Raw genomic sequence first — 57671 nt, forward strand, 5'->3', positions numbered from 1 at the left:
TTACCTGCAAGTGAAGCTGCTTCTTGTGAAACACCTTCCATTAAATCACCATCACCATTTAAGGCATAAGTATAATGGTCAACAATATCAAAACCAGGTTTATTATATTGTGCAGCTAAATGTGCTTCAGCCATTGCCATTCCAACAGCATTGGCAATTCCTTGTCCCAAAGGACCTGTTGTTGCTTCGACACCATCTGTATGGTTAACTTCTGGATGTCCTGGTGTTTTTGATTGCCATTGACGGAAACCTTTTAAATCATCAGTCGTTACATTATATCCTGCCAAGTGTAACAAACTATATAACATTGCAGAACCATGACCAGCCGACAAGACAAAACGGTCACGATTTGACCATTTACGACTCGTTTTTGGATTTACATTAAGAAACTTGCTCCAAAGTACATAAGCCATTGGGGCAGAGCCCATTGGAAGTCCAGGATGTCCTGAATTTGCTTTTTGAATCGCATCTAATGATAGAGTACGAATCGTATTTACAGCCAATTGATCAGTAGTATCAAACATAAGATTTCTCCATATTTTTTATTTATACTCACATTATAACACAAGTTAGAAACGGTTTTCATTCTCCGAAATTAAAATCTTTTTCTTTTTTTAGTTTTTATATGAAAATCTTTTTAATTTTGGTGGGAAGGCTTGTTATTGCTTGGTTTATGAGAATATAAATTTTTTACAATAATTTATTCGATTTATTTAATTTTTTAGAATGAAGTCTATCTCTCCTGTTCAAAATTAAGCTAGTTATTAAAACAATTGCCAAGAAAGCTAAAATAAAGACAATCAATAGCCCTGAACCAGCTTTTCCCATTACTCCTAGTAAGCCTCCTGATACAATATAATCAGAATCAGCAAAGGTCGAAGACGCGTCTGCCCCAAATGAACCTAAAGCAGGCAAAATTAATAGTGGACCCCAAGCTAATAGTAATCCATTTGCGATTGAGCCGATAATCGCCCCACGTAGACCACCAAAAGCATTGCCATAAACACCAGCTGCTCCTCCACAAAAGAAAATGCCAACAACCCCAGGAATAATTACCGTTGTTCCTAAGCCAAGCATTATTAGCATAGAAATAACTCCAACAATAAAGGAGACAAAAAATCCTATTAAAACCGCATTTGGTGCATAAGGAAATACTATCGGAACATCAAGCGCTGGTTTAGAATTTGGGACAAGTTTTTTAGCAATCCCTTGGAAGGCCGGAATAATTTCTGACAAAATCATCCGAACTCCTTGGAGCACCACCACAAAACCTGCAGCGAAAGTTCCTGCTTGAGTAATCGCATATACAATATAATTAGTTCCAGCTGACAATGAGGAACTTTCGACAAAACGTGGACCAGCAATTAGAGCTAAACCTACATAGACAACCATCATTACTAGAGAAATAGAAACAGTAGAATCTCTCAAAAATCCCAGGTTTTTAGGAATATTCAATTTTTCAGTTGATTTTTCTGGGTCTTTATTCCCTAATTTTTCTCCCAAATAGCCAGAAAGTGCGTAACCCATATTTCCAGTATGGCCCATTGCAACCCCATCATTTCCCGTGATTTTACGCATGTAGCGTTGAGTTAGTGCGGGTGTAATTGTCAGTAAAGTTCCTTCAAATATTCCACCTAACAAGATTGTTAACCAACCATTACCTAGTCCAGCTGAAATAAGGACAACAGCAGACATTGTTGAAACATAAAGCATGGCTTGACCTGTCAAGAAAATATATTTAAATCTTGTAAAACGTGCAAGTATCACATTCACAATAAAACCTACAATCATAATTAAGGCAGCTGGAGTGCCATATTTTACTAAGGCTAAAGCAACCACCGCTTCATTTGATGGTACAACTCCTTTAGCATTAAATACATGTTGAAACATCGTTGCAAAGGGATTTAGCGAGGTAACTAAAATTCCGGCTCCACCCGTCAACACTAAAAATCCGGCAAATGTTTTGATTGAGCCTTGGATAACTGCAGTGGCAGCTTTTTTTTGCAAAATCAAACCCAACATGGCAATTAATCCAACTAAAAGCGCTGGAGTCGTTGCCACTGATACAATAAAGTTTAAAATCCCGTTCATTTTTTTCTCCTCTAGTCTGTTTATATCCTAATTAGACCTGATTTATTATCTCTTATTGATGAGGAATATTATTTTCAGCAAGAACTTTATAAAGTCCTTCACGCGCGACTTCTTTATCAATAATTGAACTGAGTGGAATAATTTTTTCCTCAGGAATATTGGGTAGGGCAGAAACTAAGGTTGCCTCAACAAAAAAATAATCTGCACTATCTGGTGTCGCTGAACCAACATCCATATGTTCCAGTTCAAAATTATCAATATTTACTCCCGATTCTTCTAATAATGACTGAATGTTCATTTGAACCATAAAACTCGTTCCTAATCCTGATTGACATACACATGCAAATTTCATATTATTTTTCTCCTTCTTCTTCTAAAAGTATTTGTTCAACTTCTGCTGCATTTGTTGCTGCAAGTAACTGACTCAAGCATTCTTTATTTGATAATATCTTAGTAAGTGTTGATAAAGCTCTAAGATGGGTCTCATTATCAATGGCTGCTAAAACAATAAAAAGTTTAATTTCATGCTTTACATCATCCATCAGTTTTACGGGATGTTCACATCTTAGAAATGACATTCCTAATTTTTGGACTCCTTCCTCTGGACGAGCATGAGGAAGAGCGATTCCTAATCCTAAGTCAATATAAGGACCGAAAGCCTCTACTTTATCAATAATAGCTTTGATATAACGCTCTTCAATTTCATGTTTATCAAGAAGGGGTTGCGCGGCTAGTTCAATTGCTTCTTGCCAGCTTAATTCTTTATTGGTAAATCTTATTTTTTCTTTTGTAAGTAAATCTGTTAGCATAACTCCTGATAGTTTCCCTTCTTTTCTTGTACGATTTAACTTTTTTTCAATAATCTTTATTAAATCTTGTCTATTTACTGGGGCTTTTATAATAATATAAGGTTCTATTGAATCTAAAATAGTTTGAGCAGATGGTTTTGCAAAGCCTGGGAGCTGAAAATCTTGCAAAACTTGATTATAGAGTTTATTTTCTTCACGTTGGTCTGGGAAAGCGGACATAAGATAAACTTTTTTGTCTGATTTTAGAGGAACTGTCGAAAAAATAATATCGTATGAATTTATAGGTAATTTTTCAAAATGAGAGACCCGAGCACTTAAAATAAATTCCATTGTTGGAAATAAACTCTCTAATCTTTTTTGCATAATTAAGCTTGAACTAATACCATTCACACAGAGTACGATTGCTTTTAATGACTGCCCTGAGTACTTGTTTTTATAAATCTCTCCACCAAATAAAATCACAAAATATGCCTTCTCAGATTCTGAAATTTCACCAACCTCATCTTTTAATGGACGAAGGGCGTTATCCATCAATAAAAACAAGGAGTGATACTCATTTTTTATTCGTTCAAGCAAGACATTTTTCAATTCAAAATGATTTCTTATTCGATAATATGCAGGAGTTAGATGAGCTAATAGTGCCATAAAGGTCTTTGTGAAATCATCAAATTCAATTGCAGCTAGTTTCATAACATTTTCCATGATGTTAAAAGCCATTCGGTATAAACCATTATCTTGCCCAATTGCACTTTTACCGTCTGACATCCCAATAATTAATGATTTGAGTAAGTCATTAATGTTTTCACTATTCTTTTCGAAAGTTCTATGCCTTAAGAGACATGCAAACAGTAATGTCGAAAGATAGCGACTATAAACAATCTCAATCTGTAGCTCTTGCATCATCTTTTTCAATAGCTGATTATTCTTAAAAATAGTTAATGGTTTTTTATCATTTAAAACTTTTGATAAGATATAAAATCCTGAGTCCTCAGATAAATTTTGTAAAAAGTACCAAGCCTTCTCCTGCAACATTTTCTCCTCAAAATTAAGGTAAAATCCTTTTTTTCTTGAATATTCAACCTGAATATTTTCGCTCATTAGCTCCTCTCTTAGTTTTTTTAAATCACTTAAAATCGTATTTTTACTTACTTGAAGATAGGTTTGAAAGAGAGCTATTGAAAGTGGCGTTTTATTAATAAAAATGAGTAAATAAATTAATGACCGCCTTTCAACTTCTGTTAAAATAAATGTCTTTTGATTAATAGAATATCGAGTTTCTTCAAAATTTTCTACTTTATCAGGAATTGCTAAGAGTCCATTTTTATATTCCAATTTTTTTAAACTTTGTTTTTCTAATTTTTGATTAAATTCCTCCAGCATTCGATAAAATTTTTCTTTGTCAAGATTAGTGACCTCCAGTATCCGCTCTAATTTCCATAATTTATGATTTGAAAAAAAGAGAATGTCTAAATCATAATTAATCATAGAAACGCTCCCTTGTATTTTTTATTATAACTCAATTATTTTATCAAAATATAGCGCTTACAGTCCAAATTACTTTTGCTAAATAAAAATAATTGGACTGAACTGTAGAAAATAAAAAAACTCCAAAATTTGAAGTTTTTTATTATTCAGAGGGAAAAATCAATAGCTAAACCTTATTTCTTAGCTGCCTTAAAAGCTGCCATAAATTTCTTAGCATTTTCAGTGACCATCCCATAATCGTTGGTGACTGCGGGAGCCGTGACTCCACCTCCTGCGCTAACAGCTACTGCTCCTGCTGCGAACCAATCAGCAACATTATCGACATTTACCCCTCCTGACGGAAGGATATTAATATAAGGAAATGGGCCTTTTAAATCTTTAATCATTTTAGGACCCGTAATATCTCCTGGGAAGAGCTTAATTAACTCTGAACCGTATTCTAAAGCATTTTGCGCTTCAAGTGGGGTTAAAACACCCGGAACATAAGGAATTTGATAGAGGTTGCAAATTTTTGCGACTTCTTTATTAAAACTTGGACTGACAATGAATTGAGCCCCAGCAACGATAGCCAAACGGGCAGAGGTTGGATCTAATACTGTTCCAGCGCCAATCACTACTTCTGTTCCAATATATTTAGCTACCAAATCAGAAATAACCTCGTTGGCTCGAGGAACCGAGTAAGTCAACTCAATTGATGTGATTCCTCCAGAGACAACGGCTTCTACAATCTTTAGTGCCTTTTCACCACTTTCGGCTCGGACAACCGAGACGACTCCTGATTCAATCACTTTATTTAATAATTCTGCTCTTTGCATGATTACTTCTCCTTATAAAATGCTTCTAATTCTTCTTTTGTGGGATAACCTTCACTATCTCCTGAACTTTGAACCGCTAAGGCCCCAACCGCACAGGCTCGTTTGACGGCTTCTTTTAGTGTTTTCCCTTCAAGTAAAGCAGACTCCAGACCAACAGCGAAACCATCTCCGGCTCCAACAGTATCAATAACCTTTGTCACTTTGAATCCTGAGAGGGTAAATGATTCTCCACTTTTCAATTTTGCAAAGGCACCTTCAGCCCCCAATTTGACAACAACAGTTTTTGTTAGAGGACTCTGCTTGAGATAGAAATCTGCAATTTTTTCTGGTTCAGATGAACCGGTCAAGATTTCGCCTTCATTTATTCCTGGCAGAATGATTTGACTTCGCTTTGCTAAATCATTGATTGTTCTTATCATTTTTTCTTGATTATCCCAAAGTACAGGTCGTAAATTAGGGTCAAAAATGGTTAAAATATTTGCTTCATTTAACTTTTGATTGAATGCTTGAAAAGTTTTTAAACTGGTCTTAGAAAGGGCAGGAAAAATTCCTGAAAGATGGGCAATTTTTATCTCTGATAAATCTATTGTTTCTAGTTCAGAACTAGATAAATTAGCGGTGGCAGAGTTTTTGCGATAATAATCGACAGTCGGGTCGCCATCACTCACTTTTTGTTTCAAATAAAAACCTGTTGAGTAGTTTTTGTCTTTGGTTAAATAGGAATCGTCAATTTTAGCCTTTTTTATTGATTCAATAATAAAATTTCCAAATGAATCATCACCAACTTTAGAAATATAAGTTGCTTCATGTCCTAAACGACTCATTCCAATCGCAACATTTAACTCAGCCCCTGCTAGAAATTTGCTAAAATGGTCCGCTGCTTCTAAGCTTATATCCTGATTTTCTGAGGCGAGAACGACTAAGGGCTCACCAATGGTTATAAATTCGCTCATTGCTTAGAATCCTCATTTTTAAAGAAGCCAAAGTAGTCATGAACATTGTTATAACTTATATCTTCAATCATTTTTCCGACAAGTGCTTCATCATCGGGAATTCTGCCACTTTCAATCAGTTGTCCAACAAAATTACAGAGGACTCGACGGAAGTATTCATGACGTGGATAACTTAAAAAGCTCCGTGAATCTGTCAGCATTCCGACAAAATTGGGCAGTAAGCTTTGTGAAGCAAAAATTTCGAGTTGTTTTTCCATTCCTTTGGCTGTATCATTGAACCACCAACCAGCTCCCAGTTGCAATTGTTGAACACCTTCACCTTGGAAACAGCCAATCAGTGTCGCTAATTCAAGCCAATCATTTTGATTAAGTGAATAGAGTATCGTTTTTGGTATAATTTCAAGTTCTGCTGCTTTGCTAAATAGTTTGGTTAGTTCTTCTGAAATGTTAGCTTGGGTCCCCATACTATCAAATCCAGTATTTTCGCCAATTTTCTGAAGAGCAGGACCATTGATTGAGCGGTTAACATTGACATGAAGTTGCATTGTCCAGTCAAATTTTTTATTTAATTTCATAATTTCAAGGATTAATGCTGTAATGTATTGATTGTATTCTAGGTCTGTTAAAGTTTGATTTTCTTTAGCTTTCTGAAGGATAGAATCTAAATCCACGTTTTTAGTTTCTGCAAAAGTATAAGTGGAAAGAGAGTGGTCAGACAAACGTCCACCGAGGCTTGTGAAAAATTCAAATCTTTGTTCAAGTGCCTTAATCATTGTCTTAAAGTCCTTGATTTTTATTCCAGAAACTGCTGACAGTTCCATCAGATATTCTGCAAAATGTCCGTCAGTAATGGAAATTAAATGGTCAGGCCTTAATGCTGGCAAAACCTTAAAATCTTTTTCTTCTTTGGCTAATGATTTATGATAAGAAAGCTTTGAAACAGGGTCATCTGTTGTACAGACGACTTTGACATTTGAATTTTTAATCAATGCGCGTGATCTGAAATCATCTGTTGCGAGCATTTGGTTGGCTTCGTCCCAAATTTCTTTTGCTGTTTCGCTTGAAATCAACTTATCAATATGGAAAAATCGTTTTAACTCCAGATGTGTCCATTCATAAATTGGATTTCCTAATGATTTTTCAAGCGTTTTTGCAAAAGCCAAAAACTTTTCGTAGTCATCACCATCGCCAGTAATCAATTTTTCAGGAATGCCATTCGCGCGAAGTAACCGCCATTTATAATGGTCTCCACCTAGCCAGATTTGAGTTAAATTTTCATATTTTTTGTTTTCATAAATTTCTGCTGGTTCAAGATGGCAATGATAATCAATAATTGGCATTTTTTCCGCATGTTTATGAAAGAGTAACTTAGCACTTTCATTATTTAGTAAAAAATCTTCTGATAAAAATTTCATGATTCTCCTTTATTATTTTCTATTAAAATTTAATTCAACTTCGTAAGTTTTAGACTCATTTGCTTTTAAGCTGATATTTCCTTCTTTTTGCAAGAGTTCTTGTTTCCGATTGACAATATCAGGCAAGCCTTGAAATGGCTCAATACAAAGATATGAAAGATTTTCATCTTCTTTTGTCCACAGGCAAAGATAAGGAAAATCCGCCATTTTCATAGTCAATTGATAGTCAGAGCTTTGTGAAAAAAGTTTCACTTGCTCAATTTTATTGTCAAAAATGACGAGTCCTTTTTCAAAGAATTTTCTTTCAAGTTGAAAATTACTGATAGACTTTGTAAGTTCTTTGACTTTTCCCGAGCGATAAGGAAAGGGATTTTTGACAATTTCAAATTGTTTTAAGCTCGTGTCCTGAGTCTCAAAAGCAAGTTGATAATCTTCAAAAGTTCCTGACAAGTTAAAAGCCGGGTGAAATCCCAAAGCAAAAGTCAACGATTTTACTGACAGGTTTTTGATATCAAATTTAATCTTCAATTTTTTACTGACCAATTGGTAAGTAACTTTAAATTCAAAATGAAAAGGGTAGGATTGATATGTTTCGTCGTTATCTTTAAATAACAAACTTAGCTGATCATCTTTTTGCTCAATAATTTCAAAGGAATAATCTGACGCAAATCCATGTTGCTGCATCGGGTAACTTTTCTGATCTAGCAAATATTCATCATCAGTTGAACGTCCAATGGCTGGAAATAAAATTGGGGCATGTTTGGGCCATTCAGAACCATTCCAAATAAAATCAAATTTATTTTCAGCATCAATCACATGTGTTAATTCGGCACCTTTGGGATTAATTTGGACAGTAAGTTCATTATTTTTCAGTGTTAATAATTGATTTTCCATCGTTTTTCTCCGATAAATTTACTGACAGAAGCTGTCAGTAAACTTTTAAGCGTTTGTCACTAAATATCTGCTTGGTCTGGCCAACATTTTTCATAGGGATGACCTGTCAGTAATTCAACGACTTGACGTGCTTCTAGTGTGACATCAGCTTTTGAGCCACCCTCTTCAAGGCGTTGTAGTTCAGCTTTCAAAATATCATGATTGGCACGATTAAGTTTGAAAGTACGAGCGGCAATCAAGGCGGCCACTAACAAGCCAATTGGAACAAAGATGAAAATCAACATAATCCCGTGTTGAATACCTAATGGCGTATTAGCATGAGTGGTCATTGTAGTTGAATTAAAGCCAATTTCTTCAAGAGCCCAACCAGCAATATATGTTGCAAGTGCCCCTGTTGATTTACGAAAGAAAGTCATAACAGAAGCATAAACGCCAGCCTTATCTCCATGTGTAAAAATTCGATCAACATCTGGAATGAAAGGGAAAACATTCCAAGGAGTAAATTCTAAAATTCCTCGTCCAAGTTGATAAATAATGGAAACAATCACAAGCATCCAAATTGGATTATTAATTCCTGTCAGATAAATGACTAAATAACCGAGCATGGCGACGATAATTGACAAATAACTCAAAGTGAATAAATATTTTGGACCGCGAGTGACCATCAATTTAACTGCCGCAATGGTTGATAGAATCCCAAATGCCGAGAGGGCTTGCAGGACCCAAGGAGCATTAGCAGATGTTCCAGACAATCCAATCACGATAAAAGTTGGAAGCAAAGTAGAATAGAAATCCTTTCCTGTAAATGATAGTAAATAAACTAATAAATGCTTCCTGAATGATTTGTTTTTGAAAGTCCCAAAGTAATCTGTCACTGTTTTTTTCATAAATCCTCCAAAACCAAGCCGTGGTTGAGCATCTAGCTCTGCTAGAAATTCTGGAGTTAGGGGACGTTCCCAACTTGCACGCCAAGAAGTGAAGATGGCAATGACAAAAATAACCGTCCAAGTAATTCCCGTATAAAGATAGGCATTAGGATTGTTAAATGATTTAAGTACAGCCAAGGTAAAGAAAACAATAGCCGTCCCAGTTGCCGAAATGAACATTCGGCTTCCTGAGAGAGTCGTTCTTTTTTTATAATCAGGCGTCATTTCCGTAGGCAAAGTTTCCCAAGGAATTAATATCATCGAAATCGCTACTTCAATAGCAACATAAACCCAAAGATAATATTGCCAACTACTAGTTGAAATCCAAAACATTGGAAATAAAATCGCAAATAATATTCCGCCGAGCGCAATAAAGAAATGACGTCGTCCATATTTTCGCCCTAATTTTGTCCGATAGAACCGGTCAGTAATTGCCCCAAAAAAGAGGGACCAGATGGCATCAATAATCCGACCAATTCCCAAAACTGCTCCTGTAAAAAGAGGACTAATTCCCTGTGAAAGAACAAAGACAAAGATGACGCCAGAAACAATGTTATTCCAGCCTCCGCCCATTAAATCGGTTAAGCCGTAAAGAAGACCACGCCTTGTATTAATTTCTTTTGGTGTGTAAACCCACGAAGTTTTTTGTTTTTCTGCCATTTTAAACAGATTCTCCTATTTTTATATTTTTGTCAGTGAAAATTGACAAATTTTTCCATAAACTTTGTTAAATTGTGAACTTTGTGAAACGCTTACTCCGTTGTTCTAAATTTAGCGGAGAAAAGTCTCCGCACATTTTTTTCACAAAAAGTTCTTTAAAATAGATTCCTTCATAAAATTTTTATTTACTGCTTATTTTTTTCAAGAGCCTCCCAAAGCCCATTAAGATAACTTGCCCCAAGTGCACGGTCATATAAGCCATAGCCTGGACGTCCTGTTTCTCCCCAAATCATTCGACCATGGTCTGGACGAATATATCCATCAAAACCATTATCATACATGGCTTTCAGTATTTTATACATATCAAGGGAACCATACTCCGACATATGAGGAGCTTCGTAAAAATCTTTTTCACCACTTGGCAAAAATTTGATATTTCGCACATGTGCAAAAGGAATTCGGTCTCTTTTGACAAATTCGGCCATAATTTCATAGACATTATTGGCTGGATCTTCGGCAATTGAACCGGTACAAAGCGTAATCGCGTTTGACGGACTATCTACGACATTACATATCCAATCTAAATCCTCACGATTTTTCACAACACGAGGGAGACCAAACATAGGATATGGTGGGTCATCTGGGTGAACCGCCATTTTAATTCCGACTTCTTCACAAGTGGGAATGATTGCTTTTAGAAAGTAGGCAAAGTTTTCGCGCAATTTATGCTCATCGACATTTTTGTAGGCTTCAAAGAGGTCTTTCACTTCTGACAATCTTTCTGGTTCCCAACCTGGGAGTGAAAAGCCACCATCGGCCGCTTGAACACGGTCAATAATTTCTTGAGGATTTTCTGGAATGTCCCCAGCAACAAAAGCCATCGTTTGCGAATTATCAGCTAAACGATAATCCAAATCTGATTTCAACCAGTCAAATACAGGCATGAAGTTATAACAAATGACCTCAATTCCAAATTCAGCAAGATTACGAATCGTTTCTTTATAGTTCTCAATATATTTATCACGAGTCGGTAGACCAATCTTGATATCATCATGAATATTGACAGATTCAATTACTTTTAAACTTAAACCTGCGGCTTCAATTTCCTCTTTAAGGGCCTTAATTCTCTCTTTGGGCCAAACTTCTCCTGCTGGAATATCCATAATCATTCCAACAACTCCTTTAACACCTGGAACTTGGGCAATTTCAGAAAGTTCTACCTTATCTGCATTTGAACCAAACCAACGCATTGTCATTTCCATTTTTATACATTGCAAATTCTGTCAGTGTCAGAATTTACTTTCCTTTCTTTTAATTGACTCATATTGTCAGTATTTTTTGCTGACAGCTCCTACATAAACTTTCTGTCAGTATTTTTTAAGTTTATTTTTACTGACAACTCATAATCTGAGCATCTGTCAGTAATTTTTCCCATGTTTTTTTAGAGCATTTTGTAGCGTCGCAAGTACAGCCCCTTTGCCTTGAATCATCTCTTCAAAGTAAGTCTCAATTTTTTCTGCTAAGCCCGTTTGATGCATCTCATGTGGGAAAATTTGATGATTAGATAAGATGGGTTCCAAAATTTCATGAATTTCTTTTTGACTACCATCTAATTTTACTTTGGTAAGATAACTTTGCAATTCTTCAAGAAGTGGGTCAGGACTTGGAGAAAAACTTTCTAACTCATCATTAATTCCGATTAAATAACGACACCAAGCTGCAATGACTAATGGAATAAATTCCAATTCTTTGACAGAAAATCTTGGGTTGGCAATATAGTGGCCAATCGTTACCCCATAGCGAACAGGAATTTTTTGTGACGTATCTGCCGCAATTCTCTGTGGTGTGTCTGGAATATTTTTATTTGGCAAACGCTTAGTTAATAACTGGTCAATAAACTCTGTCGGATTAATAATTTTCGGATTCTTAACCACAGGCAAAGCCTCACCATATCCCAAATTTTTAATAAGTGCTAACAAGTCTGGATTAGCAACTTCTTCCCAAATTGAATGATAATCTAACAAGCTTCCAAAAATTGCTAAAGCAGTATGAAGAGGATTCAAACAAGCTGTAACTTTCATCTGGTCAGCATCATTTACCGTTTCACGGTCAGTCAAAATAACTCCTGCTTTTTCTAAGGCAGGTCTCCCGTTTGGAAAGGCATCTTCAATCACCAAATAATGAACTTCTTCCGTATTGCCAAAAGGAGCGATATTTGTATGTTTTTGACTATGTAAAATTTCTGTATCCTCAAAACCATCAACTGTCAGTAATTCTGCTACTTTTTCAGACGGATTGGGAGTGATTCGGTCAATCATTGACCAAGGAAAACTTACTCTCTTAGGATTGATGAGATAATCATAGAAATCTTGTTCTACGATTTCATTTTCAACCCAAGCCTTAGCAATGGTCAAAATCGCTTCCTGCAATTTCAAACCATTTTCTGAAAAATTATCTGTACTGACCATGGCAATCGGAAATTTACCAGCTTTAAATCTTGCATAAAGGAGATAAGTAATTGCGCCCATATTGGTTTTGGGCTTACTTCTTCCTTGCATATCTTCAAGTGCCAAAGGCGTCAATTGATCTTTGGAATCACGAAGTGAATAACCTTTTTCTGTAATTGAAAAAGTTGTGAATTGCAAAGATGGATTTTCAAATACTTTTGTTAAATGGGCCCAACCTTCGGTATTTTCAGAATTAAAATAAAAACTTTCGGAAACAGAAGCAATTAATTCTTTATCAAAAGTTCCATCCGATTTCATTGTTACTGATAGAAAACGATTATCATAAGCATGATAGATTTTCTCAATGACCTCATCATCATAAGTTTCAGCAACAATAATCCCAGAGTTCAGTTCTCCTTGATTTAACAAGTCTTGCGCGACAACCGCATGAAAACATCTAAAAAGATTCCCTCCACCAAAATGAACCCAGACCGGATTATCTGTTGTTGATTCTGCGACTTTTCCTTGGTCAAACTTTGGAATATTAATCTTTGCCTGCGCAAATCTCTCGCTTTTTTCCAAGTAATTATCAAGCAATTTCACCATTATTTCTCCTTCAATCCAAAAGTGATATATCAGTTTCTCGTTTACAAAAACTAGTATATCACTTTTGAGAAACCGTTGTCAAGAATATATTAAAAAAAAAGACAATGTTTTACAGCATTGCCTTGATGATTTGATTTTTGACTTGCCCTACTTGATCATTATCCCCTTCAATCCATTGTCGTGAAAGACAAAACAAAAAAAGGAATAGACGATGTATACCTTTAACAAAAACGTCCCTTTTAGTCATTTTCAACTCTGACATAACGGAACATTACCCTAAGTAAAAGCTAATAAAAAGAGGAAATTTATTGACCTTGTTTCACTCGGTCAGAATTAAAAAAAGGCTCACAGCTTGAAACCTTGTTTCGACCTACTGGCTGTGCTATAATTACAGAATGAATGAATTGAATTTTAATCTACAGAATCAAGCCTATAAGCAAATTACAGGTAAAATTCTCCGGAATGAATATCGTCCTGGACAAAAGATTTCACAAAAAAATATCGAAATTGATTTACAACTCGGTCGAACGCCTGTCAGAGAAGCGCTTCTTCGTTTACGCCGTGATGGACTCATTTATAGCATTCCTCAATCAGGAACTTACGTCACAAAAATTGATTTAGATGCAGCAATTAATGCTCGATTCATTCGAGAAAACCTTGAAGCTAAAATAGTTGCTGAGGCAGCTTCTTTAAATAATAGTCTTTTGCTAAATCAAGCACGTGATGCCATTGAACTTCAAGAAAAATATGCTGCCAATGCTGAATATCACAATTTTTTTAATGCTGATGAGGAATTTCATAAAACCTTTTATTTGATGACCAATCACGCTCAGGTTTGGGACTGGCTTCAAACCATTAATATTCAATTCAACCGATTCCGTTGGCTGCGTCTTGCGATTTCTGATTTACCATGGAATACCCTGATTGAACAACACAAGGAAATTCTAAAGGCCGTCGAAAATCACGATGGAGAAAAAGCCGTTGCTGCTGCTGCCAAGCACTTACACTTAATGTTTGATGAAGAAATGGCAGTTTTAAAAGCTTTCCCAGAATACTTTGATAATTTACCAGAATAAAAAAACTCTGCCGGAATTCCGTCAGAGTTTTTTGATGAGTAATGAATTGATATTTATTCAAGGTTTATTTTACAGTCTTAGAATCTGGAATCAAAAATGAAGTAAAGAAAGCAATAATAACAAGAATCAATCCTGTGACAATCCCAGAAATATAACCAGAACTGCTTTCACCAACACTCGTATGTAAAACTGTTGGTACAGCATATAAAATAATGAAGCTGAGACCAGCTCCCAGATTAAACATTCCAGCATTTAATCCCGGAAGATAGCCTGGATTATCATCTGGTGAAAGTACAATTCCGAGACCATTTAACATAATATTTGTTATCCCAGCATAGGTAATCCCAATGAAGGTAGATACCAACAATAAAAGCCAGATTGAAGGTTGTAGCACTCCAGCAACAGCCAAAACTATTCCGATAATCGTCGTTAAAAGCCCCACTCGAAGGACCTTCGCAAAACCAAAGCGAGCGGCCAAGAAGCCTGAAACAGGACCAAAGAATAAGCCGGCAAGCGCATAAGGAGTAAGGGTGACAAGAGAAACCATATCTGCCCCAAGTCCCAAACCAAACTTACCATCTTGACCTAAAGCTGGAATAATTCCATTCATAATTGCAAAAACACCAGTCATTGTTAATAGAGTTGTAATTAATAATCCCCATGTTCTTCTTTGCTTCAAATAATGAATAGGGACCATCGGATGGTTCACTCGTTTTTCCACTTGCCAAAATCCAACGAAACAAATCAAACCCAAAAGAGCCAAGATTGAGGCTAAAAGCCAATTGGGAAGTCCAAGATTTCCAAAACTTCCTTGCAAAGCATTCACCGCACTTAAGAGAGCACCCATTGCTACTACTAAAAGGATGACTCCAGTCCAATCCATTTTTGGCGTATCTTTTGCAGTTGACTCTTGCGTTCCAAAACTTACTAAAAGAATAGCAAGTGCTGCCGTAATTCCCATAACAAAAAATACAGAACGGAAACCACCATGGCTCACTAACCAGCCACCTGCTAAGGCATCAACTCCAGCAATTCCACCATTAATTGAAGTGAGTATAGCCATTAATTTTGCATATCTCTTCTCATCACGCACTTTCACGTGCAAGATGATTAAACAAAGTGGAACTACAGGTCCAGCAGCACCTTGTAAGATACGACCAATCATCAAAATTCCTACATTAGTCGCAAATCCAGAAATAAGACAACCAATCATTGTCAAAGTAAGCATTCCAATCAGAACTTTTTTTCGTCCAATTAAATCTGCCAAACGAGGCAAAAACAAAGCAAATAAGGCCGCAGCTGTAAAAAAGATGGTTTGTGTCAGTGCTATAGACGAAGCTGTCGTATGTAATTGAGCCTGCATGGTAACCAAAGCAGGCGAGAGCATTGAAGCATTAAGCTGAAAAGCAAAGATTGCTACCAATAGGGCAACCATTAAAGCCACTATTGAGCCCACATTATCACTAGATTTTTGAGGAACAGTATTTTCTCCCATTTTTTCTCCTTTTTTTAGAGGATAAACTCTCTTTATGTTTCGCAACCTTAAAAGAGCCCCAGCTATCTATTATATTATAAATTTTACTTTTTGCGAAGTTTGAAAAGGCGACTTGGACAAATTTCTTACTTTAAGTCATGTTAACTCTCCATTATTTTGGATAACTTTTATTTGTGCCAGACATCTATTTTACGGTAAACAGTGTCACTATTCTTATCGGATAAATTATTATATAGATTTTTTTTAAAATCTTTTATTTAAATCTCAAGTTTTTATAGAAAAAACAGCCAATATAAAGCTGTTTTTCATCAATTCATCTCATCTTACAAATACTTACTTTTCTTATCTTGAATCTGGAACCTTCTAGAGGTCATATCCTGCATTTATCCCAGCCACTCTTGGAGTACCAAGGGGAATGTTTTTACTAATATAATCCTTTAGACTATTATATAAAACCGAAGTGTCTTTTGATAGTCTGGAACTTATAGCCTCTCTTTGAAAAGAGGCGACCATTCTATTTGCGACTGAAAGAGAGTAGACTTTATTTTCTAATTCCTTACGTCCCAATTGAACAATTTTTCTTTCCCTATCTTTAATATTAGGATTTAAAGCATAATTATAAAGGATTTCTAAAAACTCTTGATCATTAGATATAGCAAATTTTTCCATAGAGTCACAACTTTCCTGAAGGTCCCCCTGTTTGAGGACCAAAACCAGCTCCTGCCGAGCCCCATCCATTAGCAAGTACTCCAGCAACCGCACTTACTGGATCCTTAGTGACATGATACACGTATTTCTTATTCCAATTGTCATAGGCAAGATATCCATTTGCACCATTCATTATTTTTGTAAATTGAGGCTCTTTTTTCGGTGCTGACTTTTTGTTAGTAGTTACCATTTTTTATCCTCCATTAATAAGAGATTTTTTTGTTTTTGTTAGCTCTTTTATCACACGATTAAAAATCTCAGAAGAGGTAAGTTCTGGTTCAAACATTGTTAATGATTCAATATTCTTTTCTATATAATCTTTCAAACGCTTTGAAGATTTATCAGATAATTCTCTCTCACTTTCTAATTCCTCATTGATGATTTCAGCTAAATTTTTGTAAGCTTCCGTCTGTTTTTCTATGGCTTTAAGCGCGAGTACTTTTTCCTCTTTGATTTTGTTTTCTGACATATATAATCACCTCTTATAAATGAGATATAATCGACAATTACATTATAACTCTTTGGTTACTAAATTACAATAAAACAATTTTTAAATTACTTTGTTATTAAAAAACAACATTATAAATTGATGTAATTTTTTATACCCATAGCCTCTATTGATTCTGCTCCTAAATATTTAATTTATTGTGAATATTTTATGCCGTACTACCTGTATCAGCTTGTACTTTTTTAATATAAAAAACTCTATCCTAGCGACAGAGTTTTTTTACTTTTTACCATTTGTGTTCATCAACATTATCTTTATCCACAAGATAAATTGGCGAATTAATCACTGAAGCAATTTTCTTTCCTTGATAATAATCATAGGTAGCTTGCAAAGCCATTTCACCAATTTTAGCTGGTTGTTGAGCAATTGTCGCGGTCATCGTTCCTGCTTTTATGGCATCATGCGTCTCAGATTCACCATCAATTCCAAAAATAGCAATTTTTTGCCCACTTGCTTGAACAGCCTTAGCTGCTCCAAGCGCCATTTCATCATTTTGTGCAAAGATTGCTTGAACATCTTTATGAGATTGCAGCATATTTTGAGTGGTATTCAAACCAGTAGTCCGGTCAAAATTTGCAGATTGACTTGATAATATATTTAATCCTAAGGTCTTAGCTTCACTATTAAATCCTTTTCCACGGTCTATAGTTGCTGAAGCACCTGGTGTTCCTGAAAGTTCGAGAACTTTTACATTTTTCCCAACCAATTTTTCAACCGCTTGAGCAGCCATTTTACCTGCTGCAACATTATCAGAAGCCACCGTTGTTAAAACAGTTCCACCATTTGCTCCTCTATCCATAGCAATTACTGGAATATGAGCATTATTGGCAGCTTTAATCGCTGGGACAATAGCATCAGAATCAACAGGATTAATTAAAATCGCATCTACATTTTGACTGATGAAATTTTGGACATTATTAAGTTGAGTTGCCGAATCATTTTGAGCATCAGAGACAGTTAATTTTGTATTTTTTTCTTTGGCCATTGATTTTATGGCATTGTTCATCGAAACAAAGTAGGGATTGTTCGTTGTTGAAATAGAAACACCAATATTTAATTCATTTGCTTTCTTGTGTGCGACCTCTTCTACTTTTTCTTTTCCATCACGACCGGGAATTCCGGTATAAAGACTACATGCGGTCAAAGTTGAGACTGCTAAAGTAGCTACAAGGGTAAAAGTTAATTTTTTTACTAATTTCATATTCAACTCTCCTATTTCCGTTTGCTACGAATGACATCGATAAGAACCGCAACGAGAATAACTAATCCTTGGATAACTTGTTGCCAAAAGGCTGATACACCGATAATATTTAAGCCGTTATTTAGAACGCCAATGATTAGTACCCCAATCATAGTTCCAAACATCCGACCTTTCCCACCCATTAAAGACGTTCCACCAAGGACAACCGCAGCAATCGCGTACATTTCATAACCAGAACCTGCTTGTGGCGTCGCTGATGATAAACGAGAACTGATGATTAAACCAGAAATTGCCGACATCGCTCCAGATAAAGTATAAATTGCGATTTTTACTTTATTGAGCTTGATCCCTGAAATATAAGCTGCTTTTTCATTTCCACCAAGAGCATAGACTGATTTACCAAAGGCTGTTTTATGAAGTAAAATCCATAAAATAATGAAAACAAGAATCATTAAAATAACAGGGAAAGGAATTCCTAGTAGATAACCTTGTCCAATATAGGCTAAGAAATAGCCATCCATGTGTTTAGTAATTGGATTACCATCAGTAAAAACAAGTGTTGCTCCGCGATAAACCATTTGAGTGGCTAAAGTTACAATGAAAGGTGCCAGTTTTCCATAGGCAATAAGTGCCCCATTAATCGCCCCGAGAAAGGCTCCAATAATTAAGGCACAAAGTACGGCAAGTGGCAATGGCATTCCTTGGGCAATAAAACCTGCAGAAACTGCACTTGAGAGGGCTAAAATTGCACCAACTGACAAGTCAATGCCAGAAGTCAGAATTACAAATGTCATCCCGAAAGCAATAAAACCATTGGCCGTTACTTGTAAAAGCAAATTGAGTAAATTATTTGCCGTCATAAAGTTGGGATTGATACATGTAATGATAATCATCAAGACAATTAGAGCAATCATTGTCGTTAAAGAACTGAATTTTTGAGCTAAAACTTTCACACTCATTTTCCTCCTGTTGCGAGCTGCATCACATTTTCTTGTGTTGCTTCTTTTTTATTTAAAAACCCGGCTATTTTACCTTCATGCATGACTGCAATTCGGTCAGCGACACCAAGTATTTCAGGTAAATCACTGGAAATCATAATGATTGGAACCCCACGTTCTGCTAGTTCATTCATCAATTGATAAATCTCTCGTTTGGCTCCTACATCGACTCCACGTGTTGGTTCATCTAAAATTAATACTTTAGGTGCAATTCCAATCCATTTAGCAAGGACAACTTTTTGTTGATTCCCTCCCGATAATGAGCCAACCATTTGTTCTTCATCTGTTGCTTTAACATTGAGTCGCTCAGAAAGTTGTTTAACGAAAGTTGTTGCAGTTTTATCATCGAAGAGTCCGTGATGAATAAAGTCCTTTGTACTTGGCAGAGTAATATTATCTTTTATTGAAAAATCAAGAACAAGCCCTTCATCTTTTCGGTCTTCGGTTAAAAAGCCAATTCCTGCTTTGATTGCTTGTGCTGGGTTATTGATAGTTAGGCTCTTTCCATTAATTTTTATTGTGCCTGATTTTAGCTTGTCAATTCCAAAAATTGCTCGCATGACCTCGGTTCTACCAGCTCCCATGAGTCCTGCAAAACCAAGGATTTCACCTGAACGAACTGAAAAGGAAATATTTTTAAAGTCAGCTGTGGATAAATTTTCTGCTTCGAATACAATTTCTCGAATTTCAGCATTTTTTTGGGGATAATAATCTGTAATTGAGCGACCAACCATTTTCCGAACTAACTCATCAACATTTGTCTCTTTTGTTTTTTTAGTATCGATGACCAAACCATCACGCATAACTGTCACACAATCGGTAATCTTAAAAATTTCTTCCATTCGGTGAGAAATATAAATAATACCAACGCCTTGTGCCTTAAGGCCTGCAATAACAGAAAATAAACGTTCTGTTTCTCTTTCTGTCAACGCGGCTGTCGGTTCATCCATAATCAAAATTTTCAAATCAGATAAAAAACTTTTAGCAATTTCAACCATTTGTTGCTGACCAACTGACAAGTTCCCGATTTCTTTATCTAAATCAATAGTTACTCCCAATTGTTCAAAAGCAAAAGTAGCTTTTTTACGCATAGCTTTTGTATCTAAAATACCAAATTTATTTTTTATTTCTCGACCAAGAAAAAGGTTCTCTAAGACTGTTAAATCAGGCCATGTATTCATTTCCTGATGAATAAAGCTAATGCCAAATCCTTCTGCCTCTTGAGGATTCTTGAAAGTTTTATCCTCCTTATCAATCTCAATTTCTCCACCAGAAGCTGGGAAAAGTCCAGTCAGAATATTCATTAGCGTGGATTTTCCAGCACCATTTTCCCCCATTAAGGCATGAACTTCTCCAGAATTGATAGTTAAATCAATTGCTTCGAGAACTTTGTTGGTTCCAAATGATTTAGAAATGTTCTTCATTTCTATTTTCAAAATTGACTTCCTCCTTTTTCACAAAGCAACACCTGATTGTAAAATAATATTAGAATAAGGTGTATTTTCTCCTGTTCTTACAACTGCTTTGACATCATGATTCATTAATTTTAAGGTCTCATGACTGACAAAAACAACTTCAACATCTGCTGACAGCTTTGTCAGTAAAATTTTTAGCTGCTCAGGATTATTTTCTTTTATCTCGTCAGCAAGATAAATCTTTTCAACTAGAATATTTTCTAAATAAATATCCAAAACTTCTTGAAAAGTAGGTTTCCCACGTGTCAGTGCTAAATCAATTTTTTTGACACCTGATGGTACTGGTAAGCCTAAATCTCCAATACAAACTTGGTCAGTATGTCCCAAATCATCAGCGATTTTTGCAAGCTCACTATTCAATATTCCTTCTTTTTTCATAAATTCAAAGTCCTTTCTTTTCCTTATAAAAATTAAGATTAAGCTCTTTTAATTTATCTTCAACTTCTGCTAGACTTGGCATTCCACCTTGAGCACCAAATTTATGAATAGATAAATGGGAAGCAACCACTGCCAATTGGATAGAATCAGCGATTGATAGATTTTCGGTCAGTCCAAAAGCAAAAGCTCCATTGAATGTATCCCCTGCTCCCGTCGTATCTACCACTTTAGCTTTAATTGCTGGAATTTTTTGAACCTCATTACCATCATGGAAAATCACTCCTTCACTTCCTAAAGTGACAATCAGGCGATTCGCATATTTAGCAAGAATTTCCTCCAGAGGCTCATTCGGAAAAAGCTCCTTACATTCGTGTTCATTGGGCGTGATGTAATCTACAAATTCAATCATTTCTAAATCCGTTTTTCTTGCTGGAGCTGGATTATAAAGGACTTTTATCGCATTTTCTTTACAAAATTTAGCAACTGCAAGGTTAGTTTCATGAGGGATTTCATTTTGTAAGACCACAAGTTGACTGTCTTTAATTTTCTCCCAGAAATTCTCTAAATAATCAGGAAGGACTTCATTATTGGCCCCAGGAATAATGATAATTCGATTATCGTCATCAAATAAAGTAATTTGAGCAATCCCTGTCGTTTGTGGTACCGTTCCCACATCGTCAAAAAGAACAGCATTTTCTTTGAAGTTTTTTAGAATAGTTTCTCCAAAAGCATCATTTCCAACTGCTCCAATCATATTTACATCACGGGGAGCTAATCTAGCAAAAGCAACGGCTTGATTTGCTCCCTTGCCACCAGGAACCATCGCAAAATTTTCTCCAAAAACTGTTTCACCTGCTTGTGGAACTCTTTTTGTGCTTGTCACTAAATCCATGGAAATACTTCCTACAACACTTACTTTTGTCATTAATTTTTCCTCATTCTTTTCCTTTTTGTCGAATTGTTTCACGCGCTACATAATGAACAGGTAGCTCAATCTTTGATTTCTCAATAGGCTGATCAGTTGCTATTTTATAAATAAGTTGAGCCGCTTCAAGTCCCATTTGGTAAGCGGATTGATGAATAGTTGAAAGGGCTGGATAAATAAATTGGCTCATTTGTATATCATCATAACCAATAATTTGAATTTCCTCAGGAATCTTCTTATCTAATCGATGGATTTCATGAATATAAGCCATGGCGTGAATATCTGACGGTGCAATGATACTATCAAAATTTTCCTTATTAGCAAGAACTTCTCGCGCCTCTTTCTGGATTTCTTCAAAATCATAACTTTGACTGTAAAAGGCTTTAAAATCAACTTTCTTTTCTTTTAAATAAGCAATACTTGCTTTAAAACGATTATTAATATTTGTGGCATTCAAAGGGCCACTAACCACAGCAACATTTTTGGCTCCAGCCTCTACAATAACTTTTGCTGCTAAGCGTCCGCCTGATTCATTATCCGAAAAAACACCATAGTTACTTTTATGTCCAACTCGGTCCACAATGACTGATGGAATATCCAAATCAGGAAATTCTTCTTTAAAATCATGAGTTGAAATAATACCTGCCGCATTACTTTGTAAGAGGACTTTCAAGTAATCATGTTCTGATTGATGATTTTCACCAATATTACCAAGCATCACTCGATAGCCTTTTTCTTTTAAAAATTCTTCTGCCCCCTTTGCAAGCATGGGAAAGAAGGGATTGGAAATATCTGGCAAAAGCAAACCAACGAGTTGATTCTTCTTTGTTTTTAAAGACTGAGCAGAGAGGTTAGGGGTAAAATTTAATTTTTTTATCGCTTCTTCTATTTTCTTTCTGGCTTCATCACTGACATACCCATTTTGAGCAATGAAACGCGAAACTGTAGACTTTGAAAGACCTGCTTCAAGTGCAACTTGTTTAATTGTGGCCATGGCTTCCTCCTTTCAACTGTGGGAACGTTCTCACATTTACATGTATAATTGTATCCGTTTTCATTTATTTTGTCAATCCTTTTTATATTTCGTTTTAATAACAAAAAAACCTACTTTTCAGTAGGCCTTTTAAATTAATCAAAGACACGGTTAAAAATTTCATCTACACGAGTCAAATGATAGTTATAATCAAAAGCTTTATCAATATCTTCATCATTCAAATAGTGACGAATTTGTTCATTTTCTTCAAGCAATGGTCTAAACATGACTTGCTCATCCCATGATTTTGCAGTCAATGGTTGAACTAAATCATAAGCAGCTTCACGAGTCATTCCTTTTTCAATCAACATTAACATAACATGTTGACTGTAAATCAAACCAAAAGTCGCATCCATATTTCGTTTCATATTTTCTGGAAAGACCGTCAAATTTTTAACAATATTGCCAAAACGATTGAGCATATAATCTAATAATTCTGTTGTATCTGGGGCAATAATCCGTTCAGCAGAACTGTGAGAAATGTCCCGCTCATGCCAAAGGCTAACATCTTCAAGAGCTGTAATCGCATGTCCACGAATAACACGAGCAAGTCCTGTCATATTTTCAGAGCCAATTGGGTTACGTTTGTGTGGCATTGCTGAGGAACCTTTTTGACCTTTAGCAAAGAATTCTTCAACTTCACGTTGTTCAGATTTTTGTAATCCACGGATTTCAGTCGCCATGCGTTCAATAGAAGTCGCAATTAACGCCAATGTTTGGAAGTATTCTGCGTGCAAATCACGTGGCAAAACTTGTGTTGAAATTTCTTGTGGACGAGTTCCTAATTTTTCACAGACATAAGCTTCAACAAATGGAGGAATATTGGCAAAAGTTCCCACAGCACCAGAAATTTTCCCAGCTTCAACAGCTTTAGCCGCATGTTCAAAGCGTTCAATGTTCCGTTTCATTTCGCTGTACCAAGTGGCTAATTTCAAACCAAAAGTTGTTGGTTCTGCATGAACCCCGTGTGTACGCCCCATCATGACCGTATACTTATGTTCCAAAGCTTTAGTTTTCACAATTTCTGTGAAATTTTGCAAGTCTTTGCGTAAAATATCATTAGCTTGTTTGTAAAGATAGCCATAAGCTGTATCCACAACATCTGTTGATGTCAGACCGTAATGGACCCATTTACGTTCTTCACCCAATGATTCACTGACAGAACGTGTGAAAGCTACCACATCATGACGAGTTTCTTTTTCAATTTCAAGAATGCGTTCAACATTAAAAGTTGCCTTTTCACGAATTTTTTTCACATCAGCTACTGGGATTTCTCCAAGCTCTGCCCAAGCTTCATCTGCAAGAATTTCGACTTCAAGCCATGCTTTATACTTGTTTTCTTCTGACCAAATTTCTGCCATTTCTGGACGTGAATAACGACTAATAACCACTTTTTACTCCTTTTGTTACTGACATAATTTCCTCGGTGCTAGCCCTTAGAGCTGTCAGTAAATTATTCCTATATTTTTAATCTTCTAATGAACGAAACGTCCTTTTTCACTAACTATTATATCATTTTCAAGTCTAATGCCTTTGGAGATTTCTGTCAATATTAATAAAAGTAAAAATATTATCTGTCAAAACCGAACAATAAGCATTCAATCCTTAAACCAACTCATTTTCTAAAAGATCCAAAATCTCTACTGTTTCCTTTAGTGAAATTTGCCCAGGAGCGCTTGAGTTTTCCAGACTTGCAAAAGTCCAACAAGAGCCAGTCAAATAACCTGAAATTCTTGAAAGACGTCCCAAATCACCCATTGCCATACTGATAAAATGATTTCCATATTCTAAAGTCATATCGCGAGTAATCTGCAATAAATCAAGCACATCACATTCACGTTCAGGCATCACAGCCACTTTCACAAAAGCCGTTCCTTCTTCATGCATTTTAATCAAACGACTGGTCAAATCGGTCGGAACTTCATCAAAGTTATGATATGAAAGGACAATTTTTTCGCGATAATTCTTTAAAGCAGCAAATGAAGGCCCATGACTGAAATATTCAACATCAATATAATCTGGATCAAACTTTAAAATTTCTTGTAAAATCTGTAAATATTTTTTCTCAGAAACCTGAATATTTCCACCTTCTCTGACCGTTCTTAAAGTAAATAGAATCTTGCTCTCTTTAAATTTTTCAAAGAATTTAGGGGCCATCTCAAAAATATCATCTGCTGACAAAAAATCGGCACGCCATTCAACAATATCTGCTGAATGATAATCACTGACAGAAACTTTCTCAAGCTCTGTTAACTCTGTCAGCATTATTGGAACAACAATTTTTGTTCTTCTCATAAACTTCTCCTTACATTTTCATAAATGCTTTCCCCTATTCTAGCATATTTTAGTAAAAAGAAAAAAGGAAACAACGTTTCCTTTAAAGTTTTTTTACTGGGGTAGCTGGATTCGAACCAACGCATGAGGGAGTCAAAGTCCCTTGCCTTACCGCTTGGCTATACCCCAAGATCGCTTGATGACGACAAGAAATATTTTACCAAAAACCCTCATAAATTTCAAGTTTTAACTTATTTATTTCAAAGAAATATCAATAATTTTTTATAATCTCTTTAAATTGAAAGATTATATTCCTTGATTGCTTCTTCTAAAGCAGCCTCAAATGAAGACACTGTCGCAATTTCTTTTCCAGAAAGACTGACCACAAAATTTCCTGATTTTTCTTTAATTTCAGCAATTGTTTTTTTCCCACTTTTGATAACAGCTCCATCAGCTGTATCAATGATTTCAAGTTCTGTATCTTTTTTCTTTGACATCTCAAACTCCTTATCGTTTTTTTAAGCTCTATTTCTAAGTGCTTAATCTTTGATTTTTGAAAATTTTCTTTCTCAATCATAGCATTTTTCAACCAATTTGTCACGTTCATATTACTGACAGACTTTCCAGCAAAAGTAGGACTATAGCACAGTTTTACTAACAGAATTTTCACAATAATAGAAGATAAAAAAAATACTGACAGCCTTTATTTCAATAAGAAAAAATTCTGTCAGTAAATTTTATTATGATAATTCAGCAATCACGGCTTTAAGTTGAGCTTTCGTTTGAACCCCAACAATACGTTTTACTTCTTCACCATCTTTTTTGAACATCAATGTTGGAATAGACATAATTCCAAATCCTTGAGCTGTTGCTGGATTTTCATCAACATCCATTTTGCAAATCTTAAGTTCTGATTCATCAAGTTCTTCTGAAAGTTGTTCCAAAATAGGCGCTTGCATACGACATGGACCACACCAAGTTGCCCAAAAGTCAATCAAAACAAGCCCTTCTTTTGTTTCTTCATCAAACGTTGCATCAGTAATATTATATTCCATTATATCTCCTTCATTGAAATAATTTTCTTCAGTAAGACTATTCTAGTGTAAATCACTTAAAATTTCAAGGAAATAGATTTTCAGATACTTTATTTTTTATTTCAAAATGGCAATGGTTGCTCCAGAGCCTCCAGCATTGATTGGCGCATATTCATAAGATTTGATATGACGATGTTTTTGAAGTTTTTTCTGAACCATTTCTCGAATGACACCTGTTCCAATCCCATGAACAATCGTAATTTGAATTAGATTTGCAAGTAAAGCCTGATCAATATAATTGTCCAATTCCAGTTCTGCTTCTTCATAACGCATCCCACGTAAATCTAGCTGTGCTTTAACCTTAGAAGTTACTTTTTTGCTGACATTTTTAGTTTTTGCTTGAATTTGTTCAGGAGTCTCAATGACTTCAAACTCTTCTTCACTTAAACGAGTAGTAATTGAACCCATTTGGACTGTCCAACGGCCATCTTTTTCTAAACGAATCAATTTTCCGCGCTGACCATAAGAAGTAACATTGACCTCAGCCCCTTGCTTAAGTCCTCTTTGTGCCTTGGCTTTTTTCAAAACCTTGTTTTTAGAAAAATCAATGGTTGGCGCTAAGCCCTCAAGTTCTTTTCTAGCAGCGATGATTTCATGGGGCTTTAATGCCGCTTTATCATTAAGATTTTTCAAGATTTCTTGAGCCTCAAGACTCGCTTTTTTAACTACTTCTTGAGCTTCTTTTTGGGCTTTTTCTAATTCAAAGTCACGTTCGCGGTTAATTTGGTTATAAACTTTCGTCAAATCTTTATGTAAACTTTGATTTTCTCGTTCAATTTTTTTGATATTTCTTGAACTTTCAATGACTTCACGCGTTTTTTCTTCCAACTTTTCAATCATTTGATTGACATCATGTTCGCTCTCAGAGATTTGTTGGCTGGCCTCAGAGATAATTGTTTCAGGTAAGCCCAATCGTCTAGAAATCTCTAAAGCATTTGAACGTCCTGGCACACCAAGTTGCAAATGATAAGTTGGCTGCATTTTATCAATGTTAAATTCCATACTGGCATTGATCACTTGCTGCGTTTCCACACCATAAGCTTTCAGCTCTGGATAGTGGGTACTTGCCATTGTTTTAACATTTCGTTTTCGTAAATTTTCAAGAATGGCAATCGCAAGTGCTGCCCCTTCTTTCGGGTCAGTCCCTGCTCCAAGTTCATCAAACAAGACCAAACTATTTTCATCAGCCTGAGCTAAAATTTGTACAATATTCGTCATATGACTTGAGAAAGTTGACAAACTTTGTTCAATGGATTGTTCATCACCAATATCAGCAAAAATGTCATCAAAAAGATGAATACGGCTGCCATCATCCGCTAAAATTGGCAAACCTGATTGAGCTAAAATAGTAAGTAAACCAACTGTTTTCAGGGTAATAGTTTTACCACCTGTATTCGGCCCCGTAATGACAATTGTATTGAGTGTTCTGTCAAATTTAATATCATTTGCCACAACCATTTTTGCATCAATCAAAGGATGACGAGCGGCAAACAAGATAATATCTTTATCATGTGTTAAAGCAGGCAAGCTTGCCTTATTAGCTGTCAAATAAAGATATTTTGCCCGAACAAAGTCAATATGTCCAATCAGCCAAGCATTTTGCCGAATATCAAAACTATAAGGTTTTAATTCTTCAGCAAGTTCTCTATAAATTCTTGTAATTTCTTGTCGTTCTTCAATTCGTTTTTGATTAAGCTTATTATTAAGTGAAACTACCGCATTCGGTTCAATATAAAGCGTTTGACCAGAAGCGGACATATCATGAACGACTCCGGCAATTTTATTTTTATTTTCTGCTTTTACAGGAAGAACTTGACGGTCATTTCGAATAGTGATGACATTTTCACTCAAAGATGAGAGATTTTTTGTCAGCATTTCTTGCATAATTTTACGAATTTCTGACTGATGACTCTTGATAGAGGCACGAATGTGCATCAATTCCAGACTTGCATTATCGTAAAGACTACCGGCATTATCAAAGATTTCTAATTTCTTAATCAGCCCTGATAAATCAACCAATTTTTCTAAAGTAATATTTAGTGATGGTGTTTCAACGTTTTCAGCTTCATCAAAAAAACGTTGAATATTGATTCCAAGTTGAATCACTTTTTTTATTTCAACAAATTCTTTTCCTGAAAGACTCGCTTCAAGCTCCAAGCGTCGCAGAATCTCAGTTAAATCATTTGTTTTCCCTAAATTTAACAAACCATTTTCTTGAGTCAATAAGCGAAAATCAGCAACCTCATCAAAAAGGAGCTGAATCTTATCTTTATCGGTCAAGGGGACTAAATCAGATAATTCTTTCTGACCCTGCGCTGTCGTCAAAGCATTCATAAACTGCTCTTTGACTTTATCATATTCCAATATTTGGAGAATTTTTTTATTCATTATAGTTATATTTCAATTTATTTTTGTAGATTTATCCCTAAACTTATCCGAGTGGATTAATATGGACAATATTTTCAATAAACAGGTTTTGCAAGATTCCTGATGAAATCGGTGTGTGTAAAACCATAAAACGTGCTAGAAAGCTAGCATCCAGCTGACTTTGTACAGTGGCAATTGGAACTAAACTAAGTGCCGTAAGTAGCATTTGTAATCCGAAATAAGTTGCTGCAAAGCCTAAAACTCCAGCAATAATCTTCCCGTTTTTTCCTAAAGGACTGAGTGCAAAATGCAAAAAGAGACCAATAAGACGAACAATAAGATAAACGACTACAAAAATTGCCAAAAAAGCTATACTCGCATAAAAGGCTTCATCTAATTGGAAAAGAAGTTTATCACTAAAAAGCAAGAGATGTGAATTTTGCGTCGCATTAGAGAAAGGAACCCAAACACTGAGTTGTTGAGCTAATTCTTTATAATTATTTGCGGCAATAAAGGCTGCAAGTAAGGTTCCCAAACTATAAATGACTTGTAATATCAAGCCTCGTGAATAACCAACCATAAAAGCCCAAATCAAGGCCACTAAAATAATCAAATTTAATATCATAAAAATTCCTAATTTATTTTTTCTTACCTTTTTCAAGGAAATCTAGCAGACCAAACTAATTTACACAAATAAACCTAAGCTTTAGTCACATTTTCTTTCTCTATTATACCATAGCCTGTAAGACGAAACAATCTTATATCGTACTCCATAGACTATGCCAGCAAAACGAGAATCTCAGTCTCTTATTGAGAGACTAATGAGGTATACATAAGAACTTCCAAATAACCACGGACAAGCGAGTATTATACTGAATATCATAAAAACGTATCCCTTGGAATACGTTTTTTATATTAAAAATTAAAAAATAGATGATGAATGTCCCCCTCTGAGTGGGTGATTAAATTCAAGATTTTTCGTCATGGCATTAATTGCATGTACCGCCTCACCAAAACCGACAGACATTAAAGGCATTTTCCCAGCATAATCACTTGCATCTCCCGCAACATAAAGCCCTTCAATATTAGATTGCATCATTGAATCGGCCTTAACACGACCATTACGACTGACCTCTAAGTTTTCAGCTAAGCTCACCTGATTCGTTAAAAAGCCATAATTAACTAAGATTTTATCAATGGAAAAATTCAAATTTTCTCCAGCCTTCACTTTTTTTAGTTCTAAATCATTCTCATTAAAATTTGAAAAAGTATAAGGAGTGTGAACTTGAATACCAGAGTTCATCACTCGATCAACTGTCATTTCATGACCACGAAAGGCCGTTCTTCTGTGAACCAAATGAACTTCTTTAGCCACTTTTTCTAGCATTAATGACCAGTCTAAAGCTGAATCTCCCCCACCAAAGACAGCAACATTTTTCCCTTCAAATTCTTTTAGTGAAGTGATAAAGTAAGAAATTTTTCCTTCATTTGCTAAGTTTTCTTCATTATCAATTCCTAATTTTCGAGGCTTTAAAAGTCCTGCTCCGGTTGTTAGTAATACTGCTTTGGCTTTTCTATTTGATTTATCGGTAATTACAGAAAAAATTCCATCTTCTTTTTCAATTTTTTGAACGCTCTCTCCAAGAAAAAGGCGATGAGAAATTTGTGCCAATTGCTCTAAAAGATTTTTCGTTAAATCAGCTCCAGTTACAGCGGGTAAACCAGCGATATCATAGATTAATTTTTCAGGGTAAAGATTTTGTGGCTGACCGCCTGCAACTTGTGCTGATTCAATTATTGCAACCGATAAACCACGCATTCCTGCATAAAAAGCCGCATAAAGACCAACAGGACCAGCTCCAACAATAATTAAATCTAACTCTTGCATATCAAACTCCTTGAAACCTTATCGATTTTAAGATAAAGTCATTTTCTATTGTCTATCTATTATTGCGACTTTTCTTGTAAATGTCAAATACTTTTTACTTTAAATAAAAAAAGCCCCCAATTGGGCTTAATTTTTATTTAGTTGAGCGACGAGAAATGATTTCATGGTCCAAAACTAATTGGTTTTGCTCAACATCTTCTTTAAGCATTAATTTTGTCAAAAGACGCATTGCTACAGCCCCTAAATCATAAAGCGGTTGATTAACAGAAGTTAATGTTGGATAAGTATATTGAGTAATTGGTGAGTTTGCACCAGAAATGATTTCAAATTCTTCAGGAACTTTAACTCCTTTATCCATCATCGCAGACAAGAGGCCAACGGCTACCGTATCATGTGAAACAACTGCAGAGGTTGCTCCTCTTTCAAGTAAGCGTTCAGCAAGTGATTTGCCTTGTTCGTAGCTATAATTACCTTCAAAAACAAGATTTTCATCAAATTCAATATTTGCTTCAAGTAAAGCTTCTTGATAACCAACCATACGTTCAGTGTTTTCAACATCTTTCAATGAACCCATGATGTAAGCAATTTTCTTATTTCCATTTTCGATTAATTTAGTTGTTGATTGGTAAGCAGCCAAATGGTAATCAATATTAACTGATGGAATTTCTTTATCCCCATCAATTGTTCCTACTAAAACAACAGGTGTTCTTGAATTTTTAAGGGAAGTTCTAATTTTTTCATCTAATGATGAGCCCATGTAAACAATTCCGTCTACTTGTTTTGACAAGAAAGTTTCTAAAACTTTTTCTTCTTTTTCAACATCATTATCACTATTAGCTAAAATCATGTTGTATTTATACATGGAAGCGATATCATCAACTCCGCGAGTAATAGCTGCGAAGTATGTTGAGGTGATTGTTGGCAAGATAACACCGACCGTTGTTGTCCGTTTACTTGCAAGTCCACGTGCCACAGCGTTAGGACGATAGTCAAGCTCAGCAATAGCTTCTAAAACCTTCTGGCGCGTCTTTTCCTTCACATTTGCATTTCCATTTACAACGCGACTAACGGTTGCCATTGAGACTCCGGCGACACGTGCCACATCATAAATTGTTGTTGTTGATTCTACCATATTTGGCTATCCTCTTTCTTTTCTTTTTATTCATAGTATTTATGAAAACCATTTTCATTTACAAATTATATCATGAACTGTAAACCTTTTCAACCTTCAAGTGTGTTTTTTTACGTGATTTTTCAATAAAAATAGCGTAGAATGGATATATAGTGTTTTTTATTTTCAGGAGAATTTAGAAAACTTATTTTCATTAATATTGGAGGAACCATTTTGAGCAAAATTGAACGTATTTCAGCCTTTCTGAATGATAAAGAAGTCGATATGACTTTCATCACTAATCCGACAACTCTAAATTATCTAACAGGGCTAGCAATTGATCCCCATGAACGAATTGCTGGTTTGATGATTTTTAGAGATTCTAACCCTATGTTATTCACCCCTGCCTTGGAAGTTGAAAAAGCTAAAGAACATACAAGTGGCCTAGATATTTTTGGTTATGACGATTCTCAAAACCCTTGGGAAGTTGTTAAAAACCATGTAAAATCAGAAGTCAAATCAATTGCTGTTGAGTTCTCAGATATTCCTTTAGCTAAAACAGAAGGTTTGAAAGCACAATTTGGTGATATTAATTTTGTGAACTTGACTCCATTAATTGAACGGATGCGTTTGATTAAATCAGCAGATGAAATTGAAAAAATGAAAATTGCTGGGGATTTTGCTGATAAGTGTTTTGAAATTGGTTTTGCTACTGCTGCCGAACGTAATGGCGTCACTGAATCTGACATTGTCGCAAAGATTGAATACGAAATGAAACGTATGGGTGTTCCTCAAATGTCATTTGATACGTTAGTACTATCAGGTGCTCGCGCAGCAAATCCTCATGGAGGACCTGAAAATGTCGAAATTCAAGAAAATAAGCTTCTGCTCTTTGACTTGGGAGTGATGAGTGGCGGCTATGCATCTGATGCAACACGTACTATTGCTATTGGTCAACCTAATGATTTTGATGCTGAAATCCATAAGATTGTTAAAGAGGCACAACAAGCGGCAATGGACTTCATCAAACCAGGTGTGACTGCTCAAGAAGTTGATGCGGTTGCTCGTGATTTGATTACTAAAGCAGGTTATGGTGAATACTTCAACCATCGTCTCGGGCATGGTATTGGAATGGATGTTCATGAGTATCCATCAATTGTGGCCGGAAATGACCTCGTCATTCAAGAAGGAATGTGTTTCTCTAATGAGCCTGGAATTTATATTCCTGGTAAAGTGGGCGTTCGTATTGAAGATTGCCTTTATGTAACTGATAATGGTTGTGAAAGTTTCACTCATACTGACCATGATTTATTAATCTTCTAATAAAATAAAATTAAAAACTTTCGCCAAATTTGGCGAAAGTTTTTTACTGACAAATAATTTTTCAATAGAAAAAATAATCATCGCAAAGATGATTATTTTTATTTTATTCACTGTAATCTAAATTATCAGCATGACCAGAGCCATTACCAACAAAGAATCCTGTTTTTGCATTGATTGAGACTAAGTAACGTCCATCTGGTGCATAAAGGTTATAATATCCACTAACAATTCCTGCAGGGAAACCTTGACTACCGTTGGTTGTATGAATGGCAGTCGGAACTAAAATGTAATTATCACCTGTAATATAGCCGCGTTCGCGTGCTTTATTAAGCACCATTTCTTTAATTCCAGCCCCCCATGTAAAGGCAGGATCATTTGGATTAATACCAGCTTGTGGTTGAACCCGTGCCGCTGAAACTTCTAAATTCACTCCATTAGAGCTCAAACCATTGCCGTTTGTGCTGGCATTGGCATTTGAATTTGTAGAAGACGAAGCATTCGTTGTAGAACTGCTTTGACTTGTTGTACTTGATGAAGAGGTTTGAGTTCCTGCTCCTTGATTCGCTTTGGCTTCTACCGAACTTGCAGAGGCTTGGGCCGAGCTTTCTTTGGCCACTTGACTTTTTGCTAAATCGATAGCCTGAGTTAACAATTTATTCAAAGTTTCATTACTCGTTTTCGGAGTTTCTGGAATTTTGACATTAGTCACTATTTTGGCAGCTGAATCAAGTTTTCCATCAGTAATTGCGGCACTTGTAAACAAGGCGTTTACTTTCTTAATGGCATTAATTTGGTCTGTAAGACTTTCTGTTTCTGATACTGCATTTGACCAAGCCATTGAATTTTTGTGACTATTAACTAAAGTTTCGAGCGCAGCCAAGTTTCCAAATTGACTATTTTTCAAAACATTATGTGATTTATCAGTAAAGAATGAATCATATTGTTTTTCAAATTTATCTAAGTCAGTCTGACTACTTTTCGTTGTTTGAACAGTCTTAGGTTTTTGATGATTATTATACTGTGCAAATCCAACCGCACCAGCTGCAATTAAAATAATAGCACATAAACCAATGATAATCGGTGTTTTTCGATTTTTAGCTTTTCCATCAGTTGTTTTTTCCTCAGCTGATTCTTGAGGTTCTTCTTGACTTTCGGATTTAGGAGCAATTTTTTCTGACGTCAAAACGGGAGCTACCTTATCAGCTGTAATCACTTTATCAGGAATATCAGCTGTATTCTCCTTAGGTTCTTGAACTAAGTCTGTAGGAGCTTCCTCTATTTTAGACGCTTCAGGTGTCTCCTTGGCTTCTTCATTTAAATCAGAATTTTTCTCTTCTTCTGGTTCTTTTGGTTCAGCTTCTGATTTTTCCACTTTTGAAGTTTCTGGACTTTCATCATCCTTCACTTCCTCCATAGGAACTTCATTTGCTGACATCATGATTGGGACAGTAACTTTTTCTTCTTCTAAAGGAAGCTCTTCTACTGGTTCATCAATTTCTTCTATTTTCTCAACTGATGGACTTTCTTTTTGCTCTGGCAATGTACTGACAGGAGCATCAACCATCACAACAGGATCTAAGACAAGGTCATTTTTTCCAGCTTTTGCTTCTTCTGGCTTTTTGTCAGTAACTTTCTCAGTCTCTTTTTCTTCTGGTAAGTCTGATTCTGACTCAATCTTCACTTCATCAGTCTCACTTTTATTTTCTACTGCTGAAGTGCTTTCTGAGTCAGTATTTTTTTCAATTACTGCTTTGTCTTTTGAAGCGTCTTCTGCTTCTTGTTCAAGAACTTCCTCCTGAACTTCTGCTTTATCTGCTGATGGCTCGATATGTTCTCGCTCAGACTGAATAAATTCATCTAAATTTTTATTTTTAGCATCTTCAATTTCACCGCGATGCTGACGAATATATTTATCTAAAACAGATTCATTTTCTTCATTTTCTTTGTCAACTCGTTTTGATTCTTCGACAATTTCACCCACAGTAAAATTTTGTAAATCTTGAAGTTTCAAAGTTTTTTCGCCAATTTGTTGCTCAGGTTTTTGGTTGTTTTTATTCTTATTAGTATTGTTATTTTTGTTTTTATTTTTGTTTTTTTTATTTTTGTTTGACATTTTTCCTCCGAATAAGATTCCCACTATTCCAATAAAATGGTGAATCAGACAACGAGAGTTGCTCAAACTCGTCTGAATCAATTTATTGACAAACTTCTGTCAGTAAATTAATTTCACTGACAGGTATCATAAACAAAATAGCAAGATGCTAGTTCACACGATAATATCTGTCAGTAAAAAATTATTTCATCCGTTTTCCGAAATACATATACAAATCTGTTCTTAGTGTTCCGTTATAAAGTTTGCGTTTTTTAGTTGCTTTTGCACCATAGTGTTTTTCAAAAGCGACATCACTCGTCAAAATGTATTTACTCCAAGTTTCAAGTGGTGCAAAGGTTTTACCCATTTCACCATAAAGAGCCGCTACAGCCTCTTCATCTTCCAAACGCACCCCGTAAGGTGGGTTAGAAACTAAGACACCATCAAGCTTATCTGTTCTAAAATCTTGAAGTCGCATTTGCTTATATTTTATCACATCTGAAAGGCCTGCCGCAAGTGCATTGTGCTTCGCGATTTCAATCATTTTTCCATCAATATCAAAACCTTGAATATCTAATTCTAAATCTGTCCTAACTTGTTTTTGAGCCAAAGCTTTTTCTTGTTTCAAAATTTCTTCATCAAACCAAGGCCATGCCGTAAAAGCAAAAGGACGATTCATTCCTGGAGCCATGTTCAAAGCCAACATTGCAGCTTCAATTGTGAATGTTCCAGACCCACAAGTTGGGTCAACAAAGGCACGACTTGGATTTGCTAACCAATTAGTTAGTAAAATAATTGAAGCAGCCATGTTTTCTTTTAAAGGGGCTTCTCCTTTTTCTGAACGGTAACCGCGTTTGAAAAGCGAGTCACCAGTCGTATCAATCAGTACAGTTGCCATATCCTTGTGCAAGGCAATTTCGATAGAAAATTTTGCCCCATTTTCCGGAATGGGTACTCCTTCAGGACGATGGTATGTCGTTTGTAATTTTTTTACAATAGCTTTTTTTGTAATACTTTGAATTGACGGTTCATTATGTAAAGTTGACTTCACTGATTTTGCTTTACTGACAGGAAATTGACAGCCAAATGGAATGAGCTCATCCCAAGGTAAGTCATAAACATTTTCAAACAATTCCTCAAATGTTCTAGCTTTAAATTCACCCACAACGATTTTAACACGGTCAGCAGTTCTTAACCACAGGTTAGCTTTAGCAATTTCCGCCAAATCTCCTTCAAAGAAAACTCGTGAACGGTCATCAATTGAAACATTTTCAATTTCAAGATTACGAAGTTCGCGAGCAACTAGACTCTCCAAACCACTTGAAGACGTGGCCAATAATTTGAATTTCTTTTGCATTTTTTAATCTTTCCAATCTCTGTATTATTCTTACAGACTGAGATACTATTCTATTTCACGTTACCAATTATTTATCAAAAAAAGCCGAGGCTAAAAGCCCCAGCCTGTGTCATACAGTTTTCTATAAGCCATGTTTTGTTCCAGTTCAATCCATATCAATGAATCTCCCCTTCGATAATCATCTGTCTGCCAAAATTCTTAATTTCAGCCTCGACCACGCCTTCATTTGGGCTAGTCAAGTGCCCCGACCATAAGTTTGGGTTGCTCGCTTGAGGGGTTTACCACGTTCCATTCTTAGCGTTTCCACTAAGACTCGTCTCTATGGCACTTTTACAGGCTACTCACGCATATCAAAAGACTTAGCGTTTTGGCCAGCCGTTAGGCATGACGCTCCTACCTAGGTTTATTGTTTGACCTAGCACAATCACTGCGTGCATCTCAGCAACGCGCGAGCATGGACTTTCCTCACGATTCACAAAGAATCGCGCGATTATCCGAAAACTGTTTTTTCAAAAATTAAGCAGAACTATAAAGCTCTTTTCCAAAATCCTTGACTTCACAAATCTGTGAAGCTTGCTATTTCCCTTATTTCTAAGTCCACAGCAAAACATAAAACACTTTAAATTTTATATTTTTTAGTTGTTTTCACTAGCGATGCCATTAGGGCCAAAAACAGCTTGTTCTAAACGATTGATTCGTTTGAGTAAATCAAAATTACTTGGATTACGCATTTCCACTTTTGGTTTACTTGAACGTGCTTGAAGAACTTGGCTTGGATCAAAGCGTTGTGTATCATCAAGATTTGCTTGATTTGGTTTAGAAACTTGCATTTCCAATTCAGCAATCTTTTTCTTCAAAAACTCATTTTCTTCTTGGAGACGCAATGTTTCTGTCTGATAAGTTTCATAATCAGCAATAACGTCATCAAGGAGTTCATCGACTTCTTCTTTATCGTAACCACGCATCTTTGTAGAGAAGTCTGCTTCATAGATATCTTTAGGCGTAAATTTAAATGTCGGCATTTTTACCTCTTCATCATCATTATAAAATGTCCATTATTTATGATAACAGATTTTCAGTTTTTTTTCAAGGTCAACTTGATTAATAGGATATCAAAAAGATAAGCTTTATCAGCTGCACTCGTTTTTATCGCAAAATCGAGTTGAATTAAATCAGCAAGTCCTTTTTTTAAAGAACTCACTTGCAATCTTCGGACCAATTGATTAGCCAATTTCACTGGATAAGGGTGCATCTTCAGATATGAAACCTGTTGATTTTCTTGCCAACCCTTTTCTTGAAAAAGTTTGACTTGCAAATACAATCGATAAGAATTAGTCAAAATCGCTAAAATTTTAATTAAATCTTCTCCTTGTAAAGTTAAATCATGAACTAAATCACGCGCTTCATCAATTTTTCCTTTAAAAATTAAGTCAGTCAAGGCAAAGATATTATCTTGTAGTGATTTTGGAACTACTTTTTCTACATCATCTACCGTGACTTCACGCCCTAAAGCATAAGTTTGAACTAAATCAATATTTTGCTTCACTACTGAAAAACTGTCATTAGATTTGGCTGCAATTAGACTTAATACAGGTCGTGGCAGTGAAGTTTCATGACTAAAATATTGAATGAGTTCTTGTGTTTTTAATTCCTGTGCTTCAAGTAAAGTTGCTTTGGCTTTTAATTTTTTGACAACTTTTAGGCGACTGTCCAATTTCCCATAGAGTACCAACACAAGCTGGGTGGTTTCCGAAGGGTCATCTAAAAAATTTTCAAAACGCTTAAGCTGTTTTTCATCTAAAATAGTTTTTTTAGCCGTTGTTAAATTGACCAAGTTTTCCAAAATAACTAGATGAGAATCAGAAAAGAAGGGAAGGGATTCCAAGTCTTCCAAGGCTAAATCGCTATTATTGGGCGTTAAGTCATAGTAGGATTGACTTAAATCTGTCGGTTCAAAATTTACAAAAGTCAATAACTGGCTTTTTAATTCTTGAACCATTTCTTTTGACTCACCAAAAATTACTAAAATTTGAGGGAGCCCTTTTCTTTTGACTTCGTTAAATTCATCAAATACAGTCATATTAATTCCTCAACAACATTATTAAAGCAAGTCCCACTAAAACTATCACTAGAATAAGCAAAGCAAAACCTATGCAGCCAAACTTAAATAGCTTAGCAAAACTCGATTTTGCATTTCTGACAATCTCATTATCAGGTACGGCAACTCTTTCTTCGATAGATTTATATTTTTCGTTGGGGTCGAAAGTGGCATAAGCTCCACCAATAAATCCCTCATCTTCCGTCATTTGATTTCCGTGCAAGGCATCATTCCATGTAATTGGTCGATATGACTCCACACCCGGAATAAATGTTTGAGAGGAAGTGATATTTTTATCTACTTTTAATTCTTCATAAAGTGCTTTAACTGGGGCTTTCATTCCCCCTTTTAAAATTTCATCATCAGCAGGTCGATTCCAAAATTCTAAGCGCATATATAGCTGACCTAAAATTTGTAAAACAGGTTCTTTGCGCTCATTTAAAACCAAAGCATCCGCTAAAACATTTTTTTCCTTGCTTGAAAGTTCTTTATTTTGCTCATCTTCTCGTAAAATTTCATAGATTTGTAGAAAATAGTGACGATAATATAGTTCTTCACTCATTCTTCTACTCCTCCAATAAATTCTCCATCCGGACTAACAAGGACTTTACGAGGAGTTGTTCCTTTAGCAGGACCAACAATTCCCTGCGCTTCTAGCTCATTCATCAAATCAGAAGCACGATTAAAACCAACCTTTAGCGCACGTTGTAATTGAGCCGTTGAAGCTTTTTGAGCAATAATAACCATGTTTCTTGCCTCTTCAAACAACGGGTCTCCTGAGCCTGTATTTGAAGCCCCAGTTCCCACTTGGTTCTCATCCACTTCTCCAGGGTCAAAGCTTTCATCATATTGTGCCTCTGATTGATCTTTAATAAAGGTCACAACAGCTTCCACATCATCATCTGACAAGAAAGCTCCTTGCAAACGAACTGGGTGGTTTTCATCAATTGGTTTAAAGAGCATATCTCCACGACCAAGTAATTTTTCCGCACCATTTGTATCTAAAATTGTTCGTGAATCTGTTCCAGAGGAAACCGCAAAAGCGATACGTGAAGGAACATTTGCTTTAATTAATCCGGAAATAACGTCAACAGATGGACGTTGGGTAGCCAAAATCATATGAATCCCTGCCGCCCGTGCTTTTTGACCGAGTCGAATGATGGCATCTTCCACTTCTTTACTTGCAACCATCATCAAATCGGCTAACTCATCAACAATAACGACAATCAAAGGAAGTTCAAGCATTTTTTCATCTGATTCCGCATTATATCTTTGAACTTTCTCATTGTAACCAGCAATATTTCTGACACCATAACGGCTGAAAAGTTCATAACGTTCTTCCATTTGGTCAACAACTTTTTGAAGCGCTCTGGAAGCTTTGCGAGGATTGGTTACCACTGGAATCAATAGATGAGGTATATCATTATAAACAGATAATTCAACCATTTTAGGATCAACCATCAAGAATTTGACTTGGCTAGGCAAAGCCTTCATCAAAATTGAAGTAATTATTCCATTAACTGCAACTGATTTACCAGAACCAGTCGATCCTGCAACCAATAAATGGGGCATTCTAGTTAAATCAAAAGTTCGAATTCCACCATCTAAAGACTTACCAAGCGGAATTTCAAGGAGTTTGCTAGGATTAGTTTTACCTGCTTCCCACATCTCACGAAAACCAACCATTGCAACTTCAGCATTTGGAATTTCGACACCAACTAAAGATTTACCAGGAATTGGCGCTTCAATCCGAATATCTTTTGCTGCTAAAGCAAGGGCTAAGTCATCTGACAAATTAACCACACGAGAAACTTTTGTACCGGTTGCTAATTTGATTTCATATTTGGTAATTGATGGACCAACAACTGCTGATTCAACATTGGCACCTATTCCAAAAGATTTGAATGTTTCTTCTAAAATCCCAATATTCTTACGGACATTTTCCCGTTCACCTGATTGATTTTTGACAGGGACTTCGGCTAATAAATCAATGGTTGGTAGTTTATAATTTCCATTGTAATTATTAGTATTCATGAAATTCACTGGTTCATCATCGACTGGATTTTCTTCTAAAACTGGATTTTCATTTTCTTCAAAAGGCGCTTCTGGAATATTGATTGGAATTTCCACAGGTGCTGAGGTAAATAATGAGTTTTCGGCTTCAGGCAAAATAGTTTGTGGCTCCGGTATTTCTTTTTCTTCTTCCAGTTTTTTAAGAGCTTTGACGGCTTTTTTAGCTTCTACTTTTTCTGCACGTTTTTCTTTCCATTTTGCTAAACGCTGATGCAAATCTTCACGCATCTTAGGAAAGAGCCCTGGAATCATGAGATAAATAGCAACAAGCCAGAGAACAGCGGCAATAATATAAACCCCTATTACTGAAAACAAGGCTTTGGCGGGTTCAGTAATGATTGCTCCGATAAGTCCTGAACCAACAAAATGAATCACTCGACCGGCTGTTAAATCAGACAAAATAAGATGGAAAGTTTCATTAAGTCCTTGATGAAGTCGAATTTGAAAGACAAACATTAATCCAATAAAAGTTAAAATAATAGCTGGAATAATTCTTTTATTTTCTTTCAAAAATTGCTTACGAAAAACTGATAGAATCATTATTGTTGCCACTAAGAGAAGAAAAATAATGGCAAGTGAACCAATAAACAGGCGAACAATATTATAAAGTAAGATTCCAACAATCCCTAAGCGAGCAAGGGCAAATAAGATTAAAAGAAGCCCAACAAAAAAAGCAATCATTTTCCTTGTTGCGGCTTTTTTCTGTAGTTCTTTTTTGGTATTTCTTCTAGTTGTTTTTTTCTTTGCAGGCATTTTTTTACTTTCACTAAGAGTTTGAGATTACTGACAGACTTGTCAGTCAAATTATTATTTTTAAATGGTTTATTTTGAATATTCGTTTTGTGCAAATACTAATGATAGTCTTGTCAGTATTTTGAATCATTTAATTAAAATGATGGATAATTCCACTTACAATTATATCATAAATTTGATACAATAATTTTATGGAAAATATCAATGATTATAAGGCTTTGGCCTTCTTCGATTTAGACGGAACTTTGCTTAACAGTCAAAGTAAACTTGACCAAGAAGTCATTGAAGGAATTCACCGCATTCGTGAAAATGGTGTCTTGCCTTTTATTGCCACTGGTCGTGGTCACTTTGAACTGGATGAAATTATGGCTACAACAGGAATTACTGGAGCTATTGCTATGAATGGTCAGTACATTGTTTTAGAAGGTGAAACAATCTATAAGGAAGAAATTCCAACGGCAAGTGTTGAAAAATTACTAGATGCCGCACAACCCCATTCAGAAGCCCTTTCTTTTTACGATAGCCAAGGTTACTGGGTGAGCGAACTCACTGATTTAGCTAAAAGAGCCTATTCTTACACTCACATGCCAATGCCTCAAGTAGATGCTAGACGTTATCTTTCCCAAGAAGTCAACATGCTTTTGGTTTTAACGAATCAGCTCAGTCAGGTTGAGTATTATAAAGAACAAGTGCCTGAACTCAACTTTTTCATGAATTCTCCTAGTTCAATTGATGTGACAAATAGCACAACTAATAAAGGCACGGGGATTAATCATGTCAAAGAAGTCTTGAATTTCACTGGCCAAACCTTTGCTTTTGGCGATGGGCGTAATGACCTTGATTTATTCAAAGCTGCTGACCACAAAACGGCAATGGGAAATGCAGTGCCAGAACTAAAAGAACTAGCAGACTTCATCTCTACTGAAAATACAAATCATGGAATCATCAATGCATTCAACCATTGGGGAATCTTATAATAAAAAAAGTTACTGACAAAATATCTGTCAGTAACTTTTTTATTTATTTTCGAGCACTTCTCGTCTTCGATAGACAAAAGCTAGAATGAAACAAATGGCAACTGGTAAAGTTAAAATTAAACCTGCTCCGTTAAAAACTGAGGCGAGTCCGTAAAAAATTCCGACGACTAAGAAATAAATTCCCCAACCTTTTTCTTTATTCAACCTAGCAAAAGCTATCCAATTAAGTACAAGCAAAGCGATTAAAATTAGTCCCGCAATCATTGCTGCTGTAGATAATAAGTTTTTATCAAATCCAGCATCTTGAAGTTCTGTCATAATTTCTGAACCAGTTTGCATGGAAATAATCATCCAAAAACTAAGGAGTCCCAGCAGAACAAGAATTGTAAAAATGATTGACCCAATAAGAGCAAATATTTTTGATTTAGTCATTTTTTCTCATTTCCTTTTTTATTTTTTAATTATAACATTTTTAGGGCAACAAAAAAAATCCGCCTCAAAGAGCGGATTCCTAAAAATCTTGTCAGTAATAATTTAATTTTTAAATTTACTGACAGAATTTCAATCTATTATTTTAAAGCTTGAGCAGCTGTGATGATTGCAAGTTTATAAACATCTTCTTCGTTACAACCGCGTGAAAGGTCAGAAACAGGCGCATTCAATCCTTGTAAGATTGGGCCAATGGCTTCAAAATTACCTAGACGTTGCGCAATTTTGTATCCAATATTCCCTGATTGAATGTCTGGGAAGATAAAGACGTTTGCACGACCAGCAACTTCTGAATCAGGTGCTTTTTGACGTGCAACAGCTGGGACAAAGGCAGCATCAAATTGAAGTTCCCCATCAATTTCAACTTCAGGGTGACCTTCTTTAACTAGTGTTGTTGCTTCAACCACTTTATCCACATCTTCTGATTTACCAGAACCTTTAGTTGAGAATGAAAGCATCGCAATTTTAGGGTCAATATCAAAAAGTCTTGCAGTTTCGGCTGAGGCTACGGCGATATCAGCAAGTGTTGGAGCATCAGGTTTGATGTTAATTGCACAGTCACCAAAAATATATTTTTCATTGTCATCACGACCGCGAACCATAATAAAGGCACCAGAAACAGATTTTACTCCTGGTTTTGTTTTAATGATTTGGAGAGCCGGACGAACAGTATCAGCAGTTGAATGAATTGCACCAGAAACCATTCCGTCAGCAATTCCCATATAAACAAGCATTGTTCCAAAGTAATTTGGGTCTTTCAAAATTTCTTTTGCTTGTTCTTCTGTAACTTTACCCTTGCGACGTTCAACAAATGTTTCTGTCATTGTTTCAAAACGTCCACAATTTTCTGGGTCGTAAATCTCAAAGCCCTCTGGGTTAATTCCACGTGAAATCAATGTTTCAGTGACTTCTTTGACATTTCCAATAAAGACAGGTGTAATCAATCCATCGGCATTAAGACGATTTGCAGCACCTAAAATACGTGCATCAGTTCCTTCAGGAAAGACAATTTTTAAGTCTTTTCCACTAATCTTTTGTTTCAGTGATTCAAAAAGTTCCATTTTAACAATATCCCTCGGTTACAAGTTTCTCATAACCCACCGCTTTAAGTTGCGGATTTCCTTTCTGCAATTGTTACGAATTAAGTATACCATACTTTCACAAAAAAAGTAAGCATTACCATTATTGCTATTTAAGGACAAGAAGCGCTTTTATTTCACTAATTTTTCACGATATTCACTAAATAAAAATTAAAAACTGTCAGCAGACAGTTTTTTTAGTCATTTAGAATACTAGCAATTTTTGTCGTTATAATATCGACCCCAACTGTATTAGAAACACCTTCAGGTATAATGACGTCAGCATATCTCTTAGTAGGTTCAATAAACTGATGGTACATTGGTTTCACAGCTTCTAGATATTGTGTAATTACTGAGTCTAGAGTTCTTCCTCTTTCCTCAATATCTCGGCGAATTCGACGAATGATACGCACATCATCATCAGTGTCCACAAAAATTTTGATATCCATTAAGTCACGCAAACGCTCGTCTTCTAAAACCAAAATTCCTTCAACAATCAAAACATCAACAGGCTCTTGACGGTAAGTTTCTTGAGAGCGAGTATGCTTAGCATAATCGTAAATCGGGATGTCAACCGCACGTCCGTATTGAAGCTCTTTTAATTGAGCAATTAAATAATCTGTATCAAAGGCTAAGGGATGATCATAGTTCGTTTTTGTTCGTTCTTCAAAAGTCAAATGCGATTGATCTTTATAGTAGCTATCATGCTCAATCATCGCAATTCTTTCATTTGAAAAAGTTTCTAAAATAGCATGTGAAACACTTGTCTTTCCACTTGCCGAACCGCCAGTGACACCAATAATCAACGTTTTCTTCAAAATCAAATCTCCAAATTTTCTTCTATATATTCTACCACAATTTTTGGGCTTTTTGTCATCAACTGACAATTTTTTATTTTTTAAGCGTTCACATCAAAAACTCTTAATTTTACTGACAAAAGCTCTTAATAAGTGACATAGAATCTTTTGAATTCTTATTTTTATAATTTATTTACTTAAAATTCAATAGTAGAGCAATGACCTTTAAGAAAAAATTTGATATAATAGAACAAGATTTTAACAGAAATTTAGAATCTTCTAACGAAGATTTCTGTCCACCTATAAAGGAGAATTTGATGCTAAAACTTGGAGTAATTGGAACGAGCTGGATTGCTCGCTCATTTATTGATGCCGCACATATGACTGAAAAATTTCAGTTTTCTGCTGTTTATTCACGTCGTCTTGAATCCGCTGAGCAGTTTTCTGCCGATTTTGAAGCAATTGAGAAATTCGATAATCTTGCTGATTTTTTCAATGCTCCACTTGATGTCATCTACATTGCTAGTCCAAACGCTCTTCACTTTGAACAAGCAAAAGCCGCAATTCTAGCTGGCCATAATGTTATTGTTGAAAAACCAGCTTTCTCAAATCCTACTGAATTGACAGAAATTATTGGGCTTGCAAAAGCAAATAATATCTTCTTCTTTGAAGCTGCTCGTAATATTCACGAACATTCATTTTCCATCATCAAAAATTTTCTTGCTGACAAAACAATCAAAGGGGCCGATTTTACTTATTCAAAATATTCGTCAAAAATGGCTGCTCTCTTAAAAGGTGAACTTCCAAATAAATTCAATCCTAAATTTTCAGGTGGACTTTTAGCTGACCTTGGTGTTTATCTCTTGTACGCTGCAATTTTCTGGTTTGGAAAACCCAAAAAAGCAACTTATGACGCCGTTATACTTCCTTCTGGAGTAGACTTAGCAGGTGTTGGTATTCTTGACTATGAAGATTACAAAGTTTCCATCAAATGTGCTGGAAACGTAAATAGCTATCTTCCTAGTGAAATCTATACAACTGATGGAACTTTGATTTTGGATGGCGTTAATGCGATTACTTCAGCCAAATTCATTGCTATGGATGGTTCAGAATCTACAATTGACATTGAAGCCCCAAAACATTCTCTTTATGATGAAGCTCTAGATTTTGCCCATATTTTAGAAAACAAAGATTTTGCTGCAAGCTATGAACTGCATCAATTTGCCAATGAAGTTTCTGAAACCTCATATCAAATGCGTCAAAGTGCTGGCATCGTTTTTGATGCTGACAATAAATAAATTCCTTTAAAAGTTACTGACAGAAATATTTTGTAAGTCTGTCAGTAACTTATCTCTGGTCTCTTAGTTAAATTGGATATAACTACCGCCTCCTAAGCGGTGATTGCCAGTTCGATTCTGGCAGGGGCCATCTAAATAAAAAAGAACACCAAATCTGGTGTTCTTTTTTATACTCAATCGATTACCAATTAACTTGACAATGATTGTTATGAGCCGCTAAGTTTGATTTATTGTTCAAATATTAAAAGACGAATTTTATCAATGCTTAGTTATAAACTACCCAACTACCTGCTGGAAGTTTGCTTGCCATTGCAATTTGTTCAGCCAGAGTCATACCTGCGTATTCACCATGACCCAATAATTGGAAGGCACCGTAAGCACCTGAACTTGAATTCACACTATCAGCCATCCCATTTGATTCATGAGTGATGATATAAGCCCATTCACTAGCAGAATAGCCCGCTGCATTAGCTGTATTCGATGCCATATAATTAGCAAGAGCTTGGATGTCAATTTGTCCAGAAGTTTGGCTCATATTAAGCCCACCAGAAACACTTTCTGCTGCTTGAGCAGGTGCAGCTGATGTAACTTTAGTAGGTTGTTCTTCAGCAGTCTTAGCTGTAGCAGAAACTTGTGTTGTTGTTCCTGTCAGAATGTTATTAACTTCTGTTTGGATTGCTTTTACATCAAAACCTTTTGTTTTAAGGTTAGTGACACGAGCGTCTCCATTACCGTAATTTCCGTTAATAACTTCTATAGCAACTTCATGAGTTGATTTAGGTGTATCCGCATGAGCGATTCCGCCCCCAATAAACATGAATGATGCAACTAATCCAGTTGAAATAGCAACTTTACTTAATTTCATTTAGACCTTTCGATTTCGCCACTAAGAACATTCCATAGGACTTGATCAGCCCAGTCTATCTTCTATCATCATGGTTACTTCCCATACACATCATAAAGTCCGAACGCTTGTGTAGGATTACCGTAAGCAGTTTAACGTCATTGCACGCTATGGACGTTTCGAGATTCATTTCTTGCAAACTAATTGATCAATTTAATTTGTAAGTTAAAAAACTATTTAATATCAGCAGTAGAGTTTATCTACCACTCATGAGGCACAATTATATTATCCATTACTTAACCGAACCTTAAAAAAACTGCTAAAAAATCCTCACAAATCCGACTATAAAGCCTTTTCTTTCAAATTTAATTCTAATATTGTATTATCCATACTACGTTTTGAAATCTTTCTAAAACGCTCCCAGCTCCCTTCGAATAATCATATTTTAGGCATTTCCACATAAACCCTTTCAAAGCGACTTTTCTTTTCTTCATTGATTCTTAGCCTATAATCAGTTATAATTACAATAGAAATGAAAGCACTTCAGTCAAATCACAAACTTCTGCCCACAATGATACTTAAACTTTTTTAATATTATTAAAATGCAGAAACTTTTTTTCTCAAAAAACAAATAAATAAAAGCCGTAAAATAACGGCTGTTTTTATTAAAAATATATTTTCAGGAGTTTTTATGTCTCTCAAATCATTTTTAGAGCTCGTCGAAATTAAAACAAAAATTGCGAGTATTTTTCCTTATCTCATCGGTATTCTTTTTAGTATAAGCTATTTTAAAATCCTAAATCTAGGACTTTCGCTCTTATTTTTTGTGGCTATGCTGCTTTTTGATATGACCGTAACTGCTATTAACAATTATCAGGATTATAAAAAGGCCAAAGATGAAAATTATAAAAAACAAGAAAACATCATCGGTCAAGCTAACCTTTCAACTAACCTTGTTGCCTTTATAATCCTTTTGATGTTAGCCCTGAGTCTGATTCTTGGATTCTCCCTCGCTTATTTTGTGGGTTGGCTCTTCTTTTTACTTGGTGGAATTGTCTTCTTCATTGGTGTCTTTTATACCTATGGGCCCATTCCGCTTTCTCGAATGCCACTAGGAGAAATATTTTCCGGTGGTACAATGGGCTTTGGAATTTTTGCAATGGTCATTTTAATTAATACTTCTCAAGACCCAATTTTTAGTCTCAATCTTGATTTTACAAATAATACTTTTAGCTTAAACGGTAGTATTTTTGCTGCTATTGCTATGATTATTGCCAGCTTACCTCTTATTTTTACCATTGCTAACATCATGCTCGCCAACAATTTACGTGATTTAGATACAGATATTAAGAATCACCGTTATACATTGGTTTATTATATTGGTCGTCCTTATGGCATTAAACTTTTCCAAATTTTGATGTATGCTTCTTATCTTGCTATTATCCTAGGATTTTTATTTAGAATTTTTGAGTGGCCAACTTTGCTTAGCTTGCTTACCTTCCCTATCATTAGAAAAAATCTGAAAGCACACGAGCATCAAGTGCCAAGTCCGCGAAGTTTTGTTTACTCCTTAAGAAACATGGTCTTATTTAATAGCGCCTATGCCTTTAGTCTACTTCTCTCAATCATTTGGCAATATTTAGCAAAATAAAAAAAGTGATAGATATCACTTTTTTATTTTTCATTCAGAACCAGACGAAGCTGCTCACGAGCAAGCACTTCATCTTCCCTTTTAATCAAAAATGTTAGATAATCACCTGCCTGTAACTCGGTATCTCCATGTGGAATAATATCTTTTCCCGAACGATGCACTGACACAAGTAAACAACCTTCTGGTAAATTAATCTCTGATAATTTCTTGCGGTCAGCAATTGAATCAAATTGAACAATTGTTTCAAACATCATCTGTTTATCAGAATCATCAATCTCTATTTCTTTTTCTTTCAACATTTTTTCTAGCAATGAATCATAAATCGGTTCTGCTTTTAATAAATCTGCTACAACGTATGCAATCAATGAAACAAATGCCAAAGGAAGCAAATGGTCAAATGACCCTGTCATTTCCACTAAGAGCAAAATTCCAGTCATTGGCGCTCGCACGATAGCAGTAAAGGTCCCTGCCATTGCCAAAATCACTAGATTGGCAAATAAATGACTTGGTAGATGAAAAACTGAAATCACAATTGTAGCAAAGACAGCACCCAGACTTGCTCCTAAAACTAATAATGGGAAGAAAATTCCGCCAGGAACACCTGAAGCATAAGAAATCATTGAAATAAGATACTTTCCAATGAGGACTAGACAGAGAAAACCAAGCCCCATGCCCAAACTAAAAGAATCCATTAAGTGATGGCCACTTCCAATTATACTTGGAAAAACCAAGCCTGTCACTCCGACGATTAAAAGCGTAATTAAAACGCGTAGGAAAGGACTTTTAATTTTCTTCATCAAACTTTGGCTTGTTAAAAGGGTCCAATTATAAAAAGCACCAAAGAACCCTAAAATAATTCCTAAAATAATAAGCAACCAATAATTTGACAGGTCAATAGAACCAACAATTTGAAAATGAAAAACTGGTCCGCTCCCAAACATTAATCGTGCAACCATATCAGCAACCATTGCTGAGGTCATACAAGTGAGTAAAATCAAAGGAGAGAAATATTTAAAGACTTCTTCCAGAGTGAACATCACACCTGACAATGGCGCATTGAAAGCCGCAGACAAACCAGCAGATGCCCCAGAGGCAATTAGAATCCTTTTATGGCGTTCGGTTTCGGCCAATCGACTAGAAACCATTTGACCCATTGAAGCTCCAAGTTGAACCGAAGGTCCTTCACGACCAAGAGAAAGTCCCGCAAACATTGCCAAAGTTCCCGCGATAAATTTAGCAAAAGCAGTCGTAAACCAATTGTTTTTAAAATAACCCTGCAACTGACCTTTGACTTGTGGAATTCCTGAACCTGAACTCATTGGATATCTTGTCATTAAAAAACTAATAAGCAAAGCCAAAAGAACAAGACCCAAAATAAGAAGGGGAATAAAAATAAGATGTGAACTGGTAAAACTATAAATACCCAAGCCTAAATTTTCAGCTTTTTCCAAGGCCAACCGATAAAGACTGGCCAAAAAACCCGCAGTTAAGCCCACGAGTACACTTAGAAAAAGCAGATAAAGATTTTTATTTGTTGATTTTTCTATATCTTTTAATTTCATTACTACTTCCCTACTAACGCTTATTTTAATAAATTTTTAAGCAAGATTATTATACCATAAAATAGATTCCTTATGTTTTGTACTTTTAATAATATACACATCCCCTGTATAAATTTACTCAAAAAGGCACTCAATCGAGTACCTTTAATTTTTTAACTACAGATTTACTTAAAGTTTTCTATCTTTCCAAAAAAGGAATAAACCAAAGAGCATCATCAAGTAAAATGGAAGTGTCAATGCAGTAATTTCTAATGGTATTCTCACAACAAAAATAAGAATAATAAGAGAAAGAGATAAGACTAAACCTCTATACTTAAAAATTGATTTTGGAATTCGTGGCCAAACATAGATTTGTAGAAGAAATCCAATAAAAATCATCACCAAAGCAATAAGATAAGCATCCATTTGTTCTACCTCCCTACGGAACATAAATGAAATAAACTCCTGCCCAATTTACCTCCATATTAAGATAATCATTTGGATGAATATTATTCATATAGTCTAGATCACTTTTTACTTTATGATAGTAAGCAGCTCCTAGGGCAGCAATCGGACCACCAAAGATGCCTGAAAGTCCTGAATAAAGAGTAAAATTATCTAATTCATGGTCCATTTCATAAACCGCGGCATTACTTCTGAAATAGTAACAAACTCCCCACCAGAAGTAACCGGAGGTATAACCCGATGATTTCAAGGCCGAAGCCCGACTCACTATTTCTTTATTGACAGGATTTATAATTAACTTATTAGTTTCAACCTGTTGATTTACAGCATTAATTTGCTCTACTACTTGTTCAAATTCATTTTGATTAACCTGAACATTTTCTGGAAGATTTAAAACATACTGGTTATTCTTAACGGAAACATAGGAGTCAAAATGGTCTTTAATATCAGTAAAATTTGAAGCTTGATTACTAGAAATTTGCTCTGTTGTGAAATTAGAACTAATGACATCAGCATTAGCCATTAGTGGGCTAGCTACTGATATCAAGATTGCTGAAGCCATAAGGCTTACATAAATTTGTTTTGTTTTCATAAGTGTTTCCTTTCATTTTTTTCTGGAAATTGAGCTATCCCAGTCAGTAAAGAACTTCCCTCGCCCCAAGTCACCTTTCGCTCTGAACGAAGTTCCTTGTAAAATTTTAAGACATCTGGAGAAAGTTGAGAAGAAATCACCAAAGGAAGCAAGGCATTTCTGAGATGCACGAGTTCAAATTCCATATTTTTAGATTTTTCAATTCGTTCATGATACTCCATTAGTATTTTCTTTTCTGCCTCGTTTAATTTTGAACCTGCATGTAGTAATTCCTCAATTCGATTCAAAATTTTCTCTCTCATTTCTCTTTCTTTTTTTAACATATTTCCTCCTTTTTTTATTTTTTCTTGATAATCGAGCACGCTTTCTTTTATCTTTAACTTCATTTTAGCAGAAAAAAAAGCCTCCTCTTTAAATCATTGCAGAAATGCAACGAAGTAATCTGGAGACTTTTTTATGTTAATAATTTTCCTAAAAGCTTTTGATATCGTTTTTGATAATAATCTGCTAAATCTTCATAACCAACTTGCCGAAAAACTTCAATGGCCTTTTTGATTTGCTTTTCAGCTATTATCTTATCTTTGAAACAATAGCTATAAAAGCCATGTGCCAAATTTCTTAGATTTTCAACATAGAGGTCGTAGAAATCATCTTTAGGGTAACTTTTTTGCAAGATACTTCTAGCTGAGTCACGAGCTCCTTTTGAGGAAAGCAAAACGACCGCTCGATACGAAGATTGAAGAACTCTTCTGCGATATTTAAAAACACCATATAAGTGTTTACTCTTCCCCCAGAGTTCTTTCATCAAATACATAATTTCTCGTTCACTGAAACTGTCCAAAGTCAGATAAAAAATCGAAAGTTCAAAATATCCCCATTCTCCAACATCATAGAGATATTCAACCACATCATCAGCTTCCGTTTGTGTCAGTATTTCATAACGACTTTTAGCACAATAAGCTAGCATTTTTGAATCATATTCCATAGCTTCTAGATAGAGCTTGTGAAGTTTATCGATGTCATCTGCAATATCCGCAAGAATTATATCTTCTAAAAATTCTTCTTTATAATCCATTGAAAAATTATTGATAAAATGTTCATATTCAGCTAAAGTCACATTCATCTCTTGCAGCGCACTATCCAAGCGTTCAAAACTTATCATAGTTTGACCTAATTCAAATCTTGATAAACTCGCTTTTGAAATACCTATTTCTGAAAAATGAGAAAGCGAAAAATCCTTTTGTTCTCGTAGTTTTTTAAAAATTTCCCCATAACGTTTATAAGGCATATTTTTTCCTCGAAATTTTTCTTTTTTATTGACCGATTACTTTTTACCAATACGAATATTTGATTTAGGTTTTTTGGATTTAGTGGCAAAATGACTTGCGATTGCTCCACCACCATGTTTTTGATATTCTACGGCAACAAAGCCAGCTTTTCTAAAAAGTTCTTCAAGCGTCTTGGCATCTGGAAAATCTTCTGCTGATTTTTGAAGCCATTGATATTCTTTTAAAGATTTGGCAAAAACTTTACCAAAAAAGGGCATGACATTTTTAAAATAAAGTTCAAAAGCTTGTTTATAAATTGGCAATGTGGGATGTGAAGTTTCGATACAAACCACTCTGCCCCCTGGTTTTAAGACACGAAAAATTTCTTTTAATACAGTAAGATAGTCAGGTGTGTTTCTTAGCCCATAACCAATCGTAACTACATCAAAGCTTCCTTTTTCAAAAGGTAAAGCCATCGCATTTCCTTGTAGAAATTCAATATTTTTCTTCGCTTCTTCTTTAAGTTTAGCCTTAGCAATTTCGAGCATATTTTCTGAAAAATCAAGACCAATTACTTTACCAGAAGGGCCAACACTTTCAGATAAATCAAAAGTCCAGTCTCCAGTTCCACAACACAAATCAAGAATAGACAGACCAGTTAAATCTCCCATTCTTTTCATTGTTTTAGCCCGCCATAAATCATGCTGTTTAAAACTGATAATGGCGTTCATTTTATCATAATCTGATGAAATACTATTAAAGATTTCTTGCACACGTTCTTCGTTTACTTTAGTCATAGACTTATTATAGCACAACTTCTATGCTACTATTTACTGATTATGATTGATAAAATATAAAAAAATTACTGGCCACAAGGTCAGCAATTTTTTATATTTTAATGGAAGAAATGACTCTTACTTCCGATTTCAGAAATTTTCTTCGTTTTATCTTCAAAGTGTGGGAAGAGAAAGGCCCCAATTGCAACAAATACAATTGATACTGCCACAAGGATAATTATTGCAAACCAAGCGTTTGGCCAATAAATCCCTCCAGCCGATTCTCGTAAAAGATTAACAGCGTGGGTAAATGGTAAATAAGGATTAATGGCTTGGAAGAATTTTCCAGAAACTTGGATTGGATAGTTCCCACCACCACCAGAAATGGAAAGTACAAGGATAATAATCGCTATTCCTTTACCAACATTACCAAATAGCGCGACTAGAACATAAACCATAATCATAAAGGCGATGGATATCAGTAATGCAAAGAGGACGCTGTAGAATGGGTCTCGTACATCTACCCCTAAACCAAAGTAGTTTCCTAAGGTTACAATCAAGGCTTGAGCAAGTCCAATGGCTACGAAACTTCCCATTCGAGCAAAGAATTGTTCACGTTTAGAATAACGTTTTTTATCTTTATCTGATAGATGAACCTCTGTTGTTGCCAAACTTGAAAGTAAGACTGCACCGACCCACAAACAAAGCGCTGTGTAGAAAGGTGTACTTGCCGAACCATTGTTGGCAATAGGATAAACTTGATTTTCTTGCACTTCTACTGGTTGGGTCAAAAAGTCACTCTCTTTAGTAGCATCAAGTTTTAGAAGTTTAACAATCTCTCCTAAATCAACTTCTTTTTCACCTTTTTGAATGGCTGTTGCTGCTTTTTGAATGCCCGATTTGATTTCAGGCCAGTCATTTTGGATTAAACTATTGGCTTGATTCAAAGCAGACTCGACGTCAGGCATTTTCTCATTTGCCATTGTTAAGGTATCTGTTAAATCTTTACGAACACCAGCATAATCATTTTTAAAGAAATCAGAAGCTGTGCCCAACTTAGTTTTAAGGATAGGGAATTCATTTTTATAAAGACTAGCCCCTTCGTTAATTGCATTGACAATTGTCGTCATGTTTCCATTTAACATCAAGTTTGCATCATGAATTTCTTGTTTGATGGCTGGCATTTCACCTTGATATTTTTCTAAAATGGTAATAGCATTAGAAACTGTTTGACTTGTTGAATTTAGTAAAGCTTCAAAGTCAATTTGTTGAGCCTGATTTAATAAACCTTTGGCATCAGTGATTGTTTTAGTCAAACTTGTTAAAACTGTATCAATTGTTTTACTAATTCCACTCACATCAATATTATCAACTAAATTAGAGATTTTAGTAACCACATCATTAATTTGGGATAAGTAAGCACGAATTTCAGATACATCACCATTTTGTACTAACTCATTCAGATGATTCATTCTAGTACTAAGTCCTGACAGTAAAGAATCAAGATTACTGAGTTGCTCAATTGTTGAGTCTAAATCATGACTTCCATTGCTCTCTTGGACTTGTTTCATGTAATCAACAATATTTTGAATTGCTTCTCTTTGTCGGGCGATATTGTTAATAAAGTTGGTAATTAAACTATTTATTTGTTCTTTTTCTTCATCTGTGAGCTGATTATCAGCTATTGCTTGGTCAATAACAGCGAGAACTGAGGAAGTATTTTTTGAAAATTCTTGAATAGACTGTAGAGTGATTTGAACGCTATTCGTGATACTAGGCAATGCGCTCTGCATTTTTTTCGCTGCATCCAATGTCACAGTCCCTAAACTATCTGCATCTTGTCCTAATTTTTGAATGTCTGGCATTGATTTTTGGACTTGATTGATGATTTGCAAGCCGTCTTTTGCTTCTTGAATTCCTTGGGTCATAGTACTTTCAACTGACGCAAAGTCTTCATCAATCATCGAAATTTGTTTACCAGCGTTTTGAATTTCAGGAATTTTTTCTTGAAGAGTCAAAACAAGTGACAAACTTTTATCAATTTCAGGCATTTTATCATTCAAACTAATTACTTTTTGACCTAAAGAATCAACTTCGGGTAAATAAGTAATAAATTCGTTAGCTTTAGCCAGTTTTTCTTTGATTTCTGGCATTTTACCATGAAGGTCAACCACTTGTTGGGTGTATTTGTCAATGGTTCCTAGATTATCGTTTGTTGATAAAATTGCTGACTTAACCTTTTGAATGCTGACCATATTTTTATCAATATCGTAACCAATCGTATTAAAGGTTTTTAAGAGTGTACTACTTGCCGTATTAATAAACTCTTCAGAAATCTGTGATTGAAGAGATGAAGCACCCTTAGAGGTTATTTTGGGAGCAATAGCATTTATCTTTTCATTAATAGAATAAACTATTTGTGGCTTTTTAATATCACCGGTTGTAAAACTTAAAAGGTCTTTTGAAAAATCCTTTGGTAAGTAAATTCCAGCATAGTATTTTCCGGATTTAACTCCTTTGTCTAATTCTGCTTTAGAATCTACAAATTTCCAACCTAATTGATGATTTTTCTTTAAATTCTTCAGAACTTCATCACCAATGTTTATGGTTTTATCTTGAAAACTAGCAGGTTTATCTGCACTGTAGACTGCAATTGGCAATTGCGAGGTATTGGCATAAGGGTCCCACAAGGCTTTAATGTTAAACCAAGCATATAAAGAGGGAATTATCATTAAGGCAACGATTAAAAAGGTCGCCACAGGATTTTTAAAAATTCGTTTCCAGTCTAGGGCAAACAACTTCCAGGTATTTTTTATACTTTTCACTTCTTATCCTCATCATTCTTATCTCACTTGTAACTTTTTAAATTTCTTAAATATCATCGAGGCTTTTTCATACTTCATGACTGCGGATTTAAAAATTACGCAATACACGATTTTATCATATTTCATAAAAAAGTTCTAGCACTGCTTCCTTTTAATGGACACTTGCCTAACTATTGTAAATTTTTCTTGCTTGATAAAAAACTCAAATTCAAAGAAATGTTTATTTGATAAAAAAAGAGGGAAAATCCCCCTTTTATCAATCATTCATTTGTTAAATCTTCACCATTACTTGCAATCACTTTTTTATACCAATCAAATGACTTCTTAGGTGTCCGTTTCAAAGTTCCTTTACCAAAATCATCTCGGTCAACATAGATGAATCCGTAACGTTTACTCATTTCACCAGTACCTGCTGAAACCAAGTCAATACATCCCCAAGAAGTATATCCGAGTAGTTCAACACCATCAAGTTCAACCGCTTTTTTCATTTCTTTGATGTGAGCAGCCATGTAATCAATTCGATAGTCATCTGCTACAAAGCCATTTTCATCTGGTTTATCAAGAGCTCCTAAACCATTTTCAACAACAAACAGTGGTTTTTGATAACGATCATAAATAGAATTCATTGTAATTCGGAGTCCAAGAGGGTCAATTTGCCAGCCCCATTCACTTGCCTTTAAATAGGGATTAGTGACAGACTCAAAAATATTACCAGCTGACTTATCTGCGTCCTTGTCTTTTATCTTAGCCACTCGACTAGAATAATAGCTAAATGAAATAAAATCAACAGTATTTTCTGCTAAAATTTCTAAATCACCCGCTTCAATTGGAAGTTGAACATCCTCACGTTCTAATCTTTTTAGAAGATAGTTAGGATATTTCCCACGCGATTGGACATCAATGAAAAAGAGATTGTCATGATTTTGTTTTTGAGCTTCCAACACATTTTCTGGATTACAATCAAATGGATAATATTCGCCAGCGGCCAACATACAGCCAATTTTATTTTCTGGATCAATTTCATGAGCTATTTTTGTTGCCAAAGCTGAAGCCAAAAGTTCATGATAAGCAGCCAAATACTTGGCTTGTTCTTTATTTTCCCCTTCTTCAAAGACAAGTCCTGCCCCCATGAATGGAGCATGGAGTAGCATATTAATCTCATTAAATGTCAGCCAATAGCGAACCAATCCTTTATAGCGAGTAAAAATTGTTCTCGCCAGATTTTCATAAAAGCCAACCATTTTTCGATTACGCCAGCCCCCATATTCTTTAATCAAATGAACTGGACAATCAAAGTGAGTAATAGTAACTAATGGCTCAATTCCTAAACGTTTGCATTCTTTAAAAATATCTTCGTAAAATTGCAAACCTTCTTCGTTTGGTTCTTGTTCATCTCCTTTGGGGAAAATTCGTGTCCAAGCAATTGACATTCGATAGGTCTTAAAGCCCATTTCAGCAAAAAGGGCGAGGTCATCTTTCCAATGGTGATACATATCAATCGCTTCTTTTGCAGGATAGAAATGTTCCTCGTCAAATTCAAGGTGCTTCATTTCCCCTGTAATAATTGGAAAACGGTCTTTTCCGTGAGGCACAAGATCAACGTTAGCAAGTCCACGTCCTCCTTGATTATAGCCGCCTTCACATTGATTAGCTGCGGTAGCTCCGCCCCAGAGAAAATCTTTACTAAATGGCATAATAGATGACACTCCTTTTTTATTCTTTTTTTCATTTTACCATTTTT

General features: G+C 35.5%; 52 protein-coding genes, 2 tRNA genes and 1 other RNA gene (1 of these 55 running past the window's edge). 6 read left to right on the forward strand and 49 right to left on the reverse strand.

Annotated elements, in window-relative coordinates:
- The 11 genes from tkt to KW2_RS07940 form a co-directional block, all read right to left on the reverse strand.
- A protein-coding gene (tkt, locus tag KW2_RS07890) for a transketolase (protein ID WP_021037578.1) crosses the window boundary here: on the reverse strand, positions 1-524 show its 5' end (the start). The gene continues 1453 nt to the left of window position 1, outside the view; only the first 524 of its 1977 coding nucleotides appear in the window; it begins with the start codon at positions 522-524; its stop codon lies off the left edge, out of view.
- 166 nt (positions 525-690) lie between these two features.
- Positions 691-2091 (reverse strand): PTS ascorbate transporter subunit IIC, encoded by a 1401-nt coding sequence (locus KW2_RS07895; RefSeq protein ID WP_021037579.1) that lies wholly within the window; start codon positions 2089-2091, stop codon positions 691-693.
- Between the two features lie 52 nt (positions 2092-2143).
- Complete coding sequence (locus tag KW2_RS07900; RefSeq protein ID WP_021037580.1) at positions 2144-2443, reverse strand: PTS sugar transporter subunit IIB; 300 nt, start codon at positions 2441-2443, stop codon at positions 2144-2146.
- Between the two features lies 1 nt (position 2444).
- Complete coding sequence (locus tag KW2_RS07905) at positions 2445-4385, reverse strand: BglG family transcription antiterminator (RefSeq protein ID WP_021037581.1); 1941 nt, start codon at positions 4383-4385, stop codon at positions 2445-2447.
- 173 nt (positions 4386-4558) lie between these two features.
- Positions 4559-5200, reverse strand: a complete 642-nt coding sequence (locus KW2_RS07910) for a bifunctional 4-hydroxy-2-oxoglutarate aldolase/2-dehydro-3-deoxy-phosphogluconate aldolase (RefSeq protein ID WP_021037582.1) — start codon at positions 5198-5200, stop codon at positions 4559-4561.
- Between the two features lie 2 nt (positions 5201-5202).
- A complete protein-coding gene (locus KW2_RS07915; RefSeq protein ID WP_021037583.1) occupies positions 5203-6153 on the reverse strand; it encodes a sugar kinase in 951 nt (316 codons plus the stop codon).
- Positions 6150-7568, reverse strand: a complete 1419-nt coding sequence (gene uxaC / locus KW2_RS07920) for a glucuronate isomerase (protein WP_021037584.1) — start codon at positions 7566-7568, stop codon at positions 6150-6152. The genes KW2_RS07915 and uxaC overlap by 4 nt, the downstream gene beginning before the upstream one ends.
- A gap of 12 nt (positions 7569-7580) precedes the next feature.
- Positions 7581-8462 carry an aldose 1-epimerase family protein gene (locus KW2_RS07925; RefSeq protein ID WP_021037585.1) on the reverse strand — a complete coding sequence of 294 codons (882 nt, stop codon included), beginning with the start codon at positions 8460-8462 and terminating at the stop codon, positions 7581-7583.
- Between the two features lie 59 nt (positions 8463-8521).
- Positions 8522-10048 (reverse strand): MFS transporter, encoded by a 1527-nt coding sequence (locus KW2_RS07930; protein WP_021037586.1) that lies wholly within the window; start codon positions 10046-10048, stop codon positions 8522-8524.
- 185 nt (positions 10049-10233) lie between these two features.
- A complete protein-coding gene (gene uxuA / locus KW2_RS07935; protein ID WP_041168650.1) occupies positions 10234-11310 on the reverse strand; it encodes a mannonate dehydratase in 1077 nt (358 codons plus the stop codon).
- A gap of 156 nt (positions 11311-11466) precedes the next feature.
- Entirely contained in the window at positions 11467-13101 is a 1635-nt protein-coding gene (locus KW2_RS07940; RefSeq protein WP_021037588.1) for a mannitol dehydrogenase family protein, read from the reverse strand.
- 395 nt (positions 13102-13496) lie between these two features.
- Between KW2_RS07940 and KW2_RS07945 the strand changes: the two genes are divergently transcribed.
- Positions 13497-14177 (forward strand): GntR family transcriptional regulator, encoded by a 681-nt coding sequence (locus KW2_RS07945; protein WP_011676494.1) that lies wholly within the window; start codon positions 13497-13499, stop codon positions 14175-14177.
- 64 nt (positions 14178-14241) lie between these two features.
- On the opposite strand, the gene uriT is transcribed toward KW2_RS07945, so the two are convergent.
- The 19 genes from uriT to ccpA all read right to left on the reverse strand — a co-directional run bounded on the left by uriT (position 14242) and on the right by ccpA (position 31653).
- On the reverse strand, positions 14242-15672 hold the full coding sequence (uriT, locus tag KW2_RS07950) for a uridine transporter UriT (protein ID WP_021037589.1): 1431 nt from the start codon (positions 15670-15672) through the stop codon (positions 14242-14244).
- 363 nt (positions 15673-16035) lie between these two features.
- The gene (locus tag KW2_RS07955) at positions 16036-16341 is read right to left on the reverse strand and encodes a bacteriocin immunity family protein (RefSeq protein ID WP_011834820.1); all 306 of its coding nucleotides are present in this window, start codon (positions 16339-16341) and stop codon (positions 16036-16038) included.
- Between the two features lie 4 nt (positions 16342-16345).
- Positions 16346-16570 carry a garvicin Q family class II bacteriocin gene (locus KW2_RS07960; protein WP_021037590.1) on the reverse strand — a complete coding sequence of 75 codons (225 nt, stop codon included), beginning with the start codon at positions 16568-16570 and terminating at the stop codon, positions 16346-16348.
- 3 nt (positions 16571-16573) lie between these two features.
- The gene (locus tag KW2_RS07965) at positions 16574-16849 is read right to left on the reverse strand and encodes a hypothetical protein (RefSeq protein ID WP_021037591.1); all 276 of its coding nucleotides are present in this window, start codon (positions 16847-16849) and stop codon (positions 16574-16576) included.
- 265 nt (positions 16850-17114) lie between these two features.
- Positions 17115-18089, reverse strand: coding sequence for a substrate-binding domain-containing protein (locus tag KW2_RS07970; protein ID WP_021037592.1), 975 nt, complete (start codon positions 18087-18089; stop codon positions 17115-17117).
- An 11-nt stretch (positions 18090-18100) separates the two neighbouring features.
- A complete protein-coding gene (locus KW2_RS07975; RefSeq protein WP_011834766.1) occupies positions 18101-19048 on the reverse strand; it encodes an ABC transporter permease in 948 nt (315 codons plus the stop codon).
- Positions 19045-20523, reverse strand: a complete 1479-nt coding sequence (locus tag KW2_RS07980) for a sugar ABC transporter ATP-binding protein (RefSeq protein WP_021037593.1) — start codon at positions 20521-20523, stop codon at positions 19045-19047. Before KW2_RS07980 ends, KW2_RS07975 begins: the two co-directional genes overlap by 4 nt.
- Positions 20524-20541: 18 nt before the next feature.
- Positions 20542-20940 (reverse strand): D-ribose pyranase, encoded by a 399-nt coding sequence (gene rbsD, locus KW2_RS07985; RefSeq protein WP_011834764.1) that lies wholly within the window; start codon positions 20938-20940, stop codon positions 20542-20544.
- Between the two features lie 4 nt (positions 20941-20944).
- Positions 20945-21865 (reverse strand): ribokinase, encoded by a 921-nt coding sequence (gene rbsK, locus KW2_RS07990; RefSeq protein ID WP_021037594.1) that lies wholly within the window; start codon positions 21863-21865, stop codon positions 20945-20947.
- A 10-nt stretch (positions 21866-21875) separates the two neighbouring features.
- Complete coding sequence (locus tag KW2_RS07995; protein WP_021037595.1) at positions 21876-22859, reverse strand: LacI family DNA-binding transcriptional regulator; 984 nt, start codon at positions 22857-22859, stop codon at positions 21876-21878.
- A gap of 134 nt (positions 22860-22993) precedes the next feature.
- Entirely contained in the window at positions 22994-24289 is a 1296-nt protein-coding gene (gene purB, locus KW2_RS08000) for an adenylosuccinate lyase (RefSeq protein WP_011676545.1), read from the reverse strand.
- A 214-nt stretch (positions 24290-24503) separates the two neighbouring features.
- A complete protein-coding gene (gene aroD / locus KW2_RS08005; protein WP_021037596.1) occupies positions 24504-25193 on the reverse strand; it encodes a type I 3-dehydroquinate dehydratase in 690 nt (229 codons plus the stop codon).
- Positions 25194-25289: 96 nt separating this feature from the next.
- A tRNA-Gln gene (locus tag KW2_RS08010) sits at positions 25290-25361 on the reverse strand.
- Positions 25362-25465: 104 nt separating this feature from the next.
- Positions 25466-25669 carry a DUF2969 family protein gene (locus KW2_RS08015; RefSeq protein ID WP_011676547.1) on the reverse strand — a complete coding sequence of 68 codons (204 nt, stop codon included), beginning with the start codon at positions 25667-25669 and terminating at the stop codon, positions 25466-25468.
- 243 nt (positions 25670-25912) lie between these two features.
- The gene (trxA, locus tag KW2_RS08020; protein WP_003129442.1) at positions 25913-26227 is read right to left on the reverse strand and encodes a thioredoxin; all 315 of its coding nucleotides are present in this window, start codon (positions 26225-26227) and stop codon (positions 25913-25915) included.
- 96 nt (positions 26228-26323) lie between these two features.
- Complete coding sequence (locus tag KW2_RS08025) at positions 26324-28654, reverse strand: endonuclease MutS2 (RefSeq protein WP_021037597.1); 2331 nt, start codon at positions 28652-28654, stop codon at positions 26324-26326.
- Positions 28655-28697: 43 nt separating this feature from the next.
- Complete coding sequence (locus KW2_RS08030) at positions 28698-29258, reverse strand: CvpA family protein (RefSeq protein WP_011834758.1); 561 nt, start codon at positions 29256-29258, stop codon at positions 28698-28700.
- Between the two features lie 297 nt (positions 29259-29555).
- Complete coding sequence (locus tag KW2_RS08035) at positions 29556-30521, reverse strand: NAD(P)/FAD-dependent oxidoreductase (RefSeq protein WP_021037598.1); 966 nt, start codon at positions 30519-30521, stop codon at positions 29556-29558.
- Positions 30522-30654: 133 nt separating this feature from the next.
- Positions 30655-31653 (reverse strand): catabolite control protein A, encoded by a 999-nt coding sequence (gene ccpA, locus KW2_RS08040; protein ID WP_014572279.1) that lies wholly within the window; start codon positions 31651-31653, stop codon positions 30655-30657.
- A 213-nt stretch (positions 31654-31866) separates the two neighbouring features.
- Here ccpA and KW2_RS08045 point away from each other — a divergent pair, with 213 nt between their 5' ends.
- The gene (locus KW2_RS08045) at positions 31867-32955 is read left to right on the forward strand and encodes a M24 family metallopeptidase (protein ID WP_011834755.1); all 1089 of its coding nucleotides are present in this window, start codon (positions 31867-31869) and stop codon (positions 32953-32955) included.
- A gap of 103 nt (positions 32956-33058) precedes the next feature.
- Here the strand turns inward: KW2_RS08045 and KW2_RS08050 are convergent, their stop codons facing one another.
- The 7 genes from KW2_RS08050 to KW2_RS08080 all read right to left on the reverse strand — a co-directional run bounded on the left by KW2_RS08050 (position 33059) and on the right by KW2_RS08080 (position 41328).
- A complete protein-coding gene (locus KW2_RS08050; protein ID WP_021037599.1) occupies positions 33059-35068 on the reverse strand; it encodes a cell division site-positioning protein MapZ family protein in 2010 nt (669 codons plus the stop codon).
- 181 nt (positions 35069-35249) lie between these two features.
- A complete protein-coding gene (locus KW2_RS08055) occupies positions 35250-36404 on the reverse strand; it encodes a THUMP domain-containing class I SAM-dependent RNA methyltransferase (RefSeq protein ID WP_021037600.1) in 1155 nt (384 codons plus the stop codon).
- A gap of 119 nt (positions 36405-36523) precedes the next feature.
- Positions 36524-36906: RNase P RNA component class B (gene rnpB, locus KW2_RS11945), an RNA gene on the reverse strand.
- Between the two features lie 133 nt (positions 36907-37039).
- Positions 37040-37426 (reverse strand): cell division regulator GpsB, encoded by a 387-nt coding sequence (gpsB, locus tag KW2_RS08065; RefSeq protein WP_011676557.1) that lies wholly within the window; start codon positions 37424-37426, stop codon positions 37040-37042.
- A 53-nt stretch (positions 37427-37479) separates the two neighbouring features.
- Entirely contained in the window at positions 37480-38484 is a 1005-nt protein-coding gene (gene holA / locus KW2_RS08070; protein ID WP_021037601.1) for a DNA polymerase III subunit delta, read from the reverse strand.
- 1 nt (position 38485) lies between these two features.
- The gene (locus tag KW2_RS08075) at positions 38486-39064 is read right to left on the reverse strand and encodes a hypothetical protein (protein ID WP_011676559.1); all 579 of its coding nucleotides are present in this window, start codon (positions 39062-39064) and stop codon (positions 38486-38488) included.
- Positions 39061-41328, reverse strand: coding sequence for a DNA translocase FtsK (locus KW2_RS08080; protein WP_021037602.1), 2268 nt, complete (start codon positions 41326-41328; stop codon positions 39061-39063). Before KW2_RS08080 ends, KW2_RS08075 begins: the two co-directional genes overlap by 4 nt.
- Positions 41329-41519: 191 nt before the next feature.
- Between KW2_RS08080 and KW2_RS08085 the strand changes: the two genes are divergently transcribed.
- Positions 41520-42305 carry a Cof-type HAD-IIB family hydrolase gene (locus KW2_RS08085; protein WP_021037603.1) on the forward strand — a complete coding sequence of 262 codons (786 nt, stop codon included), beginning with the start codon at positions 41520-41522 and terminating at the stop codon, positions 42303-42305.
- Positions 42306-42344: 39 nt separating this feature from the next.
- Here KW2_RS08085 and KW2_RS08090 read toward each other — a convergent pair whose 3' ends face one another.
- The 3 genes from KW2_RS08090 to udk all read right to left on the reverse strand — a co-directional run bounded on the left by KW2_RS08090 (position 42345) and on the right by udk (position 44691).
- Positions 42345-42737, reverse strand: coding sequence for a hypothetical protein (locus tag KW2_RS08090; RefSeq protein ID WP_011676562.1), 393 nt, complete (start codon positions 42735-42737; stop codon positions 42345-42347).
- A gap of 137 nt (positions 42738-42874) precedes the next feature.
- A complete protein-coding gene (gene pta, locus KW2_RS08095) occupies positions 42875-43855 on the reverse strand; it encodes a phosphate acetyltransferase (RefSeq protein WP_021037604.1) in 981 nt (326 codons plus the stop codon).
- Positions 43856-44070: 215 nt separating this feature from the next.
- Positions 44071-44691: a uridine kinase gene (udk, locus tag KW2_RS08100; protein ID WP_011676564.1), complete on the reverse strand. Its 621-nt coding sequence runs from the start codon at positions 44689-44691 to the stop codon at positions 44071-44073.
- Between the two features lie 296 nt (positions 44692-44987).
- On the opposite strand from udk, the gene KW2_RS08105 reads away from it, so the two are divergent.
- Both KW2_RS08105 and KW2_RS08110 read left to right on the forward strand, forming a co-directional pair.
- Complete coding sequence (locus KW2_RS08105; RefSeq protein ID WP_021037605.1) at positions 44988-45968, forward strand: Gfo/Idh/MocA family protein; 981 nt, start codon at positions 44988-44990, stop codon at positions 45966-45968.
- A gap of 57 nt (positions 45969-46025) precedes the next feature.
- Positions 46026-46098: transfer RNA gene (locus KW2_RS08110), tRNA-Arg, on the forward strand.
- 135 nt (positions 46099-46233) lie between these two features.
- Here KW2_RS08110 and KW2_RS08115 read toward each other — a convergent pair.
- On the reverse strand, positions 46234-46833 hold the full coding sequence (locus KW2_RS08115) for a transglycosylase (RefSeq protein WP_011834746.1): 600 nt from the start codon (positions 46831-46833) through the stop codon (positions 46234-46236).
- Between the two features lie 670 nt (positions 46834-47503).
- Here KW2_RS08115 and menA point away from each other — a divergent pair.
- Positions 47504-48463, forward strand: a complete 960-nt coding sequence (gene menA / locus KW2_RS08120) for a 1,4-dihydroxy-2-naphthoate polyprenyltransferase (protein WP_021037606.1) — start codon at positions 47504-47506, stop codon at positions 48461-48463.
- Positions 48464-48486: 23 nt separating this feature from the next.
- On the opposite strand, the gene KW2_RS08125 is transcribed toward menA, so the two are convergent.
- From KW2_RS08125 to KW2_RS08160, 8 genes are all read right to left on the reverse strand, one after another.
- Complete coding sequence (locus tag KW2_RS08125) at positions 48487-50025, reverse strand: ClC family H(+)/Cl(-) exchange transporter (protein WP_021037607.1); 1539 nt, start codon at positions 50023-50025, stop codon at positions 48487-48489.
- A 168-nt stretch (positions 50026-50193) separates the two neighbouring features.
- Entirely contained in the window at positions 50194-50430 is a 237-nt protein-coding gene (locus tag KW2_RS08130; RefSeq protein WP_041168651.1) for a hypothetical protein, read from the reverse strand.
- Positions 50431-50443: 13 nt separating this feature from the next.
- Positions 50444-51061, reverse strand: coding sequence for a hypothetical protein (locus tag KW2_RS08135; RefSeq protein WP_021037609.1), 618 nt, complete (start codon positions 51059-51061; stop codon positions 50444-50446).
- Complete coding sequence (locus KW2_RS08140) at positions 51058-51384, reverse strand: bacteriocin immunity family protein (protein ID WP_041168732.1); 327 nt, start codon at positions 51382-51384, stop codon at positions 51058-51060. The genes KW2_RS08135 and KW2_RS08140 overlap by 4 nt, the downstream gene beginning before the upstream one ends.
- A 131-nt stretch (positions 51385-51515) precedes the next feature.
- Positions 51516-52349 (reverse strand): Rgg/GadR/MutR family transcriptional regulator, encoded by an 834-nt coding sequence (locus KW2_RS08145; protein WP_021037610.1) that lies wholly within the window; start codon positions 52347-52349, stop codon positions 51516-51518.
- 36 nt (positions 52350-52385) lie between these two features.
- A complete protein-coding gene (locus KW2_RS08150; RefSeq protein WP_011676574.1) occupies positions 52386-53126 on the reverse strand; it encodes a demethylmenaquinone methyltransferase in 741 nt (246 codons plus the stop codon).
- Positions 53127-53224: 98 nt separating this feature from the next.
- Positions 53225-55930, reverse strand: a complete 2706-nt coding sequence (locus KW2_RS08155) for a YhgE/Pip domain-containing protein (protein ID WP_021037611.1) — start codon at positions 55928-55930, stop codon at positions 53225-53227.
- A gap of 260 nt (positions 55931-56190) precedes the next feature.
- Positions 56191-57624: a 6-phospho-beta-glucosidase gene (locus KW2_RS08160; protein ID WP_021037612.1), complete on the reverse strand. Its 1434-nt coding sequence runs from the start codon at positions 57622-57624 to the stop codon at positions 56191-56193.
- Between the last annotated feature and the right edge of the window lie 47 nt (positions 57625-57671).

The sequence above is a fragment of the Lactococcus cremoris subsp. cremoris KW2 genome, assembly GCF_000468955.1.
Taxonomy (GTDB): domain Bacteria; phylum Bacillota; class Bacilli; order Lactobacillales; family Streptococcaceae; genus Lactococcus; species Lactococcus cremoris.

Excerpts from the sequence above, each read along its gene's own strand:
- KW2_RS07895 (WP_021037579.1), bottom strand. The coding sequence starts at position 2,091 with ATGAACGGGATTTTAAACTTTATTGTATCAGTGGCAACGACTCCAGCG.
- KW2_RS07900 (WP_021037580.1), bottom strand. The coding sequence starts at position 2,443 with ATGAAATTTGCATGTGTATGTCAATCAGGATTAGGAACGAGTTTTATG.
- KW2_RS07905 (WP_021037581.1), bottom strand. The coding sequence starts at position 4,385 with ATGATTAATTATGATTTAGACATTCTCTTTTTTTCAAATCATAAATTA.
- KW2_RS07910 (WP_021037582.1), bottom strand. The coding sequence starts at position 5,200 with ATGCAAAGAGCAGAATTATTAAATAAAGTGATTGAATCAGGAGTCGTC.
- KW2_RS07915 (WP_021037583.1), bottom strand. The coding sequence starts at position 6,153 with ATGAGCGAATTTATAACCATTGGTGAGCCCTTAGTCGTTCTCGCCTCA.
- uxaC (WP_021037584.1), bottom strand. The coding sequence starts at position 7,568 with ATGAAATTTTTATCAGAAGATTTTTTACTAAATAATGAAAGTGCTAAG.
- KW2_RS07925 (WP_021037585.1), bottom strand. The coding sequence starts at position 8,462 with ATGGAAAATCAATTATTAACACTGAAAAATAATGAACTTACTGTCCAA.
- KW2_RS07930 (WP_021037586.1), bottom strand. The coding sequence starts at position 10,048 with ATGGCAGAAAAACAAAAAACTTCGTGGGTTTACACACCAAAAGAAATT.
- uxuA (WP_041168650.1), bottom strand. The coding sequence starts at position 11,310 with ATGGAAATGACAATGCGTTGGTTTGGTTCAAATGCAGATAAGGTAGAA.
- KW2_RS07940 (WP_021037588.1), bottom strand. The coding sequence starts at position 13,101 with ATGGTGAAATTGCTTGATAATTACTTGGAAAAAAGCGAGAGATTTGCG.
- KW2_RS07945 (WP_011676494.1), top strand. The coding sequence starts at position 13,497 with ATGAATGAATTGAATTTTAATCTACAGAATCAAGCCTATAAGCAAATT.
- uriT (WP_021037589.1), bottom strand. The coding sequence starts at position 15,672 with ATGGGAGAAAATACTGTTCCTCAAAAATCTAGTGATAATGTGGGCTCA.
- KW2_RS07955 (WP_011834820.1), bottom strand. The coding sequence starts at position 16,341 with ATGGAAAAATTTGCTATATCTAATGATCAAGAGTTTTTAGAAATCCTT.
- KW2_RS07960 (WP_021037590.1), bottom strand. The coding sequence starts at position 16,570 with ATGGTAACTACTAACAAAAAGTCAGCACCGAAAAAAGAGCCTCAATTT.
- KW2_RS07965 (WP_021037591.1), bottom strand. The coding sequence starts at position 16,849 with ATGTCAGAAAACAAAATCAAAGAGGAAAAAGTACTCGCGCTTAAAGCC.
- KW2_RS07970 (WP_021037592.1), bottom strand. The coding sequence starts at position 18,089 with ATGAAATTAGTAAAAAAATTAACTTTTACCCTTGTAGCTACTTTAGCA.
- KW2_RS07975 (WP_011834766.1), bottom strand. The coding sequence starts at position 19,048 with ATGAGTGTGAAAGTTTTAGCTCAAAAATTCAGTTCTTTAACGACAATG.
- rbsD (WP_011834764.1), bottom strand. The coding sequence starts at position 20,940 with ATGAAAAAAGAAGGAATATTGAATAGTGAGCTTGCAAAAATCGCTGAT.
- rbsK (WP_021037594.1), bottom strand. The coding sequence starts at position 21,865 with ATGACAAAAGTAAGTGTTGTAGGAAGTATTTCCATGGATTTAGTGACA.
- KW2_RS07995 (WP_021037595.1), bottom strand. The coding sequence starts at position 22,859 with ATGGCCACAATTAAACAAGTTGCACTTGAAGCAGGTCTTTCAAAGTCT.
- aroD (WP_021037596.1), bottom strand. The coding sequence starts at position 25,193 with ATGAGAAGAACAAAAATTGTTGTTCCAATAATGCTGACAGAGTTAACA.
- KW2_RS08015 (WP_011676547.1), bottom strand. The coding sequence starts at position 25,669 with ATGTCAAAGAAAAAAGATACAGAACTTGAAATCATTGATACAGCTGAT.
- trxA (WP_003129442.1), bottom strand. The coding sequence starts at position 26,227 with ATGGAATATAATATTACTGATGCAACGTTTGATGAAGAAACAAAAGAA.
- KW2_RS08025 (WP_021037597.1), bottom strand. The coding sequence starts at position 28,654 with ATGAATAAAAAAATTCTCCAAATATTGGAATATGATAAAGTCAAAGAG.
- KW2_RS08030 (WP_011834758.1), bottom strand. The coding sequence starts at position 29,258 with ATGATATTAAATTTGATTATTTTAGTGGCCTTGATTTGGGCTTTTATG.
- KW2_RS08035 (WP_021037598.1), bottom strand. The coding sequence starts at position 30,521 with ATGCAAGAGTTAGATTTAATTATTGTTGGAGCTGGTCCTGTTGGTCTT.
- ccpA (WP_014572279.1), bottom strand. The coding sequence starts at position 31,653 with ATGGTAGAATCAACAACAACAATTTATGATGTGGCACGTGTCGCCGGA.
- KW2_RS08050 (WP_021037599.1), bottom strand. The coding sequence starts at position 35,068 with ATGTCAAACAAAAATAAAAAAAACAAAAATAAAAACAAAAATAACAAT.
- KW2_RS08055 (WP_021037600.1), bottom strand. The coding sequence starts at position 36,404 with ATGCAAAAGAAATTCAAATTATTGGCCACGTCTTCAAGTGGTTTGGAG.
- gpsB (WP_011676557.1), bottom strand. The coding sequence starts at position 37,426 with ATGCCGACATTTAAATTTACGCCTAAAGATATCTATGAAGCAGACTTC.
- holA (WP_021037601.1), bottom strand. The coding sequence starts at position 38,484 with ATGACTGTATTTGATGAATTTAACGAAGTCAAAAGAAAAGGGCTCCCT.
- KW2_RS08075 (WP_011676559.1), bottom strand. The coding sequence starts at position 39,064 with ATGAGTGAAGAACTATATTATCGTCACTATTTTCTACAAATCTATGAA.
- KW2_RS08080 (WP_021037602.1), bottom strand. The coding sequence starts at position 41,328 with ATGCCTGCAAAGAAAAAAACAACTAGAAGAAATACCAAAAAAGAACTA.
- KW2_RS08085 (WP_021037603.1), top strand. The coding sequence starts at position 41,520 with ATGGAAAATATCAATGATTATAAGGCTTTGGCCTTCTTCGATTTAGAC.
- KW2_RS08090 (WP_011676562.1), bottom strand. The coding sequence starts at position 42,737 with ATGACTAAATCAAAAATATTTGCTCTTATTGGGTCAATCATTTTTACA.
- pta (WP_021037604.1), bottom strand. The coding sequence starts at position 43,855 with ATGGAACTTTTTGAATCACTGAAACAAAAGATTAGTGGAAAAGACTTA.
- KW2_RS08105 (WP_021037605.1), top strand. The coding sequence starts at position 44,988 with ATGCTAAAACTTGGAGTAATTGGAACGAGCTGGATTGCTCGCTCATTT.
- KW2_RS08115 (WP_011834746.1), bottom strand. The coding sequence starts at position 46,833 with ATGAAATTAAGTAAAGTTGCTATTTCAACTGGATTAGTTGCATCATTC.
- menA (WP_021037606.1), top strand. The coding sequence starts at position 47,504 with ATGTCTCTCAAATCATTTTTAGAGCTCGTCGAAATTAAAACAAAAATT.
- KW2_RS08125 (WP_021037607.1), bottom strand. The coding sequence starts at position 50,025 with ATGAAATTAAAAGATATAGAAAAATCAACAAATAAAAATCTTTATCTG.
- KW2_RS08130 (WP_041168651.1), bottom strand. The coding sequence starts at position 50,430 with ATGGATGCTTATCTTATTGCTTTGGTGATGATTTTTATTGGATTTCTT.
- KW2_RS08135 (WP_021037609.1), bottom strand. The coding sequence starts at position 51,061 with ATGAAAACAAAACAAATTTATGTAAGCCTTATGGCTTCAGCAATCTTG.
- KW2_RS08140 (WP_041168732.1), bottom strand. The coding sequence starts at position 51,384 with ATGTTAAAAAAAGAAAGAGAAATGAGAGAGAAAATTTTGAATCGAATT.
- KW2_RS08145 (WP_021037610.1), bottom strand. The coding sequence starts at position 52,349 with ATGCCTTATAAACGTTATGGGGAAATTTTTAAAAAACTACGAGAACAA.
- KW2_RS08150 (WP_011676574.1), bottom strand. The coding sequence starts at position 53,126 with ATGACTAAAGTAAACGAAGAACGTGTGCAAGAAATCTTTAATAGTATT.
- KW2_RS08160 (WP_021037612.1), bottom strand. The coding sequence starts at position 57,624 with ATGCCATTTAGTAAAGATTTTCTCTGGGGCGGAGCTACCGCAGCTAAT.